The 40,836-nt window shown below is 37.1% G+C and carries 40 protein-coding genes; 24 read left to right on the top strand and 16 right to left on the bottom strand.

Going from position 1 to position 40,836, the window contains the following annotated elements; genetic code table 11:
* Positions 1-71: 71 nt before the first annotated feature.
* The 3 genes from istA to IEV57_RS00430 all read right to left on the bottom strand — a co-directional run bounded on the left by istA (position 72) and on the right by IEV57_RS00430 (position 3,255).
* Positions 72-1,607 (bottom strand): IS21 family transposase, encoded by a 1,536-nt coding sequence (gene istA, locus IEV57_RS00440; RefSeq protein ID WP_229744184.1) that lies wholly within the window; start codon positions 1,605-1,607, stop codon positions 72-74.
* Between the two features lie 154 nt (positions 1,608-1,761).
* Positions 1,762-2,646, bottom strand: coding sequence for a BF3164 family lipoprotein (locus tag IEV57_RS00435; RefSeq protein WP_188438488.1), 885 nt, complete (start codon positions 2,644-2,646; stop codon positions 1,762-1,764).
* 375 nt (positions 2,647-3,021) lie between these two features.
* Positions 3,022-3,255 carry a hypothetical protein gene (locus IEV57_RS00430; RefSeq protein WP_188438486.1) on the bottom strand — a complete coding sequence of 78 codons (234 nt, stop codon included), beginning with the start codon at positions 3,253-3,255 and terminating at the stop codon, positions 3,022-3,024.
* Positions 3,256-4,247: 992 nt separating this feature from the next.
* Between IEV57_RS00430 and IEV57_RS00425 the strand changes: the two genes are divergently transcribed.
* Entirely contained in the window at positions 4,248-7,094 is a 2,847-nt protein-coding gene (locus IEV57_RS00425) for an outer membrane beta-barrel protein (RefSeq protein ID WP_188438484.1), read from the top strand.
* Between the two features lie 144 nt (positions 7,095-7,238).
* Here the strand turns inward: IEV57_RS00425 and IEV57_RS00420 are convergent, their stop codons facing one another.
* Together IEV57_RS00420 and IEV57_RS00415 are read right to left on the bottom strand one after the other, a co-directional pair.
* Positions 7,239-7,808 carry a fasciclin domain-containing protein gene (locus tag IEV57_RS00420; protein WP_188438482.1) on the bottom strand — a complete coding sequence of 190 codons (570 nt, stop codon included), beginning with the start codon at positions 7,806-7,808 and terminating at the stop codon, positions 7,239-7,241.
* A 335-nt stretch (positions 7,809-8,143) separates the two neighbouring features.
* On the bottom strand, positions 8,144-8,527 hold the full coding sequence (locus IEV57_RS00415) for a hypothetical protein (RefSeq protein ID WP_188438480.1): 384 nt from the start codon (positions 8,525-8,527) through the stop codon (positions 8,144-8,146).
* Positions 8,528-8,605: 78 nt separating this feature from the next.
* On the opposite strand from IEV57_RS00415, the gene IEV57_RS00410 reads away from it, so the two are divergent.
* Complete coding sequence (locus IEV57_RS00410) at positions 8,606-8,941, top strand: tRNA-binding protein (protein ID WP_188438478.1); 336 nt, start codon at positions 8,606-8,608, stop codon at positions 8,939-8,941.
* Here IEV57_RS00410 and IEV57_RS00405 read toward each other — a convergent pair.
* Positions 8,938-9,258, bottom strand: a complete 321-nt coding sequence (locus tag IEV57_RS00405) for a Rieske (2Fe-2S) protein (protein WP_188438476.1) — start codon at positions 9,256-9,258, stop codon at positions 8,938-8,940. The two genes, IEV57_RS00410 and IEV57_RS00405, sit on opposite strands and share 4 nt — an antisense overlap.
* Positions 9,259-9,309: 51 nt before the next feature.
* Here IEV57_RS00405 and IEV57_RS00400 point away from each other — a divergent pair, with 51 nt between their 5' ends.
* Positions 9,310-10,056 carry a hypothetical protein gene (locus IEV57_RS00400; protein WP_188438474.1) on the top strand — a complete coding sequence of 249 codons (747 nt, stop codon included), beginning with the start codon at positions 9,310-9,312 and terminating at the stop codon, positions 10,054-10,056.
* Between the two features lie 72 nt (positions 10,057-10,128).
* Here the strand turns inward: IEV57_RS00400 and IEV57_RS00395 are convergent, their stop codons facing one another.
* From IEV57_RS00395 to IEV57_RS00385, 3 genes are read right to left on the bottom strand one after another with little or no spacing between them, the layout of a single operon-like run.
* A complete protein-coding gene (locus IEV57_RS00395) occupies positions 10,129-10,728 on the bottom strand; it encodes a DNA-3-methyladenine glycosylase I (protein WP_188438472.1) in 600 nt (199 codons plus the stop codon).
* 8 nt (positions 10,729-10,736) lie between these two features.
* A complete protein-coding gene (locus IEV57_RS00390) occupies positions 10,737-11,201 on the bottom strand; it encodes a TspO/MBR family protein (RefSeq protein WP_188438470.1) in 465 nt (154 codons plus the stop codon).
* Position 11,202: 1 nt separating this feature from the next.
* A complete protein-coding gene (locus IEV57_RS00385) occupies positions 11,203-11,505 on the bottom strand; it encodes a DUF4286 family protein (RefSeq protein ID WP_188438468.1) in 303 nt (100 codons plus the stop codon).
* 117 nt (positions 11,506-11,622) lie between these two features.
* Here IEV57_RS00385 and IEV57_RS00380 point away from each other — a divergent pair, with 117 nt between their 5' ends.
* The 11 genes from IEV57_RS00380 to IEV57_RS00330 all read left to right on the top strand — a co-directional run bounded on the left by IEV57_RS00380 (position 11,623) and on the right by IEV57_RS00330 (position 22,710).
* A complete protein-coding gene (locus tag IEV57_RS00380; protein ID WP_229744183.1) occupies positions 11,623-12,294 on the top strand; it encodes a carotenoid biosynthesis protein in 672 nt (223 codons plus the stop codon).
* Positions 12,295-12,342: 48 nt separating this feature from the next.
* Positions 12,343-12,783, top strand: a complete 441-nt coding sequence (locus tag IEV57_RS00375; RefSeq protein ID WP_188438464.1) for a sterol desaturase family protein — start codon at positions 12,343-12,345, stop codon at positions 12,781-12,783.
* The gene (locus IEV57_RS00370) at positions 12,780-13,682 is read left to right on the top strand and encodes a MerR family transcriptional regulator (RefSeq protein WP_188438462.1); all 903 of its coding nucleotides are present in this window, start codon (positions 12,780-12,782) and stop codon (positions 13,680-13,682) included. The genes IEV57_RS00375 and IEV57_RS00370 overlap by 4 nt, the downstream gene beginning before the upstream one ends.
* Positions 13,683-13,896: 214 nt before the next feature.
* Complete coding sequence (locus IEV57_RS00365; RefSeq protein ID WP_188438460.1) at positions 13,897-14,409, top strand: RNA polymerase sigma factor; 513 nt, start codon at positions 13,897-13,899, stop codon at positions 14,407-14,409.
* A gap of 4 nt (positions 14,410-14,413) precedes the next feature.
* Complete coding sequence (gene crtID, locus IEV57_RS00360; RefSeq protein ID WP_188438458.1) at positions 14,414-15,895, top strand: bifunctional phytoene desaturase/3,4-desaturase; 1,482 nt, start codon at positions 14,414-14,416, stop codon at positions 15,893-15,895.
* Positions 15,896-15,916: 21 nt separating this feature from the next.
* Positions 15,917-16,759, top strand: coding sequence for a phytoene/squalene synthase family protein (locus IEV57_RS00355; protein WP_188438456.1), 843 nt, complete (start codon positions 15,917-15,919; stop codon positions 16,757-16,759).
* 3 nt (positions 16,760-16,762) lie between these two features.
* Positions 16,763-17,470, top strand: a complete 708-nt coding sequence (locus IEV57_RS00350) for a lycopene cyclase domain-containing protein (protein ID WP_188438454.1) — start codon at positions 16,763-16,765, stop codon at positions 17,468-17,470.
* Positions 17,471-17,476: 6 nt separating this feature from the next.
* Positions 17,477-18,322 carry a 4-hydroxy-3-methylbut-2-enyl diphosphate reductase gene (locus IEV57_RS00345; RefSeq protein ID WP_188438452.1) on the top strand — a complete coding sequence of 282 codons (846 nt, stop codon included), beginning with the start codon at positions 17,477-17,479 and terminating at the stop codon, positions 18,320-18,322.
* A gap of 23 nt (positions 18,323-18,345) precedes the next feature.
* Positions 18,346-19,050 (top strand): fatty acid desaturase, encoded by a 705-nt coding sequence (locus IEV57_RS00340; RefSeq protein ID WP_188438450.1) that lies wholly within the window; start codon positions 18,346-18,348, stop codon positions 19,048-19,050.
* A gap of 75 nt (positions 19,051-19,125) precedes the next feature.
* A complete protein-coding gene (locus IEV57_RS00335; RefSeq protein WP_188438448.1) occupies positions 19,126-21,531 on the top strand; it encodes a TonB-dependent receptor in 2,406 nt (801 codons plus the stop codon).
* Positions 21,532-21,570: 39 nt separating this feature from the next.
* Positions 21,571-22,710: a BamA/TamA family outer membrane protein gene (locus IEV57_RS00330; RefSeq protein ID WP_188438446.1), complete on the top strand. Its 1,140-nt coding sequence runs from the start codon at positions 21,571-21,573 to the stop codon at positions 22,708-22,710.
* A 12-nt stretch (positions 22,711-22,722) separates the two neighbouring features.
* On the opposite strand, the gene IEV57_RS00325 is transcribed toward IEV57_RS00330, so the two are convergent.
* A complete protein-coding gene (locus IEV57_RS00325; RefSeq protein ID WP_188438444.1) occupies positions 22,723-24,417 on the bottom strand; it encodes a capsule assembly Wzi family protein in 1,695 nt (564 codons plus the stop codon).
* 12 nt (positions 24,418-24,429) lie between these two features.
* Positions 24,430-25,095, bottom strand: coding sequence for a hypothetical protein (locus IEV57_RS00320; RefSeq protein ID WP_188438442.1), 666 nt, complete (start codon positions 25,093-25,095; stop codon positions 24,430-24,432).
* Between the two features lie 183 nt (positions 25,096-25,278).
* Between IEV57_RS00320 and wecB the strand changes: the two genes are divergently transcribed.
* Both wecB and IEV57_RS00310 read left to right on the top strand, forming a co-directional pair.
* Positions 25,279-26,373, top strand: coding sequence for a non-hydrolyzing UDP-N-acetylglucosamine 2-epimerase (wecB, locus tag IEV57_RS00315; protein ID WP_188438440.1), 1,095 nt, complete (start codon positions 25,279-25,281; stop codon positions 26,371-26,373).
* Positions 26,370-26,852 carry a cupin domain-containing protein gene (locus IEV57_RS00310; RefSeq protein ID WP_188438438.1) on the top strand — a complete coding sequence of 161 codons (483 nt, stop codon included), beginning with the start codon at positions 26,370-26,372 and terminating at the stop codon, positions 26,850-26,852. Before wecB ends, IEV57_RS00310 begins: the two co-directional genes overlap by 4 nt.
* On the opposite strand, the gene IEV57_RS00305 is transcribed toward IEV57_RS00310, so the two are convergent.
* Positions 26,845-27,306 (bottom strand): GlcG/HbpS family heme-binding protein, encoded by a 462-nt coding sequence (locus tag IEV57_RS00305; RefSeq protein WP_188438436.1) that lies wholly within the window; start codon positions 27,304-27,306, stop codon positions 26,845-26,847. The genes IEV57_RS00310 and IEV57_RS00305 overlap by 8 nt on opposite strands.
* Before the next feature lie 106 nt (positions 27,307-27,412).
* Between IEV57_RS00305 and IEV57_RS00300 the strand changes: the two genes are divergently transcribed.
* Positions 27,413-28,588: a hypothetical protein gene (locus tag IEV57_RS00300; protein ID WP_188438434.1), complete on the top strand. Its 1,176-nt coding sequence runs from the start codon at positions 27,413-27,415 to the stop codon at positions 28,586-28,588.
* Here IEV57_RS00300 and IEV57_RS00295 read toward each other — a convergent pair.
* Positions 28,585-29,253, bottom strand: a complete 669-nt coding sequence (locus IEV57_RS00295; protein ID WP_188438432.1) for a class I SAM-dependent methyltransferase — start codon at positions 29,251-29,253, stop codon at positions 28,585-28,587. The genes IEV57_RS00300 and IEV57_RS00295 overlap by 4 nt on opposite strands.
* Before the next feature lie 205 nt (positions 29,254-29,458).
* Here IEV57_RS00295 and IEV57_RS00290 point away from each other — a divergent pair, with 205 nt between their 5' ends.
* A complete protein-coding gene (locus IEV57_RS00290) occupies positions 29,459-30,832 on the top strand; it encodes an exopolysaccharide biosynthesis polyprenyl glycosylphosphotransferase (protein ID WP_188438430.1) in 1,374 nt (457 codons plus the stop codon).
* 258 nt (positions 30,833-31,090) lie between these two features.
* On the opposite strand, the gene IEV57_RS00285 is transcribed toward IEV57_RS00290, so the two are convergent.
* Positions 31,091-32,005 (bottom strand): universal stress protein, encoded by a 915-nt coding sequence (locus IEV57_RS00285; protein ID WP_188438422.1) that lies wholly within the window; start codon positions 32,003-32,005, stop codon positions 31,091-31,093.
* Positions 32,006-32,135: 130 nt separating this feature from the next.
* Between IEV57_RS00285 and IEV57_RS00280 the strand changes: the two genes are divergently transcribed.
* Complete coding sequence (locus IEV57_RS00280) at positions 32,136-32,696, top strand: 2'-5' RNA ligase family protein (RefSeq protein WP_188438420.1); 561 nt, start codon at positions 32,136-32,138, stop codon at positions 32,694-32,696.
* A gap of 13 nt (positions 32,697-32,709) precedes the next feature.
* Here IEV57_RS00280 and IEV57_RS00275 read toward each other — a convergent pair whose 3' ends face one another.
* Positions 32,710-33,198, bottom strand: a complete 489-nt coding sequence (locus IEV57_RS00275; protein ID WP_188438419.1) for a DUF6702 family protein — start codon at positions 33,196-33,198, stop codon at positions 32,710-32,712.
* 96 nt (positions 33,199-33,294) lie between these two features.
* On the opposite strand from IEV57_RS00275, the gene IEV57_RS00270 reads away from it, so the two are divergent.
* From IEV57_RS00270 to IEV57_RS00250, 5 genes are all read left to right on the top strand, one after another.
* A complete protein-coding gene (locus tag IEV57_RS00270; RefSeq protein WP_188438418.1) occupies positions 33,295-33,876 on the top strand; it encodes a HupE/UreJ family protein in 582 nt (193 codons plus the stop codon).
* 53 nt (positions 33,877-33,929) lie between these two features.
* Positions 33,930-36,257 carry a M1 family metallopeptidase gene (locus IEV57_RS00265; protein WP_188438417.1) on the top strand — a complete coding sequence of 776 codons (2,328 nt, stop codon included), beginning with the start codon at positions 33,930-33,932 and terminating at the stop codon, positions 36,255-36,257.
* A gap of 158 nt (positions 36,258-36,415) precedes the next feature.
* Positions 36,416-38,659: a TonB-dependent receptor domain-containing protein gene (locus IEV57_RS00260; protein ID WP_188438416.1), complete on the top strand. Its 2,244-nt coding sequence runs from the start codon at positions 36,416-36,418 to the stop codon at positions 38,657-38,659.
* A gap of 119 nt (positions 38,660-38,778) precedes the next feature.
* A complete protein-coding gene (locus IEV57_RS00255; RefSeq protein WP_188438414.1) occupies positions 38,779-39,474 on the top strand; it encodes a DUF4328 domain-containing protein in 696 nt (231 codons plus the stop codon).
* Between the two features lie 57 nt (positions 39,475-39,531).
* Positions 39,532-40,137, top strand: a complete 606-nt coding sequence (locus IEV57_RS00250; protein ID WP_188438412.1) for a nitroreductase family protein — start codon at positions 39,532-39,534, stop codon at positions 40,135-40,137.
* A 57-nt stretch (positions 40,138-40,194) separates the two neighbouring features.
* Here IEV57_RS00250 and IEV57_RS00245 read toward each other — a convergent pair whose 3' ends face one another.
* Positions 40,195-40,725, bottom strand: a complete 531-nt coding sequence (locus tag IEV57_RS00245) for a DinB family protein (protein ID WP_188438410.1) — start codon at positions 40,723-40,725, stop codon at positions 40,195-40,197.
* Positions 40,726-40,836: the final 111 nt, after the last annotated feature.

Below are 40,836 nucleotides of genomic sequence, written 5' to 3'. Positions count from 1 at the left end.
CGTGACATGCCGTAAAGCTTCATTTTTCTCATTTTTTCAATTGTTTCTTGTATCATTGGAATTGGTGTTTGTTAACTGAAGTATCTGTTGCCACGGATGTTGTGGTGTTTGGGCATCTGGGAAGACTCATCCAGCTGTTCATCGGAAAAACTGATTGCGTCTAAATTTTTGGAAAGGATCTGTTCAATCATAGGATAGGTGTAAACACCATACTCTGACGCTCTTTTGCAGGCTCCAGTGATCCGCTGTGAACCCACTTTGCGGGCAAGATGAAGGATCCCGGAGCAGGATCTATAACCTTGCTCCGGGTGGGGAATAGATTCCATCAGGCTGGATAGGAATTTCCCTACCTCCTTGCTGATCTTATTGCCTTCACTTACAAAGAATTCATAACTCCAATCGGATACATACTTCTGGTTTCCGGCCAGATGATCCCTTAGTGTCGTGTACTTATGCTTCCTTTTATCACGTTTGTGTTTGGCTATAGGATGATACTTGTAAAAGATCTCTACCCGGTCATCATTGAAAAGGACTTTGACTTTCTTTCCCATATACTGATGGGGAACACTGTAGTAGTGTTTATCCTCTCCAAGACAGATGTGGGTATTTTTCATTACAGTGCATACTTTGACACTCATCAGCTGATAAGGAAGTTCGGGAAGTGCCAGCAGACTGTTCCGCTCAAGTGTCTCAAACTGTTCCCTGCGACTTTCCTCACCTCTTAGCGCATAGTCATTGTAGTTAGCTAACAAAGTAAAGAGTGCCTCATTGAGGCTTTCAAGAGATAAGAAAACTTTACCTTGTAGCTCCATATAAGTCCTCTGATATACCAATCTAACAGCTCCTTCTACTAGAGACTTTTCTCTTGGCTGACGCGGTCTTGCCGGAATGATAGTGGTGTTGTAATGCTCAGCAAAGGTTTCAAAGGTCTCGTTCAGGATCGGAGAGTATTTGCTGCCTTTGGTAACTGCAGACCGGAGGTTGTCAGGCACGATCACCCTTGGAACCCCGCCGAAGAACTCCAGCATCCTTGTGCAGCTTCCGATGAAGTCAGGTTTCTGCTGGGTGTAAGTGGCTTCCACATAGGTGTATTGAGCACAGCCCAACGTAGCCACAAAGACCTCTACAGGAAAATGCTCCCCTGTATCAGGATCAGTGACATAGAGCTTTTTGCCCGCATAGTCGATGAATACTTTATCTCCTGCTAGGTGCTCAAAATGCATCGTTAGTCCCTGCTTACCCACGTATTGCCGAATATGTTTGCGGAACTGGCTGGCCTGAAAACCGTCAGGATGCTTCTGTCGGTATTCTTCCCAGAGACGCTGACGTGTCATGCCTTTTATTCGCAACTTCTTAACGATTCCAGGCAATAAAGGAAGTAATACTTCCAGCCTGTCACTTTGCTGAACAGGGGCTGGTGGCCCTAATATTAATTCAGCTAAACCTTCATCGGAAAGCTGATTAACCTCTTCAAAGGAAAGGCCTGTTTGTTGAAATCTTTTAAGATAGGACTTGACAGTATTGCGGGAGACTCCCGTCAATTTGTTGAGCTGCTTGGAGCCATGGCCTTCAAAATGGCCTCGTAAAATTTGTTTGATTTTGTTCATGGTAAGAGTGCGATTGGCCATGGGAATGCTTAATTGTTTGCACTCCTAACAGGACTTAAAAGCCTCTTATTCCATTCCAGAAAAATAACTTTTGACGGGGATCAATTTACATCACCAGCCGGGGGTCAATTTGCATCACCAGTTGGGGGTCAATTTAAATCGTCAGAAGGGGGTCAACTTCATCATTTTTTGCAGTTATGCTAACATCTCGGTAACGATATGGATTTTGAGAATCAAAAATCAAACGAGAATTATTTGTTGATCCTACAATTTCAAATTTTGGTAGTTTAGTTTCAGGACCATCAACTATAGTAAATTTTTTGTTATGGTAATCAAATATCTCTAATCTGTCCCTGCTTATACTCGCTTTGACAAAATATCTTTTAGACTCATCACATGTAAACCAACCAGCATTTAGTGACCCAATTAGAAAATTATCCATTTCATATTTCGAATCAATAATTTCCCAATTTCCGTAGCCAGCTATCCTCTCACCTTTTTTGTTGTATTCAACCAATCTATTTTGATCATCGGAGGAAATCCCTAAAAATGTAGAGTCAGAAGTACTAATCATTCTTATTAAAGAAATTAAATTTTCAGATTGTTTATATTGTTCAATAGAAAATGGATTATTATCTGTTATATTATATTCTGACATCTTTTTATCAATCGAACTATAGGCTAAAAATGTATTTTTGTTAAAACCTAGATCAATCAAACTTACATTAGGCATTTCATTAGGACCAAACCCAACTACTCCTTTTTTTGAAACAAGTTCTAAATTTCTTGGGTTAAAAATATGAATTAGGCATTCTCCCGTAGGAATTTTATTATCTTCTATGACAAATATATATTTTCCATCTTCTCCTGAAATAGTTATAGGGTTCTTTAATTCTTTTAAGTCCTTTTTAATGGAATTAATCTGTACTTTAACAGTTTTATTTGGTTCAAAAATTATGTGTGACTCAGAACTATTATTTTTACTTGGTTTCGAACATCCAATTAGAATTAATAAAATTATTGGACAGTAAAATTTCATAAACAAAGGAAGTTTAAATTTAATCATTTGCATACATATAAATTATTGGTGTCAGATAATTGGCAAGTAATTTATAAATCAATGTGATTGTTCTGGGATTACATCTATTTATGATTATCAATTTTACTCGGAATCACAATTACAAAATCTAATATTCACAATTGTAAGTTTGCGTACTAATGAAAAACAGTTAATTAAGTTTAGATTTTAAACTATTTTAACAATTTTTTTATTTAACGACGAATAAAAATAATAAATGTATTTCTTGAAATAAGTATTTGAATAAAATTAGAGATCAAAAAACCCCCTTTAATTTTTGATTAAGGGGGGGTTATACTTTTAAAGATAACTCTATCCTGATGTAATTAAGAATTATTATTCTTTTATAACTGGTCCAGGAAGAGGATCATGACCATCACAATTGTCTACGTATGAAACATTTGCATTTGGATATATAGTACCATACCTATCATAGCAATCAAAGCTATTTGAATAACAGCAAATCCACTTAGTATCAGGTGGTAAGCTTGGTTGTTGAGCCATTGTAAAAGTGGGAAGAATCATGACTATAGTAATTAACAAGGTCATTAGGTTAATTTTTATTTTCATCCTGATTAAAGTTTAAATTTTTGAACATTATTTATTTTCCAATTTAAATAAAACATTTTAAAATCCAAAAAATAAATTTAATTTTATTATTCAGCATTTGGTTGTGCCAGCGCTTCTGTAGTTGTCAATGATTTGCTTGCATAAATAAGAGATGCGAGAAAAAAGACATAAGACGCTAGACTTTGTTATCCCTGAGTATGGTGGAATTTGTCTAATTATCGTTTAATGCTTGTATAAACCCAGACTTGGCGTGTAAACATTGGTAAAAAAAATCATTTAAAATCTGCTCTATCAGCGTCATCAGCGTGCCAATGTAACGCAGATTTGGAGGAAGTCGCGGATAATTCAACTATCCCAAACAATCCCAATTGACTCTCTTTCCCCCAAACCTTAAAACTTTCCAATCCGCCACGGCGGACAAGCTCTTCCAACCTTCCAACCCAAAGACCCAATCCACCAATCCCCAATACCCATTTATCGAGATTTCTCCCTTTAGTCGAAATGACAGGCTAAAAGACGTCCTCTCAAGCCCAAACTCAATCTTCCAATCCGCGGCGGCGGACAAGTTCCTCTAATCTTCCAATTCACCAATCCCCAATACCCATTTATCGAGATATCTCCCTTTGGTCGATATGACAGGCTAAAAGACGTCCTCTCAACGACAAACCCAATCTTCCAATTGACCAATTTTTTAATCTTCCAATCCACCAATCCTCAATAACCATTTATCGAGATATCTCCCCCTGATCGATATGACAAGCTAAAAGACATCCTCTTAACGACAAACCCAATCTTCCAATCCGCCACGGCGGACAAGCTCTTCTAACCTTCCAACCCAAAGACTCAATCCACTATTTCAACTCTCTCAACTACTTTTAAAATCTTTTTTCGCCTTTTAACCTGAAAAACACCCTTTTAAAATTTACCAAATATTGTTGTTAAACTTTTAGATCAATCGTGATGTCTAAGACTCGATTTAAAAAACCAAACGAATGAAAATTATTACTTACAGATTATTTTTCTTCCTTATCATGATGGCTGCCACCTTGGAGGTTTCGGCACAGCGAACTCAGCAAGGTAGACCAGATTTGAAATTCAAAGGAAAGGTTGTAGAGGGACCGTCCAAGCTGCCTATGATTGGGGCAAATGTGCTGGTAAAAACAGTAACAGACTCCTTGTTAGCGTCTACGGTTACAGATATTGATGGTAATTTTGAAGTGGCAAGACCATGGATTCCAAATGTAAAAGTGGAAATCAGCTTTTTAGGTTTTGAAAAATTCTCTAAAGAAATGGCAATTAGAGATGGCCTTGATTTGGGAATCATAGCTTTGGTTGAAGATAGCAAGCTTTTAGGTGAGGTAGTCATAGAAGGTCAGGTTGTCGTGGGAGAACAGAAGGGGGACACTACCTCTTTCAATGCTGCGGCATTTAAGGTTAGAGAAAATGCAGATGCAGAAGATTTGATTCGTAAGCTTCCAGGAGTGACCATTCAAAATGGTCAGATTCAAGCAAGAGGAGAAAATGTACAGAAAGTATTGGTGGATGGACGTGAATTTTTTGGAAATGACCCATTCTTGGCCATGAGAAATCTTCCCGCAGACGTTATCGATAGAGTAGAAATATTGGATCAGCGCTCTGACCAAGCAAGATTAACAGGTTTTGACGACGGTAATTATGCCCGTACCATCAATATTGTTACAAGAGGAGATAGAAGACAAGGTACTTTCGGTAGAGTTTATGCAGGTTACGGTACAGATGATCGTTATTCTGCGGGAGGAAATATCAATTTTTTCAAAGGAGATAGAAGAATTTCCTTGGTAGGCCTCTTCAATAACGTCAACCAACAGAACTTCTCTTCAGAAGATCTTGGTGGTGGCGGAGGTGGTCGTCCTGGAGGTGGAGGCCGTGGAGGCGCAGCGAACTTCGGTGGAGGACAAGCCAACGGGATCATCACCACAAACAGTATGGGTTTAAATTACTCTGATAAGCTCGGTGAAAAAATGAATGTAACAGGGAGTTATTTTTATAGTAACTCCAACAACAATTTAAGTAGTTTTACGAATAGAGAAATTATCTTGTCGGAAAATAATAGACAGTTTTACGAAGAGGATTTGATCAATACTGTAGAAAGTGGAAATCACAGAGCCAATGCAAGAATTGAGTATGATATCAATCCAAAACATGCTTTGATCATCACGCCTAGCTTGAATTATACAACTAGCAACGCATTTACAGACAGAGATGCATTGACAACGACAGGGGCTTTAGATCCATTGAGTGGAACAAGATCAATCTCTGACAATAACTCTTCAGGATATAATCTTTCTAACAATATTGTTTATCGATACAAATTTGAAAAACAAGGAAGAACACTTTCCACAACATTGAATACAGGATTTAACAAGAGAGATTCATTTGCGGAACTGTTGGCAGCAAACAGAGATTTTATCAGAAATATCAGTGATACAATCAACCAAGAGACTTTTGGTTTGACAGATGGGTTCAATTATAGAGCGCAAATGCAGCTTACAGAGCCAATCAACGAAAAATCATTGTTGACGCTTTCCTACCAAGTTTCAAATAACAAATCTTCTGCCGATCAGCAAACTTTCAGCTTGGTTCCTGAAGTTGGAATCATGGTGTTGGATACTGCTTTGAGTAACGTGTTCGACAATAAATTTATCGTACAGAGACCAAGTATCGGCTACAGATATAATTACAAGAAATGGAATATCAATGCCAACTTGGACTATCAATTTGCGGAGCAGGACAACGAAAGTTTATTTCCTCTAGAAAGAGTCTTCAATAGATCATTTAGTAATTTGCTTCCTGGAATCAACTTGAACTATAGAGATATGGCAACAGGTAGAACTTTCAGAATGCGTTATAGAACCTCTACCAACGAGCCTAGCGTAAACCAATTACAGAATGTGATCAATAATGGAAACCCTCTTAATTTGAGTGTTGGTAATCCAAACTTGGGACAGTCTTTCAACCACAATGTTTTTATCAATCTTGGTAAATTGAACCTAGAGAAATCAAGGACATTCTTTGTGTTTGCCTTTGCTTCTTTGACGGAGAATTTTATCGGGACGAATACATTTGTCGCCCAACAGGATACCTTGATCAATGGAGAGGTACTTTTGAGACCAGGAGGTCAGTTGACACGTCCAGAAAACTTAAGAGGACAGTTTAATACGCGTGTTTTCATGACCTATGGTGCACCTATCAAGGCTTTGAAATCTCAGTTTAATATGAATACTTCAGCGTCATTCAACAGAACACCGGGGATCATTAATGGTCAGCTGAATAGAAATGATAACATTGATTTGAGTCAAGGTTTGACATTGACTTCGAATATTAGCAAGGATTTGGACTTTACTTTATCTACTACAGGTACTTACACAATTGTGAATTCCTCCTTGCAGACTAATCTAAACAACAACTACTACATCCAAAACTCAAACATCAGGTTATATTACTCTCCAAATAATGGAAAACTATTTGTTTCCAATGTGGTAAATAATGCTTTATATAGAGGCTTGTCAGCAGGTTTGGATCAGCAAGTTTGGTTGTGGAATATAGAAGCAGGTTACAGATTCTTGAAAGACAACAAAGGAGAATTTAAAGTCACTGTATTCGATCTTTTGAAGCAAAATAACTCGATCGCTAGAACGATCAATGACATTTCAATCACAGATACATTTACAAGAGTTTTGACGAGATACGCTTTGTTTAGCTTTACTTATAACATTGGAAGCTTTAAGCAACCTGCCAGAGAACAAGGTGGCAATCCAATGATGAGAATGATGCAAGGTGGTGGCGGAAGAAGCTGGTAAGCTAAGTCTGACTCTCAATTAAAAGAATAAAAAAAGCTGAACGAGTCACATCGTTCAGCTTTTCTTGTTATAAAATCTATTTATTAACTTTAAATAAGGTACTAATCTAATTTTTAGTAACTGTAGATAGTTTTGACTGTGGACTTATTCGCTTTTAGGCAATACTACTGTGTCTACAGAGTGGATTACACCATTTGACTGATATACATCAGCAATAGTCACTTTTGATTTGTTACCATTTTCGTCAGAGATGTATAGGTCTTTTCCTTGCATCCAAGCAGTCAATTTTCCTCCTTGTACAGTTGTCAATACAGCTTTACCATTACCTTTTTTGATTGCTGCGGCGATTTCCTTAGAACCCATTTTACCCGCTACAACATGATAAGTTAATATACCTGTTAGCGTAGCTTTGTTTTCTGGCTTCACAAGAGTTTCTACTGTACCTGCTGGTAGTTTTGCAAATGCAGCATTGTCAGGTGCAAATACTGTGAATGGGCCAGGAGTTTGTAAAGTCTCTACCAATCCTGCAGCTTGTACAGCAGCTACCAAAGTAGTGTGGTCTTTTGAGTTTACTGCATTTTCTACAATGTTCTTAGATGGATACATTGGCGCACCTCCTACAGTTACAGTTTTTTCACTTTGTGCAAAGGCCAAAGTTGAACCTAAGAAAAACATGGCTACTAAAGCCGATTGAAATAATTTGATAGTTTTCATAAAATCTATTTTTTTGGTTTTGTTTATTTGGATGGAGATACGAGGCACTTACAAAGCTTGGATTTCAATGGTTGAGATTTTTTTAAAAAAACATGGATATCTGCTTTCATGCTAGTGGCCATCCAAAATATTGTAAGGATCAGTTTAGATCATCCGTTGTACGTGGACTGTTGACAATAATCCGATACAAATCAGGTTTTCAACAGAATTACTGCCGTAATTGAGGATAGTCATTAAAAAGAATGTCAAAACTTAAGAACGAAAAGAAAAAGGCATAAAAAAAGACCGAATCATATGACTCGGTCTATCTTCGTTTTAGGTTTATTGGTATTTGCTTAATTATCTTCTCTGAATTTATCTACAATATATAAAAATAAATTGAAAGATAAGGTAGACATTTCTTCTTTTTTAACTTCCTTGTCACCGCCTTGTTTGTAAAGTGGATTTTCTTTTCTTACTGAAGTACTCTGGGCAGGCTTAATATCTCTATTTACCTGCTGATTATTTTGCTTTAAGTTAAAATCATATTTGGAATCTGTAGCAGTCGATTCATGACTTTCAAAAGCACCAGCAACATCACTTGTTTTTACAGGGACATCCGGAAAGTTCCTTTCCTTTTCTCCTTGTGCAAATGCATTCAAAGAACCAAGTGCGCAAAATAAAATTGCGAGAATTATGTTCTTTCGATCAAATAGAGTAATATTATTTTGTTCTGACATGCTACGTGGTTCTTGTCTGAATAATGTAACAGATATTTATACTGTTAGGTTTTCAAAAATAGTTAAAATAAAATATCTATGCAAACGATTGATTACTCTGATTTTCAAAAGATTGATATTCGAATTGGAACAATAGTTCAAGCCGAGGTTTTTGAAAATGCCCGTAAACCTTCCTTCAAACTTTGGGTAGATTTGGGGGAGTTGGGCGTCAAAAAATCCTCTGCACAAATCACTGATTTGTACCAACCCGAAGGACTGATTGGGAAACAGGTGATTTGTATCTGTAATTTTCCACCTAGGCAAATTGCCAATTTTATGTCTGAAATATTGGTAACAGGTTTTGATGATGGGCAAGGCAGAATTTCATTGGCTACGGTAGATTTTCCTGCTCCGAATGGAGGGAAGTTACACTAAATAAAAATTTTGAGGCCTTCTTCTGTGAGTTCGGCTTTGTAAGTTTTCAATTCTCCACAGGAGCCTGCCCTGACTTCTCCCGATTTCATGTCAAATCGGTATTCATGAAGCGGACAGACTACCTCTGCATAGCCGGTCACCCATCCTTGTTTCAACGCTGCTTTTTTGTGAGGGCAGTTTGATTCGAAAGCAAAAAAATTCTCAGCTACCCGAGATACACAAACTTGTGTTTTTCCAAGTTGTACGGCTTTGATGCTTTTATCAGGAATCATTGCTAAAGCCTGTTCTCTATTTTGTCCGAGTGTAAAGGTTTTCATAATCAAAGATAAAACGGTAATTTAGAAGTCTAAACCTAACACAATAACGCCATGAAAAAAATACTCATTCTTCCGCTTCTATTTTTGATGGGGACATTATTTGCCCAAAATATTGAAGGAGCATGGAAACTGTCCCATCAAAATGGGCAAGAAGTTAAAGACAAAACGATCATTAAAATCTATCAGGATGGCTATTTTTCGTTCGGATCAAAGGAAACCGACACCAATAAATTTATCAGTGCTGGTGGGGGTGAATTTACTTTGAAAGACAATTACTACACCGAAACTTATGATTTCTACACCAGTGATTTAGAAATGGTAGGAGCAACTACGGAATTTTCTTTGGATATGGTCGGTGGAAAAATTGTCATTTCTACAGAAAGAGGTGGAAGTGCATTGGTAGAGATTTGGGAAAAGGTTAGCGATGCCAAAGATGACCTGACGAGAAATTGGGTGTTTACAGGAAGAAAAAGAGGAGAAGAAATCAGTCGCTCTATCCCAGGTGCAAGGAGAACAGTTAAGATTCTGAGTGGAGGACATTTCCAATGGATAGCTTTCAATTCAGAGACCAAGGAGTTTTCCGGAACAGGCGGTGGTACATATTCCGCAGTGGATGGAAAATATGTAGAGAATATTCAGTTTTTCTCTAGAGATGATAGCCGAGTAGGTGCAAGCTTAAGCTTCAACTACGAGGTCATCGATGGAGAATGGCACCACAGTGGGATGAGTTCTAAGGGAGATCCTATCTATGAAATTTGGACAAAATACAATGATGCTTACATCAAGCCTGTTAAATAAGTATTTAGCTGAAGCATAAAAAATCCCAACCAATTCGGTTGGGATTTTTTGTTTCAATGGCTAATGAAGACATTATTTCACTAATAACTTCACTTCTTCATAGCGAAAGCAATCTGTCAGATGATCATTGACCAAACCTGTAGCTTGCATGTGTGCATAGATGGTGGTGCTACCCAAGAATTTTAGTCCTCGTTTTTTGAGGTCTTTGGCTAATTTGTCTGATTCTAGAGTTGTAGCAGGTGCATTTTGCATGGACTTCAATTGCCTATCGATTACTTTCCCATCCACAAATCCCCAGATATAATTGCTAAAACTCCCAAATTGGGATTGGATTTCCATAAATCGTTTGGCATTGTTTACAGCTGCACGGATTTTCAATTCGTTTCGGATAATACTAGGATCCTGGAGCAATTCAGTGACATAGGAATCCGGAAGATCAGCGACAATTTTGTAATCAAAGTCGGCAAACGCTTTTCTATAACCCTCTCTTTTTTTCAAGATAGTAGCCCAACTCAGTCCCGCTTGTGCGCTTTCTAAGATCAGAAACTCAAAATGTGTCTGATCATCATACACGGGTACGCCCCACTCTTCATCATGATATTGGATGTATTGCTCAAAGCCCATACACCATGGACATCTGAATTTGTGAGGATCCTGAGGAAGTGATGGCATTGCGAAAGTTAATTAAGGTACCAGATACTTGCCGTGAGTAACGTAGCGAAACTCACCCAAAGCAAATAAGGAATCAAGAGGTAAGACGCCCATTTGTCGATTGGGAAAAATGCTCTAATACACACCAATATCATCACCCAAAGCGGGATGATGACAATTAAGCCTAAAATGGGCGACTCCAAACCAAAAAATGCTGGAGACCAAATGGCATTGAGAAATAATTGAATGCCAAAAAGCCAGAGCGCTTTTTTCTTAAAAGGATGATTGGATTTCCAAATCAAATACAAGGAAACCCCCATCATAATATATAGGAGAGTCCAAGTAGGTCCGAAAATCCAAGAAGGTGGATTGAAAGATGGCTTTTCTATAGTTTGATACCAAGAGCCTACCGAGGAGATGGTGACTAATGCTCCTAAACCGCCTGCGATTTGGGGGAGGATAATGGAAATCAATAATTTCAGCCAGTTTTTCATGTTAGACCAATTCTAGTAAGGTCATGAATATCGCTAATTTCTTTGGGAATTTCTTCTGTACGATAGCATTATGTTGGTCAAAATATTGATGTTGGTAAGCCATGACGTCTTGCATGTCCTTAGCAAAATACTGTACCGAATAATTAATTCCTCCATCTTCTGAATCATGCATGATTCTAAACATTTTATTTTCGACAAACATATTTGTCTCCATCACATAAGGGACGTGGGTGTTTTTCATCCAATCCAACCACTCTTTTTCCACGTCTTTTTCTACATTGACGGTAACATTATATAGTATCATACTTTTTTATCTTTAATTTTGCTCTGCAAATTTACCAACAAATATTTATCCGCCTTGTTAATTTGAACATATTCCAAAATCAAATCAATTTAGGAAAAAGCAGAAATGAATTCTTTCATGGAAAACACCAATATTCAAAATACTCCTACAACTGTCTTTTTCAACAAGGTTAATATTTTCAAAATTATTATTACCGTATTTCATTTGGTGGGGATTTTGGGAATGACCGTGCCAGTACTTCGTCCATACTTTCAGATTCTTACACCATTTCATCTTCTATTAAGTACCGTATTGCTGTTTGTATTTCATAAAGGCTGGAATAGCGCTTTTTATATATTTTTGATTTTGTCTTTTGGCATTGGCTATGGTTCGGAAGTAATGGGCGTACATACAGGATTTCCTTTTGGAAACTACAGCTATGGGCCTGTATTGGGAGTTCAGCTATTTGAAGTGCCACTTTTGATTGGCGTCAATTGGCTGCTATTGGTTTATCTTAGTGGGGCACTTTTTCATTCCAGAGTCAAAAATGATTATTTGGCGGCAGGTTTGGGTTCACTAGTAATGGTTTTGTTGGACGTTTTGATAGAACCTGTTGCAGTGAAATTAGATTTTTGGGCATGGGAAAATGATATTATACCACTTTCCAATTTTATTGGTTGGTTTGGTATTGCTTTTATTATTCAGTTGATTTACAGAAAATTGTCATTTGATAAGACGAATTTACTTTCTTTGTATTTGCTAATCAATCTAGCAGTATTCTTTATTCTACTCAATTTGCTGTTAGAGTAGGTATGTTAAGCTAACGTTAAACAAAATAGAAAAATTAAGGTTACAAGTATGATGTATGCAATCCTTTACATATTACTAGGTTTTGCCGCTATGGAATTCTCCGGATGGTTTATTCATAAATATATTATGCATGGTCCACTTTGGAGCATTCATAAGACACATCACCAGGCATCTAAATCATTCTTCGAGCTGAATGATTTATTTTCTCTGTTATTCGGTAGTATAGCCGTTATACTTATTATAAGAGGTATTGGGCAGTTGGATTATAGATTTTGGATGGGGACAGGCATCAGTCTATACGGGATCAGTTACTTCTTTTTACATGACGTACTGATACATAGGAGAGTTAAATGGTTTGATAGACCAAAAAATTCTTTTTTAAGAGGAATATTCAAAGCGCATCAAGCACATCATGCCACTAACAAAAAGGATGATGCTGTTTCTTTCGGTTTGTTTGTAGTACCAAAAAGATATTTTAGAGCAAAATGAACGTGAGCACCTATTCAATTAAAGATTTAGAACAGCTTTCCGGTATCAAAGCACATACTTTGAGAATTTGGGAACAACGCTACAATTTGCTTACACCTAAGCGAACGGACACCAATATCAGGTTTTATGATGATGATGACCTGAAACTTATCCTAAATGTAGCCTTACTCAATGACAATGGTTATAAAATAAGTAAAATAGCCAAAATGGATCTTCCTGAGATCCGTGCCGAAGTGGTTAAGCTTTCAGAAAGAACCTTGACTCACGATGATCAAATTCATGCATTGACTATTTGTATGATAGAAATGGATGAGGAGCGCTTTGATAAAGTGCTTACGACTAATATCCTCAAAATTGGTTTTGAACAGACCATGTTGAATATCATCTATCCATTTATGTCCAAGATTGGTGTGCTATGGCAGACAGGAGCAATCAATCCTGCGCAGGAGCACTTTATGAGTAATTTGGTTCGCCAAAAACTTATTGTAGCCATTGATGGACAAATTTATAAAGGTGGAGGAAAGAAATTTTTATTATTCCTACCAGAAGGAGAGCTTCATGAAATATCTTTATTATTTGCAGCTTACCTGATTAAGCTCAAAGGTCATAAGGTATATTACTTAGGACAAAGTACGCCACGTGCTGATCTAGAATTGATCTACAAAATGCACAAACCTGAATATTTGATGACAGTGATCACAACCTCTCCTGGATCAGAACAGGTTCAGGAATATGTGGATAATCTATGTTCTACATATAGTGAATCAGAAATAATTCTCTCAGGATATCAAATCCTTGGTCAAGACCTAAAATTCCCTAAAAATGTGAAAGTGATGAACTATATCAGAAACATTAAGGAATATCTTGAGGAAATTGATGAGGTGCTTCAAGAAAAATAATGAACAAAATATTAAAAATGTTAAACAGGCCTTCGGGCCTTTTTTTATGCTAAAAACAATGTATATACATCAAAAAGGCGGTTTATTTTATTTAATTTAGAAATGTTAGACTTACTTCTCGAGTTTTGTTTAACAAATAAGTAAAAATATTCTACAAAATGTTTTGCGGTTTGTTTAATCATTTCTATATTTGATTCAACAAAAAGAAAAAGCCATGACAACTCTAGAATTCAGTTACTCATTAAACAAACTCTCTAGCTCTTTAAAGCCTTTCGCTTTGAAATTGACAAGAGACATGGATGACGCAAATGACCTAATGCAAGACACAATGGTTAAGGCGTTCACTAATAAAGACAAGTTTACAGAAGGTACAAATTTGAAAGCGTGGTTATACACAATTATGAAAAACACCTTCATTACCAACTATCAGAGAATGGTAAGAAGAGGTACTTTTGTAGACACTACAGATAATCTACATTACATCAATTCAGGTGACGTTCTAGTTGAGAACGGTGCTTATGGAGATTTTACAATGGATGACATTCACGAAGCTATCGAAAGCTTAGATGAAGTTTACAAAACTCCTTTCATGATGCACTACAGAGGTTTCAAATATCATGAAATCGCTGAAAAACTAGAAATTCCAATTGGAACAGTAAAAAACAGAATACATATTGCACGTAAAATATTAAAAGACGATCTTCACGTGTACAGACACAAAAACTAATAATATGTCAAAAAATAATGTCGTAGTAATAGGGGCTGGCTTTGCTGGCCTTTCTGCTGCCACACACCTTGCATGTCAAGGATATCAAGTTACGCTTCTTGAGAAAAACAGTACCCCCGGAGGAAGAGCTAGAAAGTTCGAAACCGAGGGTTTTGTTTTTGATATGGGTCCTAGTTGGTATTGGATGCCTGATGTTTTTGATACTTACTTTGCTCATTTTGGCAAAAAGACGTCAGACTATTATGAGCTTTTGAGATTAGACCCATCTTATGCAGTGATTTTTGGGGACAAGGATTTTGTAGATATCCCTGCAAACCTAGGAGAGTTTAGGGCATTGTTAGAGAGCATTGAGCCCGGAGTAGGTCCCAAATTAGATGAATTTCTTAGGCAAGCTGCCTATAAATACAAAGTAGGTATCCAAGATTTGGTTTACAGACCAAGCCGATCTTTACTTGAGTTTACTAGTCCTAAGTTACTATTGGATATGATGAGGATGGATATTTTTCAATCCATGTCAAAACATGTCCGTAAGTTTTTCAAAGAAGACAAGATCATTAGGTTGATGGAATTCCCTGTTTTGTTTCTTGGGGAGACAGCTAATAATATTCCGGCCTTATATTCCTTGATGAATTACGCTGACATTGCCTTAGGTACTTGGTATCCTAAAGGTGGAATGCACAAAATCATAGAAGGCATGGTTAGCTTAGCCAAGGAAAAAGGTGTGAAGTTCCACTTTGATGCTGAAGTAGATCATATTGATATAGTAAATGGTGTCGCAAAATCGGTGAAAACCAAAAGCGGAAAAGTATTCAATGCTGATGTGGTGATCGCAGGAGCAGATTACAATCATATCGATAGACATGTCCTAGAGGATAAGTATAGCAACTATGATGACAAATACTGGGATAAGCGTGTTATGGCTCCGGGTAGTTTGTTATTTTATCTAGGTATTGACAAAAGACTCGACAATCTCCGTCATCATAATTTATTCTTTGACGAGCCACTAGGTCCACACGCAGATGCGATCTATACCAATCCAAGATGGCCAGAAAAGCCACTTTTCTACGCTTCAGTTCCTTCGATTACTGATCCAACTGTAGCACCTGAGGGAAAAGAGAATTTATTCTTATTGGTTCCCCTCGCGCCTGATTTGGAAGATACAGAAGAAATGAGAGAAAAGTATTATAACATGATCATGGATAGACTAGAAAAATTGACTGGTCAAGAAATCAGAAGTCATGTAATTTATAAACGCTCATATGCACACAACGACTTTAAGTCGGATTATCATGCATTCAAGGGTAATGCTTATGGATTAGCGAACACTTTATTGCAAACAGCGATTCTAAAGCCTTCGCTGAAAAACAAAAATGTTAAAAATTTATATTACACAGGACAGCTGACAGTTCCTGGACCGGGTGTTCCTCCGTCTTTAATTTCAGGGCATGTTGTCGCCAAAGAGGTGATGAAAGAAAACAATTTGTAAATAAAATTGTATATTATCAGTATGGATGCAAAAGCCCTCTTTGATCAGACCACCTTTGAGTGCAGTCGGTTGATTACTCAAAGGTATAGTACTAGCTTTACGCTTGGAATTAAAACGCTTAACAAAAAGTACCACATGCCTATATACGCCATCTATGGTTTTGTAAGGTATGCGGACGAAATTGTGGACACTTTTCATGATCAAGATAAAAAAGCTTTATTAGATCTATTCAAAAAAGATACCTATAAAGCCATTCAAGATGGTATCAGTCTGAATCCTGTGCTTCATGCTTTTCAGATCATTGTCAATCAATATAAAATAGACCTGGATCTAATTGAGGCTTTTCTCCATAGCATGGAGATGGATCTGGATTTCAAAACTTACAACGATTCGAAATATCACGAATATATTTATGGATCAGCTGAAGTTGTGGGTTTGATGTGTTTGAAGGTGTTTTGTGAAGGTGATGAATCTGAATATTTAAGACTAAGGGAGCCTGCTTGTAAACTTGGCGCCGCATTTCAGAAAGTGAATTTTCTGAGAGACATCAAAAGCGATTATGAAGAAAGAGGGAGAGTATATTTTCCAGGGGTAGATTTTTTGACTTTTGACAAAACGACAAAAATTGCCATTGAGCAAGACATTCAAAAGGATTTTGACGAGGCGCTGATAGGAATTAATAATCTTCCTATAGGTGCTAAAATGGGAGTGAAAGTAGCCTATCTTTACTATCTAAAACTCTTTGATAAGATCAAGACGCTACCACCTGAAGTGATTACGCAAGAGAGAATTAGAATTCCCAATTCCAGAAAAATATCATTACTCTTGGGGACATATTTTGGGATGAAATTAGGTTTAGCTTAGAAGATGGAAACTTATCTTTATTTATTGCTCAATATCCTTACGATCTCATTTCCATTAGTAAGATCATTTGAAAATCGTGTCCAATATGCAAAAAAATGGTATGCCCTATTTCCGGCTATCATCATAACAGGAGCTTTTTTTCTTATTTGGGATCATTGGTTTACTATTATCGGAGTATGGGAATTTAATCCTAGATATATTTTAGGGATTTATTTCTTTGAACTACCCCTAGAAGAATGGCTTTTCTTTTTGACAGTTCCTTTTTCGTGTGTGTTTATCCATGAGGTTTTGAAATATTTTGTACCAAAAGATATATTATCGCCTGTAGCAAAGCCACTTACATTTGTTTTAATAGTACTTTTTTTATTAATTGGACTATTCAATTTGGATAAATGGTACACATCAGTAAATTTCTTAGTCGCTTCAGCAGTCTTGATCTTACATTATATTGTTTTTAAAACTGAGATTCTAGGGAGGTTTTATTTAACGTATTTGGTTTCACTAATTCCCTTTTTATTGGTGAATGGAATTCTTACAGGGTCATTTATAGAAGAGCAGGTTGTGAAATATAATGATATGGAAAACTTATCAATCAGATTGTTTACCATTCCTATTGAAGACACGGTTTATTCCATGACTTTATTATTGATGACAATAAGCATCTATGAGATGATAAGGAGTAAAAAAACAATTAAACCCGCTTTAAGTTAATAGGCTATGATGAATCTTCAAGTACAAATAGACCAACATTCTGGCTTTTGCTTTGGCGTAGTGTACGCAATAGAAATGGCGGAAGAAATTCTTGACGAACAAGGCTATTTATATTGCCTTGGAGATATCGTACATAATGATGAAGAAGTAAATAGATTGACTAAAAAAGGCCTGAAAATCATCAACCATGAAGAGCTTCAGGACTTGAAAGATGAAAAAGTATTGATTAGAGCTCATGGTGAGCCGCCATCTACTTACGAGCTATCAATCAAAAATAATCTCACACTAATAGATGCGAGTTGTCCGGTAGTTTTGAAGCTTCAGAATAGAATCAAGAATTCCTTCGATAAAGACGAGACTATTTATATCTATGGAAAGCATGGGCACGCTGAAGTGATAGGCTTACTTGGACAAACCAACAACAAGGCGGTTGTTTTCCAGGATATTTCGGAATTGGATATCCCTAGTTTGCCAAAGAGTATCACACTTTATAGTCAGACGACGAAGAGTACGGACAAATTTTATGAAATCAATGAGATTTTGAAAGCAAATGATATCGTGGTCAACACCAATGATACCATTTGTCGACAAGTTTCAAATAGAGACAAGGAATTGAGAGCTTTCGCAGAGAAGTTTGATAAAATTATTTTTGTAAGTGGAACCAAGTCTTCCAATGGTAAGGTTCTATATAATGTCTGCAAAGAGAAAAATCCGAACACGCATTTTGTTTCTAATCAAGAACAGGTTTGTCCCACTTGGTTTTCACCGAATGATACGGTAGGTATTTGCGGGGCAACTTCAACTCCAATGTGGCTCATGGAGCAGGTCAGAGAGAGATTGATCAACTTCTAATAGGTTCAAAATAGGTTTAATTAGTGTCCATAAAAGCAATCCATACAAATAAAATTGATCCGAAAGGTGTTGTAATAGCCTCTATAGTTATTTTTTTATGGTTTTTGTCATTGATATTGCTCTTAAACTTTAACTTGAATTGGAGAAATCCTTTGACTTATCTAGGAATTTTGATTCAGACACACCTCTACACAGGTCTTTTTATTACTTCACATGACGCGATGCATGGACTTGTCTCTAGCAATAAAAAAATAAATCATGCCTTTGGTTGGTTCTCGGCTCTTCTTTTTTCTTATAACTTCTACTGGAAGTTATTTCCAAAGCATCATGAGCACCATAGGTTTGTTGCGACCGACAAAGATCCCGATTATCACAGCTCTGGCAATTTCTTTATTTGGTATTTCAGTTTCATCAAACAATATGTCACCATCTGGCAAATCTTGCTGATGGCTGTTACTTTCAATATACTCAAGCTTTTTCTACCAACTGAAAATCTTATTGTTTTCTGGATGCTACCAGCTGTTTTGGCGACTTTGCAGTTGTTTTACTTTGGGACATACAAACCACACATGGGTGAGTCTGAAAACGTACATCATTCCAAAACGCAAACAAAAAATCACGTTTGGGCCTTTTTGTCTTGCTACTTTTTTGGCTATCATTTCGAACATCACGACTCTCCAGGGACACCTTGGTGGAGACTTTGGCGGGTAAAAGAAGCAAACAGCTAATCTTTCTAAAAAAAATTGGAATAAGGCTAAACCTTTTTGCCAAAAATTGAATTAGGTATCTATTAATAATCAGATATGAGACTTCTATTTACGCTATTTAGCTTTTTGTTTATTTCTTTCAACTTACTTGGTCAGGGTGGTGTCATCCAAGGGAAAATAAAAAATCCGGTAAATAATGAACCTGTCCCTTTCGCAAACATTATTATTTTGGACTCTGAAATAGGAACTGTTTCAGATGAAAATGGTAACTATAGACTTGAAGACATTGAGCCAGGTCTGTACAATGTGCGTGCAAGCTTCGTTGGTTACAAGAGTAAGACAGTATTCGAAGTACAAGTCACTCGTGCCAAAGCTGTGCAGCTCGATTTTGAATTAGAGGAAGAAGCAGCTGACCTGAATGAAGTTGTAGTCAGTTCTGAATTCACAAGATCTGATGAGACGCCGCTTTCAGTCCGAAGACTCAATGCAAATGAAATAGAAAGATATCCAGGTGGCAATAGAGACATCAGCCGAGTTATTCAATCACTTCCAGGGGTTGCGAGTACAGCGAGTTTTAGAAATGACATTATCATTCGTGGAGGTGCGCCCAATGAGAATAAATTTTATATCGACGAAATTGAAGTTCCTGTAATCAACCACTTTGCAACTCAGGGTTCTTCAGGTGGTCCCGTAGGAATTCTCAATGTGAACCTGATCCAAAATGTGGAAGTAATTACAGGTGGTTTTCCAGCAAACAGAATGAATTCACTCAGTTCTTTTTTTGAGTTTCAACTTAAAGAGGGAAGAAGAGATAAAATGGCTACGCAACTGACCGTTGGAGCGAGTGAGTTGACGATTTCAAATGAGGGGCCACTTGGAGAAAAAACGACTTATTTGATCTCTGCAAGAAGGTCTTATTTGCAAGGTTTATTTAGATTATTAGGTTTGCCTTTTTTACCTACTTTCAATGATTTCCAATTTAAGACAACCACAAAATTCAATGACAAGACTGAATTAACGTTGATCGGGGTTGGGGCGATAGATCAGTTTGCTTTGAACTTTGATGTCCCAAACAACGAAACAGAAGAAGAACTTGAGGAAAGGCTATTTAGATTGGATAATTTACCGATTTCTTCTCAATGGAATTATGCGACAGGTGCCAAATTGAAGCGCTTTAGGGATAATGGTTTTTGGACTTTTATCTTGAGTAGAAATATGCTGAATAATCAAGCTTACAAGTATTTCAACAACGATGAAAGCGATGCTGCAAATCTACTTTTTGATTATACTTCACAAGAAAGTGAAAATAAATTTAGAGCAGAAAATAGTATTTTTGGTAAAGGCTACAGCTTAAAATATGGTGTCAATTATGAATTTGCTAGATACTTGATCAATAATTTTGACAGAAGTACACTTTCTCAGGACGGTGGAGTGATCAGTGTCAATAACAAGGCTTTTTTCAATAGTTATGGTGCATTTGTCTCTGGTACCAAAACCTTTCAGGATGAAAGATTACTGCTATCAGGAGGGGTAAGAATGGATGGGAGTGATTTTGGTGTGACCGCACAAAATCCCTTAAATCAAATCAGCCCAAGGTTATCTGTTTCCTACCAATTTAAGCCAAATTTTTTCTGGACAGCAAATGCAGGGATTTACTATCAAAAGCCGCCCTACACAGCTTTGGGATTCAGAAATAATGAAGGAGAATTGATCAATCAGCTCAATGACATTCGATTTATCCGCTCAAGTCAACTGATCACAGGAATTGAGCGCGTGATGCCTGAGAAAAACAGAAGATTCACTATCGAAGCTTTTTACAAGCACTACAATAATTATCCAACCTCCATTAGAAATGGAATAGCCTTAGCCAATTTGGGAGCAGACTTTGGTGTCATTGGAAATGAACCAGTAGCCTCCAATTCAGAAGGCCGTGCTTATGGGATTGAGTTTTTGGCTCAGCAGCGCTTGTTCAATAATTTTTATGGGATCGCAGCAGTTACCCTAGTACGCAGTGAGTTTACCAATCCCAATACGGACGGATTTATTCCATCTTCTTGGGACAACAGGTTCATTGTGACCATGACTGCAGGCAAGCGATTTGGTAAGAATTGGGAAATCGGTGGTAGATGGAGATTTTTAGGTGGAGCGCCTTATACACCATTTGATATCGAAGCTTCTACTTTGAGAAGCAATTGGGATTTGAGAGGAGGTGGAATCTTGGATTTCAATAATATAAATGGAGTCAGACTCAAATCATTTCATCAATTAGACTTGAGAATAGACAAGAAATACTTCTTCGAAAAATGGAATCTTAATTGGTATTTTGACATTCAAAATGCCTACAATTTCAAAGCACAACAACCAGATGAACTGATTCCAAGTAGAGATAATAATGGAAATATCAGGGTCAATCCAAATGACTCTAACAGATATCAAATCAGATCTGCGATGAATACTGCTGGGACGGTGCTTCCGACAATTGGGATTATTGTAGAATTTTAATTCTTGCTTGAAAGAATTCATAGCTTAACTTTGCTGCCGATGAAAATTACATTGGCAGCTTTTTTATTTATAATAAGCACCACACTTTATGCTCAGGTTGCTGTAGAAACAGATTCAACTTCTAAATCAGGAGTGATTGAAAAGCTGTTTGATTTTGCTGATAAAACAGTGGACTTGATTTCGGGAGAGAAGTGGTCATTTATTCCTGCGGTAGTCTATTCTCCTGAGACGAATCTTGGCTTGGGAGCTAGAGCAATCCGGATTTTCAGATATCAAAATGACACAAATCCACTTTTGCGTCCTTCATCTTTGCCTATTACTTTTCTTTATACTTTGAACAATCAAGCGATTTTCACTACTGAACTTGAGCTATGGGCCAATGAAAATAAGGAATACATTAATGCCCGTTTAGAGTTGACGGATTACCCATTCAAATTTTATGGAATTGGAAATGAACTTGATGTAACAAATGAAGAGTTTTACTCCACTCGTTATGCCTATTTTCATGTCAACTACGAAAGGCAAATAGTCAAAGGACTTTATCTTGGTCCGAGGTATGAATTCCGTATCGATGATATTTATAAGAAGGAAATGGGAGGGATTTTAGACAGGGCTGAGGTAGCTGGTTCTGATGGTCAGCGGCTTTCTGGTTTAGGATTGGTTTTGAATCATGATACGAGAGACAATATTTTCCAACCAAAAACTGGGTGGTACAATAGTGCTTCATGGATGAGTTTTCAGGATTTTTTGGGAAGTAATTTCACTTTCAATCAGTATACCTTGGATTTGAGAAAGTATCTCAACCCTTATAAAAATCAGGTATTGGCTGTTCAAAGTTATTGGAGCTTTACAACAGGAAATCCACCCTTTCAGCATGTTTCATTGATTGGAGGGAGTGATTTGATGAGGGGTTATTTTGAAGGTCGGTACAGAGATCGGCATGCCGTGGTACATCAGGCAGAATATAGATTACCGATTTATAGAAATTTCGGAATGGTGTTTTTTGGGAGCGCAGGCCAAGTAAGTGGCCAACTAAGTCAATTTAGTGTCAATAGAATGAAATATGGTGCTGGATTTGGATTTCGTTACAAGTTGAATCCCGAAGGACTCAATATCAGGATAGATATTGCTTTTGGAGATCAGCGAGCCTTTTATTTTGGGCTGAATGAAGTGCTTTAAACGAACTTAATCCTACTTTAAAATGTAAGAAAGGCCAATTTTTCCCATTACATTTTTTCTATCATCTCCTGGTACAAAGTAAAAATCTGGATCATTTTCAAGGTACCATTTGTAATTCAAGGTATTCACATATTGTAGGCTTCCACTCAAAAGTAGATTTCCAAATCTCCAATCTGCAAATAATCCTGGAACAAGGTCGATATACTTATTTCTCCAGTCTTTCGAGGTTTCCATTCGGAAGTAATAAAAGTCATTGTTGTACACGATTCTTTCAAATTGGAATCCAATTCTATTGTATTTTTTCACCCAACTGACTTCTAGCCAATTTACATTTGCAGCAGGTCCATAACCCATACCCAAAACCTGTCCTTGATGGGTATAGCCGTGTCTAATATGATCATGAATATACCAAGTGTCTAAATTTCGGATACTTTCTCGGATAGTTTGACCAGTTTGAGTCATCTCAGCACTAAGTTGAATGTATTGTTCTTGTTTTTTGAGTGGGAACATATTGCTGAATCCGAAAGTAAAACCGCGATTTCTTTCAGGAGTGACCAAAAAATCCATGAGTCTTCTGCTATTTCCGTTAGTGCCGTATTCTCCATAAAACTCAAAGTGTCCTTCTGGACTCAACCATCTAAAAAAACCTGAGCTGAATTGTTGTCTTTGATCTCTTTTTTCATTTTCTACCTGACCGAATTTTTTCTCACCATTAAAGATCGGTAAGTAATCCTTCAGTTCATCCATATCAGCGCGATACATGTGATTGGTAGAAGCATAGCCCAAAGAAAGTCCTGGTACCCATTTAGGTTGATAGGTTAATATTAAACCTGAGAGATATCTCTCACCATTTTCTCTTTTAGGAATGTGAACTGTATTTTGCTGAAAAATATAGTCTTGGTGAGGAAGTTCGTAATTGGTACTATTTAAATGACCTGCGATGACCTGTCCCTCAAAATGGCCAATGGCAGTTTCAACTGGTTTTCTTGTATTGACGGTCAAATGTGCAAAGCCGGGAGCATTGTTACTTAAAATCAAGGAAGATCTTTTTGCAGGTCCCCACCAAAGATTTTCTGTAGATAGACCAATAGAGAAAGCACCAGGATTGATTCTTATGCTAGATTGCCCCGGAAGGAACTTACGATACCTGCTTGTTCCGAATCGCTCTGGCATATCGATTCGATTCAGATATTCATAATAATAAAGGATTGTAGACTGATGTTCTATCGGAAACCCTACAAATTCCTTATTCTCAGCGACAATAAGCTCAGGCTGGAATTGAATGCTAAAAATCCCATAACTCGCAAAAAAGCCAAGGCTGTATAAGGTTTGCATTCCCTTATTTGGAATCATAGCTCCGTCATTCTGACCGAAAGTAAGATCCGAGTTGTATTGACTCAAAATGGTCATCGGCATTAATAAAAAGGTGCCTTGATCTTTCTTTCCAAACCTTCTGTTCGTTGCCGAGGTATCAAAATCATTAAAAGTACTGTCTAAATCTAAGCCGGTATATCGATCAAAAGCTTGCGCAGGGTATAGCGGGCGTATAGAAAACGAACTGTTTATATTTAATTCTCCAAGAAGCTGTTTCCTTCTCATATATTCTTCCATCCCCGGTGTATTAAGTGGAAGTGTTTGTGCAGTCAATTCTCCTAAAACCAAGAGAATAAATAGAAATACAAAATTGATTTTAATTAATGTCTTCATACCCTAACCTACTTATCTTACCGTCATTGCACTTACTTCAATTTTACTCACTGACCAACTTTCATCACAGAGTGGACTGAATGCGTTAGTTTGCATCAATTCATCTCCCATTGTTATTTTCACGCTGTCTTGAAAATGTCGAAATGTTTTGGTGATGGAATATCTTGTTGTGTTGTTTGGTACCCCAGCAGTACTGCATAGCCCAGGAAGGTTGGTTTGGACTGCACCTTCTTTTGGAAAATTTTGCTTGAAAAATTGCTCTGGATAGGATTGCCTTAAACAATATGTGGAAACACAAACACTATTTGAAAATGTGGTTCGATAAACCTCTTCATCATCAAGCTTAAAGTACCAATAATCAGGTCCAGAGACCCCATCATCCAAATTACCATCCCAACTGTCATGGGCCAAAACTTCAATAGTAATTTTTAAAGCACTGTGTGGTGGAATATCGTATAGTTTTACCCACACCTCTTCATTATGGTAAAAGCCCATAATCGTATCATTTTCAAATACAAAAAGTCTCGAATTATTGAAATTTCTAAGGTCTAACTGATTAAAATTATTTGAGTATATCTTTTCTTCCCCAAGTAATTCATCTTGGCAAGCACCTGCGGAAATAAGAATGATGAACCCGAAAAAATAATTAAGAAATGGTTTTTTATAATTAACTCTCATGCTACAAATCTTTTGATTGAATCCACATACCTAAAAAACAAGCAATTGGATTTCAATTAGCCTACAAATAAACGAAATTAATCTACAAAATGTCTAATTCTAGTTCAATAATCCGAATTTGTGGGGCTTTGTCTCCCCATCATTTATAGCTAATTTAGCTATTCGAAATAATGTAAATTTAATATGATCAAGATCACATTGGTAGCAGGTGCTAGACCTAATTTTATGAAAATAGCCCCAATCATACATGCGATTAAGGCGCAGATAAAGGACGGAGCTAGAATCTCGTTTAGATTAGTGCATACTGGTCAACATTATGATAAAAAAATGTCAGGTGATTTTTTTGATCAATTGAACATTCCTGAACCTAATGTCAACTTAGCTGCTGGGGGAGGTTCTCAGGCGGAGCAAACTGCTGCTGTGATGATTGCTTTTGAAAAAGAGCTGGAAACCAATAGACCAGATTTGGTGATTGTGGTGGGTGATGTGACTTCTACCTTGGCTTGCTCGATCACTGCCAAGAAGCTTTGCATTGACGTGGCCCATGTAGAAGGGGGAATACGATCTGGGGATTTGACAATGCCAGAGGAGATCAACAGAATGGTGACAGATAGCATTTGTGATCATTTCTTTACCACCTCGGAGATAGCAAATGAAAATCTACACAAAGCAGGGTTTGCCAAAGAAAAGATCCATTATGTAGGCAATACCATGATCGATACACTATTGGCTAACAGATCAAAATTCCAAAAACCAGAAGGAGTAGTATTTGACGCTTTGGAAGCTAAAAAATACTTCGTACTCACGATGCACAGACCTGCCAACGTAGATCAGGAAGGGCAACTTAAAGCAATGATTGATGCAATTATTGAAGGGAGTAATAACATGCCGATTATTTTCCCTGTTCATCCTCGAACTGCCAAGAGCTTGGTGAATCTTGGAATTGCCTATTCCAACTTGCACCTTGTGGATCCTTTGGGTTATTTGGAGTTCAATTACTTGGTGGAAAATGCCTTTGCAGTGATCACTGATTCTGGAGGAATTACCGAGGAAGCAAGCGTGATGAACGTACCTTGTTTGACTTTGAGAGACAATACAGAAAGAGCGGAGACCATACACTTGGGCACAAATGAATTGGTTGGTACAAATCCTCAAAACTTAGCACCTTTTATGGAAAAATTAATGAAAGGGAAATGGAAATCCTATCAAGGAATCCCGCTTTGGGATGGAAAGACAGCTGAGCGAATTGTGGATAAAATTATGGAATTATACGGATGAGTAAGTTTAGAATAGATGAGTTGGTTGCTCAATTGGATTTGAGGCCACATCCAGAAGGAGGGTTTTATAAAGAGATATACAGATCTGATTTAGGAGTTAACACTGCTTCTGGAGAACGAAGTATCATGACTTCAATTTACTTTTTGTTGACCTCTGACAATATTTCGAAATTTCACCAGATCAAGAGTGACGAAATGTGGTTTTATCATGAAGGATCACCATTGACAGTGCACGTGATTGATGAAAGTGGGCAATATGAAAAGATAAAAGTGGGTCCTGCCGGTGAAGAAAATAGGCCCCAACAGATGGTTCCTGCAGGGGTGATTTTTGGGTCTACAGTAGATGAGTATGATTCTTACTCCTTAGTTTCTTGTGTCGTTGCACCAGGATTTAATTTTGAAGATTTTAAACTTTTTAGTAAAGAAGAGCTCTTGCCAAAATTTCCCGAGCACGAAGAAATTATCCAAATACTTACATAAATCCTGTAGCTTTTAGCGCAGCCTCAGCGATGATGCCATCTTGGGCGGATGTCACTCCAGATATCCCGATGGATCCAATGATGATTCCATCTTTGAAGATTGGAAGGCCTCCTTCCACAGCTGTGATAGGCATGGTAGTCAAATGTACAGCACCGCCTTTGATCATATCTTCAAATGCTTTTGTAGGGCGTTTGAATTCAAAAGCAGTTTTGGCTTTGAGTTGCGCGATTTCAATGCTTCCGATTTGTGTGCCATCCATTCTTCTCAGCAAAATCAAATTTCCTCCTTGATCAAGAATCGAAATGACTACATTCCAGTTTTCGGAAATGGCTTTCTCCTGCGCCGCATCAGCAATTTTTGTGGCATTTTCCAGATTGAGATAGGGCTGGGTCTGGGCTTGGACCAAAGTGAACAATGAAATACCGAGTAAAAGTGTAGTGAAAATATTCTTCATGATGTAGAGGGTTTGATAATTAAAATTCAATTTCAGAATTAATTTCTATATATAAAATAAAGTCTACTTTAGTTGATTTTTAACTAAATAAGAAATAGGTTTGATTATGAAAAAACTCCTTTTGCTTCTTTTGATTTCTTCTTTCATCATCGGTATTTACTCCTGTGGAGGAAGTTCTTCAAACTCTGATTTAAATAAAGAATTCGAATTTGTAAAAGTGGATTCCTTAGTCATCGATATTTTGAAGACTGTCCATATTCTAGACTATCATCACGAAAAGAAGCTGTACTTGATCATTCCTCAGATGAGTATGGAGGGTAGGTTTATGATCATTGACAAAAAAGGACAAATTGTAGCAGAGAATACACTAGCAGAGGGGCCTGATGCTTTTGGGTTAGTAACCGCTAGGGTTGGTTTTGTAGGGGATGAGATTATGGTGGTTACAGATGGGAAAACCTTCGTTTATGATTTGAATCTGAAAGTTCAAAGGAGCTTTCCATTTGAGCAAGGGATTCGGTTTAAACTGATCAATTTCACTCGAGATAATTTAAGCACTTTCAAAACCAAAGATGGGAATATTTCTGCCGTTGTGAATATGAATGATGCATTTTTACAAACTTATCCAGTGGATTATTTTGATACCCTGAATATGGTTCATTTGCAGAATGTCAAGACAGGCGAAATTAAAAAGGGTGGAAAAATTGATGAAAGCAGTGCTTTCAAGCAAGGAGTTTTTATTCCTTTTATGGATAATCCTATCTACTTTTCTGATTTAAATTCTACTTCAATTTCTAGTATGATGTGGGGTGATTCTATCTTGTATCAAATGGATCCTAATGACAATTTCAAGATTGTCAATAAGATCAACTTGGAAAGAATCACGCCGAATAAGTTGATAACTGTTCCTCTAGAAGAAGCTACAAGAGCCGCTGTTCAAGAGCATAGAGGAAACAACGTCAAATTTGGTGGTGCTTTCTTTGAGATTACAGGTTATGGTGATGAGATATTAATTGGCTATAGAACAGGTTCTGATCTAAATATGGTTTTTGAGAATCCAAGTGAGGAGCAACAGAGATTAGAAACAGAATCTAGAAAAAAATACTATTTCTATATCAAAGATGGAAAGCAAGTAGGGAAACCTGTTGAATGGAATTTACCTGGAAAAATTCAGCTTAATGTTGGACCCAACAGATACTTACAATACGGAGATCAAGCCGAAATACATGATTTTGAAAAAGAGTATCAGTGCTATTATATTTATGAATTGAGAGAAAAAGATTAAAGATTATGTGCAACAAATGATTTGGTCATACCAAGAAACTTCTCTTTATAGATCTTAGAATTTGGAAAGAGCATTTTCATTTCAGTTCCGGTTAGTAACCTGATTTCCTCAAGATATTGCTTGGCTGCATCAGGATCCCACTTTCGGGTCTGACTAAGCTTGGTTTTTGTAAGAATGTCAAATAGGAGTTTGTTTGGGAGATATTGTGCAAAAGGAAGCGTATAGTGAGCTTCTATGATAAAATGCTTATTGGGTGATTGGATAAAATGTTTTTTACCTACGCGAACACATTCATTGGCCATCTTGACTTGATTTTCCCAAGTATAAAGATGCTCAATAACAGAATTGGAAAACACCAAGTCAAATGTTTCATTTTCGTATTCAGACAGATCAGTCGCATCTCCAATAACTGATTTCAGCTGAGGATGTCCTGTTTCTGAGGCTTCTAAATTGAGTAAAATAATTTTAACATTGTATTTATTTAAAAAATCCTTGTCCTTCCAAAAATATGCAGCGCCACCTACATCTAGGATATTTAGCTCAGAGCCAATTGGAAAATTTTCTTTAATTAAGCTTTCAAATACAAAAAAACGTCTACTTCTGAACTTATTCCCGATAGATTCGGGATTGTCAGAAGGACTTAATAGGTGTTTGATTTTTGACATGGGCAAGATTGCCTTTTAAAGCTTTGGCAGAAATATTGAGAAGTAAATAATTAATTACCTCAAATGTAATACTGCTTTGTAAATCTTTTTTAATTTTACACTCAAATTTAATTATTTGAAGGTAAAAGTTCATATAATCGATTAAATAAAGGAATCTAACCCAAGTCAAATCTCGTTATTTGATTCGTAGGGCTTATCAATTTTTATGAAAAGACGTTTTCACAAATATTTCCCATGGCTTTTTGTTCTAGGGGATCTTTTAGTACTCGCGATCGGACTCACCGTGACGGCTGTCCTGTTCAGTTATTTTATCGATTATCCAGAAATCAACCTAGCTCTATATGGTTATTTTCTTCTTTTTTGGTTGCTTATATCAGTTGGTAGGAAAGATTATAAAATAGGAAGGACTACTGAGGTTGGCTTTACCCTGAAGCAGCTTCCCGAATCTTTGATTTGGTTAATGGGCTTGATGTCTATTTTCTGGGTTTCAACACAAGAACACCCCTTGGGTATTTTTTTCCTCATAGGAGTTGCTGTTACGTCAGTAATGTTTTTGGGTCTATTTAGAGTGGGTGTACATTTAGCGCTAAAGCAGTATAGAATCCAAGGGAAAAATTATAGAAATGCCATTATTTTAGGCAAAAGTGGTGTGAGCACTAAGCTGTCGCAAGTCTTTAAGCAAAGGAGAGATTTTGGGATTAATTTTCTTGGCTTTTATGATGATTTAGATAATAGAAGTATTAATGTCAGAGGTGGTCTACCTCAATTTTTTGAAGAGGCAAAAGATTTAGATTTAGATTTGATTTATGTGAGTGAAAGTCTTGACTCGGGTTTTATCAAAAAGGTAATGGACTATGCCGACGATAAATATATCAAAGTAAAGGTCATTCCTAATGGCAATTTGCAATTGGAAAAGAATCTTTCCTTTTCTAAATATGGGGAGTTTTTTGTTATCAATGTCAATGATATCCCTTTGGATAATGCCATGAATCGTGCTTTCAAGAGGGTCTTTGATCTCGTTTTTTCACTTTTTGTTTTGGTATTTATTCTAAGTTGGATGATTCCATTGGTAGGGATCTTGATCAAGTTAGAGTCTAAAGGACCGATATTTTTCATTCAGGAGAGAAATGGAGTCAATAATCAAGTTTTCAAATGTCTGAAGTTTAGATCTATGACCCCCAATGATTATGCGGATACAAAGCAAGCTACCAAAAATGATCCTCGTGTGACACGAATTGGTGCATTCTTGAGAAATACTTCCCTTGACGAGATGCCGCAATTTTTGAATGTATTGATTGGAGACATGTCAATAGTTGGCCCAAGACCACATACGATTCCAATGAATCAAACATTTCAACTTCAAGTAGAAAAGTACAATTCAAGACACAAAATCAAACCGGGGATTACGGGCTTGGCACAAGTAAAAGGTTATCGTGGGGAAATTGAAAACCTAAGACAAATCAAATCTAGGGTTAGATTTGACTCTTTTTATATCCAAAATTGGACAATCTGGATGGACATTAATATCTGTATCAGGACAGTAATAGAATTAATCTATAACAGAGAAAACGCCTATTAAAATAATTGATTTTCCAGAATGGTATAGGATGCAATTTTACCAAAAATAACCTTGTAGATAATTTTCAACTACCTCCCGGCGCACAAGAGTCAATAGCTCGCCGATCAAAATATTCCAAAAACAGAATTTAGATTATTTAAAAGATAACTAGTGAGCTAGCTGTTATAGAGAATAAACTCAATTGAGTTGGTTGTAAAGCATAAAAAAGAGAGATCCTTCATTACGGGATCTCTCTTTTTTGTTGAATATGGACACGGCTTATACCTTCATTAAAGCATCTAAAAAACTCATGGTTTCCCCTTTATTTTTGAAGATAATCATCGGGATTTCATTATTGAGATTGATGAGTTTTTCAGCTGTGCTGCCTAGTAGTATAGCTGCAGAGTTGGTTCGACCTCTACTTCCCATCAGGATAAGGTTTATGCTATGATCCTTTGCTGTTTGTATGATGTGCCTACCTGTATTGCCATTCTTTTTAAGGAGATACAGGCATTCAAAAGGGGTATGATTATATTTCTTTAAGAATTTTTCATAATCCTTTTTAGCATTCTCCTCCATAATCGCAGCAAATTCGTCAAATGATTTTCCCGTTTTATAGTACCCTGTAGGGACTTCATAAATATGTAATCCTACAATTTCTGTTTGTAGCTCTTTATGTAATTTATCTGCAAACTCGAAAGAAAGATGCGTGTGTTCGGAAAAGTCTAAAGGAATCATCACTTTTTGCGGGACAGCTATTGGGCCAGTCTCTGTCAGGAAAAGAACCGAACAAGGTGCTTTTTGTGCCATAGTCTTTGATAGCGTTCCGCTACCATCGAGCTCGAATTTCCGACCCATAATAATGAGATCTACATCCTTAATTTTGGCCGTTCTAAGGAAGGTTTCTAATGGACTGCCTTCGAGTACTAAAATTTCTATTTCTATAGCCGGATCTAGCTCTTTTTCATTTTTGAGCAAAGTCTTGATTTCCGCCTGTATTGTTTCATCCATCGGTGCAAGAAGATCGGGGTAGGCTTTTCTGATTTCTTCAGGTAGAGAAAGGTCTTTTGCTACGTGAATCAAGTATAGTTTTTTGAATTTCATGATTTGACTGATATAGGCCACCTTTTTTATCAGGATTTCGTCCATTTCAGTCATGTCAAGACCTATCATTGCTTTTTCAAAATTCTTCATATTTCTATTATCTGAATGCTGCCTAAATTTAATCTTTTGCTTTGAGAAAGTATACTATAAAATCTAAATATCCTTTTTATCTTCTTGAAATAACTGGTTAGAAGTACGAATTCAAATATATTTGTGTCAAATGGCAAAAAATTTCGGTAAATATTTTATTGCAATCGTTCCTTTCGGCGATGTTCAAAACGATTCGACAAAAGTAAAGGAAGAGTTGAAAGAGGTTTTTGGGCTCAAATACGCCTTAAAATCGCCAGCCCATGTTACCGTTAAAATGCCATTCAGCTGGAATGAAGCGAAAGAAGGTGATCTAATTGATAAAATAGGTAGTTTTTTGAAAGGGAAAGAAGCTTTTTCTTTAGGTTTTGATGGTTTTGGAAGATTTGGAAAGCGTGTAATATTTATCAAAACCAAGCCAAATAAGGAGCTGAACGCCCTTCAATCTGAACTTGCTGAATATTGTAAAAGGGAATTGAATTTGGTAAAAGAGTTGAGCGACTCAAATTACACCCCTCATATGACCGTAGCTTTCAAAGACATCAAAGAAAGACTGTTTGACGAATATTGGCAATTCATCAAGTCAAAGAAATTCAAAGGTAGACTCGACGTAAAAAGCTTATCTATTTTGAAACGAGTCGAAGGGAGATGGGTGGTTTTATCGAATATTACTTTAGGAGAAAGCGTAGATTAATATTTGCCTTTCATTAAAAATTCAAGTTTCCAAAAGTCTTGTCCTTGAAAAGAATCAGGCTCTTTGGTTTTTTTCCGATGTAGAAGTTCACAATATTTTGCTGCTCTTCAAATGGCTCTATCAATATCGTATTTGCGATTTCTACTGTTTTAGGAAATCCCACGTCTCTACCTTCAATATATATCCAAGTGGCATCATCTTCAATCTCATATCCTAAAAAATGTAGCGTGACTTTTTTTTCATTGACTGTAATTTGATTGTGCTTTAAGACATAAGCTTCAAGCATCTTTTTAAGCTTTTCTGGAGAACTCGGGTTAAGGAAATCAACCTTAGCATTATTCTCTTCTCCAAGTCCTCTCTCTAAGTCATCCCAAAATATCTTTTGTGCAATCTCAATCGTCTTTTCACCATCATTGTACCTGATATCGGTAAGGCTGATATAGAAGGGGTGAAACAATACCTTCCATCCTAGAATTAATGTGAAAATGTAATAATGTATCATTTGGAATCTTTATTTCTACTTTTTGTGCAAATTATGCATTATACTTACAATCCCGAAATATTGATATTAAATAAATTCTAAAAGCACCCAGCATAAATGAGTCAATTTCAACTGTATTTTGAATTAGGATACAAACATATACTTGATCTAAAGGGTTTTGATCATATTCTCTTTGTAATCGCACTTTGTGCGATATACTTGGCCCGAGATTGGAAAAAAATCCTAATACTCGTAACAGCATTTACAATAGGTCATTCCATTACTCTTGCCTTGGCTACATTAAATCTAATCAAGGTAAATTCAAACCTTATTGAATTCCTGATTCCTGTGACTATTGCAATTACTGCTTTGGCAAATGTATTCAAGCCTAAACCGAGCAATAGCAGAGGAATTCAAATCAATTACATCTTTGCTATTTTCTTTGGATTGATTCACGGACTTGGGTTTTCTAATTACCTAAGGTCTTTACTAGGAAGAGAAGCTTCGATATTTCAACCTCTACTCGCATTCAACATTGGATTAGAAGTTGGTCAATTGGCCATAGTTGCCATTTTCTTGATAGCATCATCGCTTATCGTTGGCCTCATTGGGGTCAATAGAAAAGAATGGACAATCACCATTTCAGCTATAGTTTTGGGTATGTCTATCATGATGATGTTAGATACCAAGTATTGGTAGATTCAAATAAAAATAATACGACCAAAATGGTCATTAAACTATAAATTAACTCTATGAAAAGAATACTTACACTCCTCGTATTAGGTTTGATGTGTTCCGTTTCTTCTTTTGCTCAGCGAAGTGAAAGAAATCATGCGGAAAGATTCGAACAAATGGGAACGATGCTTCGCTCTCCAAATGTCTACAGAACTGCTTCAGGGGCTCCAGGGCACATGTATTGGCAGCAAAAGGCGGATCATGAAATTGAAGTGGAGTTGAATGATGACAATCAATCTATCAAAGGTTGGCAGAAAGTCACTTATTTCAATAACTCTCCAGATCAACTGACTTATCTGTGGATTCAGCTAGATCAAAATGAAAGAGCGGCAGACTCAAGAACCCCAAAAATGGCACAAAGCAGCATCAACTCTAGAATGTCCATGAGACAATTAGAAGGGATCGTTTGGCATGATCAGGATTTAGGATACAAAATCAATTCTGTAAAAACCATGTCAGGGGATGATGTTTCGGTGACAATAAACAACACCATGATGCGCGTTGACCTTCCTCAGCCATTGAAGTCAGGCGAAAAGTTTGAATTTACTGTTGATTGGTCTTTCAATATTCACGATAGAATGAGTTTTATCGGCGGTCGTCCAGGATATGAGTTTTTCGAAAAAGACGGAAACTACCTTTACACCATGGCTGAATGGTTTCCAAGAATGGCTGTTTATTCTGACTTTGAAGGATGGCAGAACAAGGAATTCGTAGGAAGAGGTGAATTTGCATTGACTTTTGGTGATTATAAAGTGAAAATTACTGTACCGGCTGACCATATGGTGGGTTCAACAGGTGTTTTGCAAAACCCTGAAGAAGTACTTTCAGCAACTGAGTTACAACGTTGGGAACAAGCGCAGAAGTCGTATGATAAGCCTGTTGTGATCAGAACACAGGCAGAAGCAGAGCGATTAGAAAAAGGAAAATCAAAAGATAAGAAAACATGGATTTTTCATGCTGAAAATGTAAGAGATTTTGCGTGGACTTCTTCTAGAAAGTTCATCTGGGATGCTATGGCTGTGAAGCAAGGCGGAAAAGATGTGATGGCAATGTCTTATTATGGAAAAGAAGGAAATCCACTTTGGGAGCAATACTCTACTAGAGTAGTAGCACATACACTGAAGTCATATTCAGCTAAAACTTTTGACTACCCTTATCCTGTTGCAATTTCTGTAGAAGCAAGCAACGGGATGGAGTACCCAATGATTTGCTTTAACTATGGTCGTCCAGATGCTGACGGTACCTATACAGATGCTGTGAAATACGGGATGATCTCAGTAATCATCCACGAAGTAGGACACAATTACTTTCCAATGATTGTCAACTCTGACGAAAGACAGTGGTCTTGGATGGATGAAGGATTGAATACTTTCATGCAGTTTATGGCAGAGCAAGAGTGGGATAGAGATTACCCATCTCGTAGAGGTCCAGCACACAAAATTGCTTCATATATGAGAAGTGATCAAAGTCTACTTGAGCCGATCATGACCAATTCCGAAAATATCATCCAATTTGGACCAAACGCGTATGCCAAGCCGGCCACTGCTTTGAATATTTTGAGAGAGACAATTATGGGCAGAGAGCTATTTGACTATGCATTCAAAGAATACTCTCAAAGATGGATGTTTAAGCATCCTACTCCTGAGGATCTATTCAGAACACTAGAAGATGCTTCGGGTGTGGACTTAGATTGGTTTTGGAGAGGTTGGTTCTTTGGTACTGACCCTGTTGACATCTCTTTAGAGGCAGTAAACTGGTACAAGCTAGACAATAGAACTCCAGCTGAGAAAAAAGCAGACGCAAAGAAGGCGTTTGATAGAGAAGAAAGTTATGTTTCTAAGACCTACAATGCAAAAGACATTGAGCAAACTGTCTTAGAAGCTGATCCTGCTACACGAGATTTTTACAATAGTTATAATCCATTCTCAGTAACTCCTGATGATGAAAAAGCTTATAAAGATTTTATGGCTAGATTAAGTCAGCAAGAGAAAGATCTATTGAACAGTGGTTTGAATTTCTATGAAATGAAGTTTAAAAATGTAGGTGGCCTAGTGATGCCTTTGATTATTCAGTTTAACTATACAGACGGAACTTCTGAAGTAGATCGTATTCCTGCTGAGATTTGGAGATTGAATGAAACCGAAGTTTCTAAGGTATTTGCCAAGAAGAAAGAAGTCAAAAGTATTGTGCTAGATCCATTCAGAGAAACAGCTGATATTGACGAGTCGAATAACTACTGGCCGAGAACATTCACACCGAGTAGATTTGAATTATTCAAAAGTGCTGGTGGCGCTAGAGGTGTTTCTTCTGGTGACAATCCAATGAAAAGAGCACAGAGAAAATAATTTTAAAATCTACCTTATTAAAAACCTCAAGATTTAAATCTTGAGGTTTTTTTTAATCATTTTTATTGAGTTGGTGTTATCCCTTTTGTAAATGACCGAAAGTAAAGTCAATCTGCTTAAAAAGGATACTTACAGTCAAGAATTAAAAATTATCTAACATGAAAAAATTCTACTTCTTCCTAATCCTATTTTTACCAATCTCACTTTTTGCCCAAACGACGGTCAAGGTTGTGGATCGCGATTCTCAAGAACCAATCCCCGGCGTAGCGATCAAAGGAATAGGATTTAAAGGCCAAATCACCGATGATAAAGGAATTGCGCAAATAGATTTTGCACAATCTATAAAATTAGATTTTTCACATGTTGCCTATCAAAAGAAGAGTGAGGATATTATTCCAAATCAGGAGAATATTGTCCTACTGTCTCCCTTGACAAATGACCTATCCACAGTCACGGTCACCGCTTTTGAGTCCGACAGACCATTATTGCAACAAGCAGGATCTGTGAGTAGAGTTTTGGAAAGCGAGCTTTACCGATTCAGTGAAACTTCTATTGTCAATGCCTTCAACACCAAAGCAGGTATCAGGGTAGAGGAAAGAGCACCTGCCAGTTATAGAATATCTATTCGAGGGAGTTCTTTAAGATCTCCTTTTGGGGTGAGAAATGTAAAAGTCTACTGGAATGGAATTCCTTTCACTTCTCCTGATGGTACTACTCCTTTGAATTTATTAGATCTAAGCAATATCCAACAGACCGAAATTGTGAAAGGACCCGCGAGTAGTATTTACGGAGCGGGAAATGGAGGAGTGATTAGCTTTCAAAGCAAAACTCAGATTGATGAGAACAGGATTTCTACAGATTTGAATGTGGGAGATTTTGGTTTGGTGAGATATCGCTTCGGCATTGATCAGCAGATTGGGGAAGGTGGAATCAGTGCATCCTATGTCCATCAAAAATCTGATGGATACCGTGAACACAGTGCTGTTGACAGAAAGGTTTTCCAATTGGCCGCACATATGAAACCTTCAAAGAAGCAAAAGTTATCCACACAGATCCTTTACAGTGATCTAAAGTATGAAATCCCTGGAGCTTTAAATGCTACCCAATTGGAAGAAGATCCACGACAAGCTAGACCCGGTTCGGTCAATCAAAATAGTTCTATCGCTCAAAAATCTCTCTACGGAACACTTTCCCATACCTACACTTTTTCTGATAAATTGGAGAATCAAACCGCGTTGTATGTTAACACCACGGAATTTGAAAATCCTTTTATCTTAGATTATAAAAAAGAGACTGCTTTCAGTTATGGTGGGAGAACCAAATTCACCAGAAATGATAAAATCGGTCGATTTCCTATCAGAATCATCGCTGGTGGGGAATATCAGTATGGCAAAACTTTAGCACAAAATTTTGGAAATAGAAATGGACAAGCCGATACGGTTAGGTTTAGCGATGATTTGGTGACAACTCAGGCTTTTCTATTTCAGCAGTTTGAATTGGAATGGTCGAATAAATTTTTGATGACTTTGGCATTTAGCGAAAACTTTTCCCGATATGACATCAACCGAACTATTGATGCTAGTGCTAACGAACCTGCTTCGAATCAACGCAAATTTGATCCGATTATCGTTCCTAGAATCGCTTTGGCCTATCAGATCAATGACAAATCAGGAATTCATGGGAGTATCAGTTCTGGATTTTCGCCTCCTTCCATCGCTGAGGTAAGAACAAACGAGGGAAGTATCAATTTAGACCTAGAGGCAGAAAAAGGCGTAAATTATGAATTGGGCTACAGAGGAACACATGGGATCTTCAATGTGGATATCGTAGGTTTTTATTTCAAATTGGATCAGACGATCACCACATTTGCCAATGAACAAGGGGTGGTGTTATTCAGAAATGCAGGAAATACCAATCAGCGTGGTATAGAAGCGCAAGTGGATTATGCACTGTGGAGAAATCCACAAACACTGATTCATGATTTGAAATTTAGTCATGCATTTACAGGGCACTATTTTGAGTTTGCTGATTTTAGCAGCAGAGGAAATGATTTCTCAGGCAATCAATTGACGGGCGTTGCTCCAAATACTTTGGTCAATCAAATCGATTTAAGAGCAAAGCTTGGCTTTTATCTAAACTTCACCCATCAATATGTGGATAAGTTACCCTTGAATGATGCGAATACAGTTTATCAAGATGCTTACAATTTGGTGAGTAGTAGAGTTGGTTGGAGAAGTACTTTTGCCGGAAATTGGGATGCTGAGGTGTATTTTGGTGTGGATAACTTATTGAATGAATCCTACAGTTTGGGTAATGACCTCAATGCGTTTGCAAATAGATTCTATCAGCCTGCTCCTTTGAGGAATTATTACGGGGGTGTGAAGTTGGGATACAGTTTTTAAATTATAAGATATAGTTTCTTAACACCCCATATTTTTATTTGTAGTTATAGGAAAAAAGATTAAGTTTATTGGGTTTAAAAATCTGCCTTTTAATACTTATAGACCTAGCACCTCAAATTATGGAAAAACTTCGACCCAATGAAAGCCGATCACGCCATGTTTTAGCTCTTTTGTGGATAATTTTAATGTTAGAAATGATTCTTCTAGTTTCAAATTATCTACAGTATGATCTCTTAAATACGGTTATAAATGATGGTGATTATACTTTTGAGGAACTTGAAGCAAACGATTTGAGAGTTGGTTTACTTGGAATTATATATTTGATTGCTTTTCTAACTTCTGGTTTTCTCTTTATCAGATGGTTTAGAAGAGCATATTTTAATCTGCATGTGAAGGTAAAGTTTTTAAATCAAAGTGAGGGTTGGGCAGCTGGAGCTTGGTTTGTTCCTTTTATTAATTTATTCAGGCCTTATCAAATCATGAAAGAGCTTTTCATAGAGACTAGACTTTATGTTAAAAGGTTTTTTGGTAAAGAGTTGGATTTGTCTTCTTCTTGGGTACTATCGTGGTGGGTGCTTTGGTTAATTTCGGGGGTGCTTGGTCGGATTTCTTTAGGCTTTCTTAAAAAGGAAAATACGGTTGAGAACCTTCTCGATAGTACAATGATTGATATGACAATCAATCTACTAGGGATTCCACTGGCTTTAATCACTATTTATGTTGTAAGAAAATATGCAATAGCCGAGCAAATCATGTATGATTTGTGTGTGGAGGAAGAGAAAATCCAATCTAGTTTGAAATCTGATTTACTATAGAACCAATTTTATATATTTAGCATTGTGTAGAGGAGATAAAAAAACCTTTTGAAATATATGGAAAGACCTGAATTTAACATCGAAGAAGTCAATAAAATCATCCGTGGCCGTAGGTCCATGTTTGTTGCGCAGTTTAAGGAAAACGACCCTGTCGAAGACTCAGTCATCCAAGAAATGCTTGAAAATGCCAATTGGGCCCCTACACATAAGCTTACTGAACCTTGGAGTTTTACTGTTTTTTCTGGTGAGGGATTGAAGAAGTTTGCTGACTTTCAAGCCAATCTTTACAAGCAACGCGCTGAGAAAAACGGAAACTTTATAGAAGCGACATTTCAGAAATTTTTAGAAAATCCACTGAAAGCATCCCATATCATTGCAATCAAAATGAATCGAGATCTTCGTGCAAATCTTCCTGTGATGGAAGAAATAGCAGCTGTAGCCATGGCGGTTCAAAATATGTATCTGACAGCATCTGCACATGGATTAGCAGCCTATTGGGGAACAGGTGGGCCTACCTTTTGGCCGGAAGCTAAAGAATGGTTTGAGCTGGGAGAAGAAGATATGCTGATGGGATTTTTCTATGTAGCCAAACCTGCCACAGACAGGTGGCCAGAAGGTCGTAGAAAGCCAATAGCTGAAAAAGTACAATGGGTAAGAGGATAACATACTTATCAAATGTAAAAGACAGAAGCCAAGCATTTTTTGCTTGGCTTCTGTCTTTTACATCCCATTGAATCTTGGGGGTTCGATGCCATTGGCGCGAATGTAAGAGATCGCAGCTCCCCTATGATGCGTGCAGTGGTCATCTAGCAGTCTTAAGATTTGCCTTCTGCTAGCATCGTTTCCAAAAATCTCAACTTTTTCAGCCAATTGCGCTTCGCTCAAATTGGAAAATGTCGCTGCTCCATAGTCATAGCAAGCAGTAACATATGCTTTTAACGCTTCTTTGTTTGCAGGTTTTGCAGCAAGATCAAAACTTGGATCTTCACCTGCCAAAAATCTTTTGCCAATGCCCGCTATTGTCGAAGATAAGTGAGACACTTGTTCAGAAAAACTCATCGCCGTCTCATGCGGTTTGTAATTTTGTAATTCATCTGGCATTTTATCTACTACAGCCAAAGTAAACTGTTTGCTGTTTTCCCACTTCATCATAAATTCTTCCATGGTGGTCTGTGCTGTAGCACTGAACTGTGCAATGCATAAAAAGAGAATGCTTAAAGCACTCAAAAGGACGGGTTTTCTTGTTTTCATAAGTTTAGACTTTTAAGTTTTGATTCATATCCACATTTCTATCAGTAGCCAATAAAATTACGCTTACATTTTGATTATGGCCGCTGTGGACTGTTGACTCAGGACTTTGGA

The sequence above is a fragment of the Belliella aquatica genome (assembly GCF_014637795.1).
GTDB lineage: Bacteria > Bacteroidota > Bacteroidia > Cytophagales > Cyclobacteriaceae > Belliella > Belliella aquatica.
Note: the sequence above shows the minus strand (reverse complement) of the source record. Positions and strands in the feature narration are given on the sequence as shown.

Excerpts from the sequence above, each read along its gene's own strand:
- istA (WP_229744184.1), bottom strand. The coding sequence starts at position 1,607 with ATGAACAAAATCAAACAAATTTTACGAGGCCATTTTGAAGGCCATGGC.
- IEV57_RS00435 (WP_188438488.1), bottom strand. The coding sequence starts at position 2,646 with ATGAAATTTTACTGTCCAATAATTTTATTAATTCTAATTGGATGTTCG.
- IEV57_RS00430 (WP_188438486.1), bottom strand. The coding sequence starts at position 3,255 with ATGAAAATAAAAATTAACCTAATGACCTTGTTAATTACTATAGTCATG.
- IEV57_RS00425 (WP_188438484.1), top strand. The coding sequence starts at position 4,248 with ATGAAAATTATTACTTACAGATTATTTTTCTTCCTTATCATGATGGCT.
- IEV57_RS00420 (WP_188438482.1), bottom strand. The coding sequence starts at position 7,808 with ATGAAAACTATCAAATTATTTCAATCGGCTTTAGTAGCCATGTTTTTC.
- IEV57_RS00415 (WP_188438480.1), bottom strand. The coding sequence starts at position 8,527 with ATGTCAGAACAAAATAATATTACTCTATTTGATCGAAAGAACATAATT.
- IEV57_RS00410 (WP_188438478.1), top strand. The coding sequence starts at position 8,606 with ATGCAAACGATTGATTACTCTGATTTTCAAAAGATTGATATTCGAATT.
- IEV57_RS00405 (WP_188438476.1), bottom strand. The coding sequence starts at position 9,258 with ATGAAAACCTTTACACTCGGACAAAATAGAGAACAGGCTTTAGCAATG.
- IEV57_RS00400 (WP_188438474.1), top strand. The coding sequence starts at position 9,310 with ATGAAAAAAATACTCATTCTTCCGCTTCTATTTTTGATGGGGACATTA.
- IEV57_RS00395 (WP_188438472.1), bottom strand. The coding sequence starts at position 10,728 with ATGCCATCACTTCCTCAGGATCCTCACAAATTCAGATGTCCATGGTGT.
- IEV57_RS00390 (WP_188438470.1), bottom strand. The coding sequence starts at position 11,201 with ATGAAAAACTGGCTGAAATTATTGATTTCCATTATCCTCCCCCAAATC.
- IEV57_RS00385 (WP_188438468.1), bottom strand. The coding sequence starts at position 11,505 with ATGATACTATATAATGTTACCGTCAATGTAGAAAAAGACGTGGAAAAA.
- IEV57_RS00380 (WP_229744183.1), top strand. The coding sequence starts at position 11,623 with ATGGAAAACACCAATATTCAAAATACTCCTACAACTGTCTTTTTCAAC.
- IEV57_RS00375 (WP_188438464.1), top strand. The coding sequence starts at position 12,343 with ATGATGTATGCAATCCTTTACATATTACTAGGTTTTGCCGCTATGGAA.
- IEV57_RS00370 (WP_188438462.1), top strand. The coding sequence starts at position 12,780 with ATGAACGTGAGCACCTATTCAATTAAAGATTTAGAACAGCTTTCCGGT.
- IEV57_RS00365 (WP_188438460.1), top strand. The coding sequence starts at position 13,897 with ATGACAACTCTAGAATTCAGTTACTCATTAAACAAACTCTCTAGCTCT.
- crtID (WP_188438458.1), top strand. The coding sequence starts at position 14,414 with ATGTCAAAAAATAATGTCGTAGTAATAGGGGCTGGCTTTGCTGGCCTT.
- IEV57_RS00355 (WP_188438456.1), top strand. The coding sequence starts at position 15,917 with ATGGATGCAAAAGCCCTCTTTGATCAGACCACCTTTGAGTGCAGTCGG.
- IEV57_RS00350 (WP_188438454.1), top strand. The coding sequence starts at position 16,763 with ATGGAAACTTATCTTTATTTATTGCTCAATATCCTTACGATCTCATTT.
- IEV57_RS00345 (WP_188438452.1), top strand. The coding sequence starts at position 17,477 with ATGATGAATCTTCAAGTACAAATAGACCAACATTCTGGCTTTTGCTTT.
- IEV57_RS00335 (WP_188438448.1), top strand. The coding sequence starts at position 19,126 with ATGAGACTTCTATTTACGCTATTTAGCTTTTTGTTTATTTCTTTCAAC.
- IEV57_RS00330 (WP_188438446.1), top strand. The coding sequence starts at position 21,571 with ATGAAAATTACATTGGCAGCTTTTTTATTTATAATAAGCACCACACTT.
- IEV57_RS00325 (WP_188438444.1), bottom strand. The coding sequence starts at position 24,417 with ATGAAGACATTAATTAAAATCAATTTTGTATTTCTATTTATTCTCTTG.
- IEV57_RS00320 (WP_188438442.1), bottom strand. The coding sequence starts at position 25,095 with ATGAGAGTTAATTATAAAAAACCATTTCTTAATTATTTTTTCGGGTTC.
- wecB (WP_188438440.1), top strand. The coding sequence starts at position 25,279 with ATGATCAAGATCACATTGGTAGCAGGTGCTAGACCTAATTTTATGAAA.
- IEV57_RS00310 (WP_188438438.1), top strand. The coding sequence starts at position 26,370 with ATGAGTAAGTTTAGAATAGATGAGTTGGTTGCTCAATTGGATTTGAGG.
- IEV57_RS00305 (WP_188438436.1), bottom strand. The coding sequence starts at position 27,306 with ATGAAGAATATTTTCACTACACTTTTACTCGGTATTTCATTGTTCACT.
- IEV57_RS00300 (WP_188438434.1), top strand. The coding sequence starts at position 27,413 with ATGAAAAAACTCCTTTTGCTTCTTTTGATTTCTTCTTTCATCATCGGT.
- IEV57_RS00295 (WP_188438432.1), bottom strand. The coding sequence starts at position 29,253 with ATGTCAAAAATCAAACACCTATTAAGTCCTTCTGACAATCCCGAATCT.
- IEV57_RS00290 (WP_188438430.1), top strand. The coding sequence starts at position 29,459 with ATGAAAAGACGTTTTCACAAATATTTCCCATGGCTTTTTGTTCTAGGG.
- IEV57_RS00285 (WP_188438422.1), bottom strand. The coding sequence starts at position 32,005 with ATGAAGAATTTTGAAAAAGCAATGATAGGTCTTGACATGACTGAAATG.
- IEV57_RS00280 (WP_188438420.1), top strand. The coding sequence starts at position 32,136 with ATGGCAAAAAATTTCGGTAAATATTTTATTGCAATCGTTCCTTTCGGC.
- IEV57_RS00275 (WP_188438419.1), bottom strand. The coding sequence starts at position 33,198 with ATGATACATTATTACATTTTCACATTAATTCTAGGATGGAAGGTATTG.
- IEV57_RS00270 (WP_188438418.1), top strand. The coding sequence starts at position 33,295 with ATGAGTCAATTTCAACTGTATTTTGAATTAGGATACAAACATATACTT.
- IEV57_RS00265 (WP_188438417.1), top strand. The coding sequence starts at position 33,930 with ATGAAAAGAATACTTACACTCCTCGTATTAGGTTTGATGTGTTCCGTT.
- IEV57_RS00260 (WP_188438416.1), top strand. The coding sequence starts at position 36,416 with ATGAAAAAATTCTACTTCTTCCTAATCCTATTTTTACCAATCTCACTT.
- IEV57_RS00255 (WP_188438414.1), top strand. The coding sequence starts at position 38,779 with ATGGAAAAACTTCGACCCAATGAAAGCCGATCACGCCATGTTTTAGCT.
- IEV57_RS00250 (WP_188438412.1), top strand. The coding sequence starts at position 39,532 with ATGGAAAGACCTGAATTTAACATCGAAGAAGTCAATAAAATCATCCGT.
- IEV57_RS00245 (WP_188438410.1), bottom strand. The coding sequence starts at position 40,725 with ATGAAAACAAGAAAACCCGTCCTTTTGAGTGCTTTAAGCATTCTCTTT.